Annotated in this window: 46 protein-coding genes; 17 read left to right on the forward strand and 29 right to left on the reverse strand. The window is 44.1% G+C overall.

Going from position 1 to position 57671, the window contains the following annotated elements; genetic code table 11:
• Nucleotides 1-290: 290 nt before the first annotated feature.
• The 8 genes from F6K46_RS15335 to F6K46_RS15370 all read right to left on the reverse strand — a co-directional run bounded on the left by F6K46_RS15335 (nucleotide 291) and on the right by F6K46_RS15370 (nucleotide 12200).
• On the reverse strand, nucleotides 291-1316 hold the full coding sequence (locus F6K46_RS15335) for a glycosyltransferase family 2 protein (protein WP_075905602.1): 1026 nt from the start codon (nucleotides 1314-1316) through the stop codon (nucleotides 291-293).
• Nucleotides 1317-1356: 40 nt separating this feature from the next.
• A complete protein-coding gene (locus F6K46_RS15340) occupies nucleotides 1357-2382 on the reverse strand; it encodes a glycosyltransferase family 2 protein (RefSeq protein WP_075895530.1) in 1026 nt (341 codons plus the stop codon).
• 151 nt (nucleotides 2383-2533) lie between these two features.
• Nucleotides 2534-4891, reverse strand: coding sequence for a lipopolysaccharide biosynthesis protein (locus F6K46_RS15345; protein ID WP_075895528.1), 2358 nt, complete (start codon nucleotides 4889-4891; stop codon nucleotides 2534-2536).
• Nucleotides 4892-4951: 60 nt separating this feature from the next.
• Nucleotides 4952-5935, reverse strand: coding sequence for a glycosyltransferase (locus tag F6K46_RS15350; RefSeq protein WP_075895526.1), 984 nt, complete (start codon nucleotides 5933-5935; stop codon nucleotides 4952-4954).
• A 78-nt stretch (nucleotides 5936-6013) separates the two neighbouring features.
• The gene (locus F6K46_RS15355) at nucleotides 6014-7252 is read right to left on the reverse strand and encodes a capsular biosynthesis protein (RefSeq protein WP_075895524.1); all 1239 of its coding nucleotides are present in this window, start codon (nucleotides 7250-7252) and stop codon (nucleotides 6014-6016) included.
• Between the two features lie 75 nt (nucleotides 7253-7327).
• Nucleotides 7328-8857, reverse strand: a complete 1530-nt coding sequence (locus F6K46_RS15360) for a hypothetical protein (RefSeq protein ID WP_293057878.1) — start codon at nucleotides 8855-8857, stop codon at nucleotides 7328-7330.
• A 266-nt stretch (nucleotides 8858-9123) separates the two neighbouring features.
• A complete protein-coding gene (locus F6K46_RS15365; RefSeq protein ID WP_075895520.1) occupies nucleotides 9124-10185 on the reverse strand; it encodes a polysaccharide biosynthesis/export family protein in 1062 nt (353 codons plus the stop codon).
• Between the two features lie 347 nt (nucleotides 10186-10532).
• The gene (locus F6K46_RS15370) at nucleotides 10533-12200 is read right to left on the reverse strand and encodes an alkaline phosphatase family protein (protein WP_293057874.1); all 1668 of its coding nucleotides are present in this window, start codon (nucleotides 12198-12200) and stop codon (nucleotides 10533-10535) included.
• Between the two features lie 1302 nt (nucleotides 12201-13502).
• On the opposite strand from F6K46_RS15370, the gene F6K46_RS15375 reads away from it, so the two are divergent.
• Nucleotides 13503-14270 (forward strand): WecB/TagA/CpsF family glycosyltransferase, encoded by a 768-nt coding sequence (locus tag F6K46_RS15375; RefSeq protein ID WP_293057871.1) that lies wholly within the window; start codon nucleotides 13503-13505, stop codon nucleotides 14268-14270.
• A 180-nt stretch (nucleotides 14271-14450) separates the two neighbouring features.
• Here the strand turns inward: F6K46_RS15375 and queF are convergent, their stop codons facing one another.
• From queF to F6K46_RS15390, 3 genes are all read right to left on the reverse strand, one after another.
• Nucleotides 14451-14870 carry a preQ(1) synthase gene (gene queF / locus F6K46_RS15380; protein WP_070390575.1) on the reverse strand — a complete coding sequence of 140 codons (420 nt, stop codon included), beginning with the start codon at nucleotides 14868-14870 and terminating at the stop codon, nucleotides 14451-14453.
• A gap of 14 nt (nucleotides 14871-14884) precedes the next feature.
• Nucleotides 14885-15307: a hypothetical protein gene (locus F6K46_RS15385; RefSeq protein ID WP_070390574.1), complete on the reverse strand. Its 423-nt coding sequence runs from the start codon at nucleotides 15305-15307 to the stop codon at nucleotides 14885-14887.
• A gap of 83 nt (nucleotides 15308-15390) precedes the next feature.
• Complete coding sequence (locus F6K46_RS15390; RefSeq protein WP_293057865.1) at nucleotides 15391-15756, reverse strand: hypothetical protein; 366 nt, start codon at nucleotides 15754-15756, stop codon at nucleotides 15391-15393.
• Between the two features lie 164 nt (nucleotides 15757-15920).
• Between F6K46_RS15390 and mnmA the strand changes: the two genes are divergently transcribed.
• Nucleotides 15921-17009 (forward strand): tRNA 2-thiouridine(34) synthase MnmA, encoded by a 1089-nt coding sequence (mnmA, locus tag F6K46_RS15395; RefSeq protein ID WP_293057862.1) that lies wholly within the window; start codon nucleotides 15921-15923, stop codon nucleotides 17007-17009.
• 297 nt (nucleotides 17010-17306) lie between these two features.
• On the opposite strand, the gene F6K46_RS15400 is transcribed toward mnmA, so the two are convergent.
• The 3 genes from F6K46_RS15400 to F6K46_RS15410 form a co-directional block, all read right to left on the reverse strand.
• Entirely contained in the window at nucleotides 17307-17546 is a 240-nt protein-coding gene (locus tag F6K46_RS15400) for a 2Fe-2S iron-sulfur cluster-binding protein (RefSeq protein WP_070390571.1), read from the reverse strand.
• 159 nt (nucleotides 17547-17705) lie between these two features.
• On the reverse strand, nucleotides 17706-19196 hold the full coding sequence (cobQ, locus tag F6K46_RS15405) for a cobyric acid synthase CobQ (protein WP_070390570.1): 1491 nt from the start codon (nucleotides 19194-19196) through the stop codon (nucleotides 17706-17708).
• 407 nt (nucleotides 19197-19603) lie between these two features.
• Nucleotides 19604-20092 (reverse strand): Npun_F0494 family protein, encoded by a 489-nt coding sequence (locus F6K46_RS15410; protein WP_366510709.1) that lies wholly within the window; start codon nucleotides 20090-20092, stop codon nucleotides 19604-19606.
• On the opposite strand from F6K46_RS15410, the gene F6K46_RS15415 reads away from it, so the two are divergent.
• The 8 genes from F6K46_RS15415 (at nucleotide 20086) to F6K46_RS15450 (ending at nucleotide 28422) form a co-directional block, all read left to right on the forward strand.
• Entirely contained in the window at nucleotides 20086-20517 is a 432-nt protein-coding gene (locus F6K46_RS15415; RefSeq protein ID WP_293057856.1) for a hypothetical protein, read from the forward strand. The two genes, F6K46_RS15410 and F6K46_RS15415, sit on opposite strands and share 7 nt — an antisense overlap.
• Before the next feature lie 173 nt (nucleotides 20518-20690).
• On the forward strand, nucleotides 20691-21125 hold the full coding sequence (locus tag F6K46_RS15420) for a peroxiredoxin (RefSeq protein WP_293057853.1): 435 nt from the start codon (nucleotides 20691-20693) through the stop codon (nucleotides 21123-21125).
• A gap of 131 nt (nucleotides 21126-21256) precedes the next feature.
• A complete protein-coding gene (locus F6K46_RS15425; RefSeq protein WP_293057850.1) occupies nucleotides 21257-23239 on the forward strand; it encodes a response regulator in 1983 nt (660 codons plus the stop codon).
• Between the two features lie 124 nt (nucleotides 23240-23363).
• Complete coding sequence (locus F6K46_RS15430; RefSeq protein WP_293057848.1) at nucleotides 23364-26219, forward strand: PAS domain S-box protein; 2856 nt, start codon at nucleotides 23364-23366, stop codon at nucleotides 26217-26219.
• Nucleotides 26209-26589, forward strand: a complete 381-nt coding sequence (locus tag F6K46_RS15435; RefSeq protein WP_008179073.1) for a response regulator — start codon at nucleotides 26209-26211, stop codon at nucleotides 26587-26589. Before F6K46_RS15430 ends, F6K46_RS15435 begins: the two co-directional genes overlap by 11 nt.
• A gap of 360 nt (nucleotides 26590-26949) precedes the next feature.
• Nucleotides 26950-27573 carry a hypothetical protein gene (locus F6K46_RS15440; protein ID WP_293117139.1) on the forward strand — a complete coding sequence of 208 codons (624 nt, stop codon included), beginning with the start codon at nucleotides 26950-26952 and terminating at the stop codon, nucleotides 27571-27573.
• Nucleotides 27574-27604: 31 nt separating this feature from the next.
• On the forward strand, nucleotides 27605-27985 hold the full coding sequence (locus F6K46_RS15445; protein ID WP_293057838.1) for a response regulator: 381 nt from the start codon (nucleotides 27605-27607) through the stop codon (nucleotides 27983-27985).
• Nucleotides 27986-28065: 80 nt separating this feature from the next.
• Nucleotides 28066-28422, forward strand: coding sequence for a hypothetical protein (locus F6K46_RS15450; RefSeq protein ID WP_293057835.1), 357 nt, complete (start codon nucleotides 28066-28068; stop codon nucleotides 28420-28422).
• 152 nt (nucleotides 28423-28574) lie between these two features.
• Here F6K46_RS15450 and F6K46_RS15455 read toward each other — a convergent pair whose 3' ends face one another.
• From F6K46_RS15455 to F6K46_RS15470, 4 genes are all read right to left on the reverse strand, one after another.
• On the reverse strand, nucleotides 28575-28961 hold the full coding sequence (locus F6K46_RS15455; RefSeq protein WP_075898038.1) for a hypothetical protein: 387 nt from the start codon (nucleotides 28959-28961) through the stop codon (nucleotides 28575-28577).
• Between the two features lie 215 nt (nucleotides 28962-29176).
• Nucleotides 29177-30067: an ABC transporter permease gene (locus F6K46_RS15460; RefSeq protein ID WP_293057830.1), complete on the reverse strand. Its 891-nt coding sequence runs from the start codon at nucleotides 30065-30067 to the stop codon at nucleotides 29177-29179.
• Between the two features lie 79 nt (nucleotides 30068-30146).
• Nucleotides 30147-31166 (reverse strand): ATP-binding cassette domain-containing protein, encoded by a 1020-nt coding sequence (locus tag F6K46_RS15465; protein ID WP_293057825.1) that lies wholly within the window; start codon nucleotides 31164-31166, stop codon nucleotides 30147-30149.
• 239 nt (nucleotides 31167-31405) lie between these two features.
• Nucleotides 31406-32224, reverse strand: a complete 819-nt coding sequence (locus F6K46_RS15470; RefSeq protein WP_293057822.1) for a class I SAM-dependent methyltransferase — start codon at nucleotides 32222-32224, stop codon at nucleotides 31406-31408.
• Nucleotides 32225-32541: 317 nt separating this feature from the next.
• Between F6K46_RS15470 and ectB (F6K46_RS15475) the strand changes: the two genes are divergently transcribed.
• The gene (gene ectB / locus F6K46_RS15475; RefSeq protein WP_293057819.1) at nucleotides 32542-33795 is read left to right on the forward strand and encodes a diaminobutyrate--2-oxoglutarate transaminase; all 1254 of its coding nucleotides are present in this window, start codon (nucleotides 32542-32544) and stop codon (nucleotides 33793-33795) included.
• Here ectB (F6K46_RS15475) and F6K46_RS15480 read toward each other — a convergent pair.
• The 4 genes from F6K46_RS15480 to mnmE form a co-directional block, all read right to left on the reverse strand.
• Nucleotides 33787-34746, reverse strand: a complete 960-nt coding sequence (locus tag F6K46_RS15480) for a glutamate cyclase domain-containing protein (protein ID WP_293057816.1) — start codon at nucleotides 34744-34746, stop codon at nucleotides 33787-33789. The genes ectB (F6K46_RS15475) and F6K46_RS15480 overlap by 9 nt on opposite strands.
• Nucleotides 34747-34752: 6 nt before the next feature.
• Complete coding sequence (ectB, locus tag F6K46_RS15485) at nucleotides 34753-36045, reverse strand: diaminobutyrate--2-oxoglutarate transaminase (RefSeq protein WP_293057813.1); 1293 nt, start codon at nucleotides 36043-36045, stop codon at nucleotides 34753-34755.
• A gap of 233 nt (nucleotides 36046-36278) precedes the next feature.
• The gene (locus F6K46_RS15490; protein WP_293057810.1) at nucleotides 36279-37025 is read right to left on the reverse strand and encodes a TauD/TfdA family dioxygenase; all 747 of its coding nucleotides are present in this window, start codon (nucleotides 37023-37025) and stop codon (nucleotides 36279-36281) included.
• A gap of 1023 nt (nucleotides 37026-38048) precedes the next feature.
• Nucleotides 38049-39428, reverse strand: a complete 1380-nt coding sequence (gene mnmE / locus F6K46_RS15495) for a tRNA uridine-5-carboxymethylaminomethyl(34) synthesis GTPase MnmE (RefSeq protein ID WP_293057807.1) — start codon at nucleotides 39426-39428, stop codon at nucleotides 38049-38051.
• A 16-nt stretch (nucleotides 39429-39444) separates the two neighbouring features.
• Between mnmE and F6K46_RS15500 the strand changes: the two genes are divergently transcribed.
• Both F6K46_RS15500 and F6K46_RS15505 read left to right on the forward strand, forming a co-directional pair.
• Entirely contained in the window at nucleotides 39445-39666 is a 222-nt protein-coding gene (locus F6K46_RS15500) for a hypothetical protein (protein ID WP_293057804.1), read from the forward strand.
• A 621-nt stretch (nucleotides 39667-40287) separates the two neighbouring features.
• A complete protein-coding gene (locus F6K46_RS15505) occupies nucleotides 40288-44832 on the forward strand; it encodes a CHAT domain-containing protein (protein ID WP_293117142.1) in 4545 nt (1514 codons plus the stop codon).
• Here the strand turns inward: F6K46_RS15505 and F6K46_RS15510 are convergent.
• The 4 genes from F6K46_RS15510 to F6K46_RS15525 form a co-directional block, all read right to left on the reverse strand.
• Nucleotides 44815-44973, reverse strand: coding sequence for a hypothetical protein (locus F6K46_RS15510; RefSeq protein ID WP_293057799.1), 159 nt, complete (start codon nucleotides 44971-44973; stop codon nucleotides 44815-44817). The genes F6K46_RS15505 and F6K46_RS15510 overlap by 18 nt on opposite strands.
• A gap of 80 nt (nucleotides 44974-45053) precedes the next feature.
• Nucleotides 45054-46595, reverse strand: coding sequence for an NAD(P)/FAD-dependent oxidoreductase (locus F6K46_RS15515; RefSeq protein ID WP_293057796.1), 1542 nt, complete (start codon nucleotides 46593-46595; stop codon nucleotides 45054-45056).
• Nucleotides 46596-46645: 50 nt separating this feature from the next.
• Nucleotides 46646-47002 (reverse strand): Spx/MgsR family RNA polymerase-binding regulatory protein, encoded by a 357-nt coding sequence (locus F6K46_RS15520; protein ID WP_293057793.1) that lies wholly within the window; start codon nucleotides 47000-47002, stop codon nucleotides 46646-46648.
• A 194-nt stretch (nucleotides 47003-47196) separates the two neighbouring features.
• Nucleotides 47197-48432 carry an LL-diaminopimelate aminotransferase gene (locus F6K46_RS15525; protein ID WP_293057790.1) on the reverse strand — a complete coding sequence of 412 codons (1236 nt, stop codon included), beginning with the start codon at nucleotides 48430-48432 and terminating at the stop codon, nucleotides 47197-47199.
• A gap of 498 nt (nucleotides 48433-48930) precedes the next feature.
• Here F6K46_RS15525 and F6K46_RS15530 point away from each other — a divergent pair, with 498 nt between their 5' ends.
• The gene (locus tag F6K46_RS15530; protein WP_293057787.1) at nucleotides 48931-49800 is read left to right on the forward strand and encodes a class I SAM-dependent methyltransferase; all 870 of its coding nucleotides are present in this window, start codon (nucleotides 48931-48933) and stop codon (nucleotides 49798-49800) included.
• Nucleotides 49801-49869: 69 nt separating this feature from the next.
• The gene (locus F6K46_RS15535; protein ID WP_293057784.1) at nucleotides 49870-50331 is read left to right on the forward strand and encodes a GNAT family N-acetyltransferase; all 462 of its coding nucleotides are present in this window, start codon (nucleotides 49870-49872) and stop codon (nucleotides 50329-50331) included.
• A 243-nt stretch (nucleotides 50332-50574) separates the two neighbouring features.
• On the opposite strand, the gene F6K46_RS15540 is transcribed toward F6K46_RS15535, so the two are convergent.
• Complete coding sequence (locus tag F6K46_RS15540) at nucleotides 50575-51150, reverse strand: Uma2 family endonuclease (RefSeq protein ID WP_293057781.1); 576 nt, start codon at nucleotides 51148-51150, stop codon at nucleotides 50575-50577.
• A 58-nt stretch (nucleotides 51151-51208) separates the two neighbouring features.
• Entirely contained in the window at nucleotides 51209-52477 is a 1269-nt protein-coding gene (locus tag F6K46_RS15545) for an RNA-guided endonuclease TnpB family protein (protein WP_293057778.1), read from the reverse strand.
• Nucleotides 52478-52910: 433 nt separating this feature from the next.
• Between F6K46_RS15545 and F6K46_RS15550 the strand changes: the two genes are divergently transcribed.
• Nucleotides 52911-53078 carry a hypothetical protein gene (locus F6K46_RS15550; protein ID WP_293057775.1) on the forward strand — a complete coding sequence of 56 codons (168 nt, stop codon included), beginning with the start codon at nucleotides 52911-52913 and terminating at the stop codon, nucleotides 53076-53078.
• Here the strand turns inward: F6K46_RS15550 and F6K46_RS15555 are convergent.
• The gene (locus F6K46_RS15555) at nucleotides 53046-53678 is read right to left on the reverse strand and encodes a transglutaminase family protein (protein WP_293057772.1); all 633 of its coding nucleotides are present in this window, start codon (nucleotides 53676-53678) and stop codon (nucleotides 53046-53048) included. The genes F6K46_RS15550 and F6K46_RS15555 overlap by 33 nt on opposite strands.
• A gap of 259 nt (nucleotides 53679-53937) precedes the next feature.
• On the opposite strand from F6K46_RS15555, the gene F6K46_RS15560 reads away from it, so the two are divergent.
• Nucleotides 53938-57642 (forward strand): caspase family protein, encoded by a 3705-nt coding sequence (locus tag F6K46_RS15560; RefSeq protein WP_293057769.1) that lies wholly within the window; start codon nucleotides 53938-53940, stop codon nucleotides 57640-57642.
• Nucleotides 57643-57671: the final 29 nt, after the last annotated feature.

The raw sequence follows: 57671 nt of genomic DNA on the forward strand, positions 1-57671 counted from the left end.
GCAACTCCTCAGTTTGACAACTAATACAATTGTTTCAACTTATAGTTCCACACCAACGACAAACAAAGGATATTTTCCACATCTGCTCACTATTTTGTAAACAAATATTAAGTTCGCCAGCGGTATCAGAATTGGGGGGATAGGGGGGCGAAATAAACTTCACCGCGTAAGTCCTGTAGATGCTACAGATAGTTAATGGGTAATGGATGATTGACAGAGGCATTATCCATTACCCATTAACCAGCATGCATTGGTAGCAGAGCTTTACCTATTTGCTAATAGATGAAATTTCATGTACCTCTGATTGCTTGAGAAATCCGGCGCTTTTGTGAAGACCCTGTGGTTTTTAAAGCTAAAGCTTCTATATGCTTGTAAAGATTCTCAGGTATAAGCCAGAGCAAATAGGCCGCAGCCCCAGTTAACACGGTACGACGTGGTTCTTCCCAGAGCATCTGCCAGTAGCTCCCCAGAGCTTCGTTGAAGAATTGGACAGCCATGGCACCATCTCTCAAGGTAACTGCCCGACGAGCTAGATACCTCGAATGGTAAGCACGGGCGCGGTTTTCCCACTCAACCACCACCTCAGGAGCATAGGAACGAGTCTTCTCAATTACCTGTTCCCAAGACCTTTGTTTTTTGAACAAGTTAGCTGATATACCACCAGAATTTACTCGGTATAGAGTCAAAGAGTCAGGAATGCCTTCCAGGTGCCAATTGGTTTGGATAGCAATGCGAAACCAACAATCCAAATCCTGTGACCCTTGCAATCCCTCATCCCAATAAAGGTCTTTGGTCTTTCCGTCAATAGTCTCTTGGTACTTAATAGCTTCAAATACCTCCTTGCGGAACACAGCACAGGAGCCATTACTAATAGGATTACGGCAAATGATGTCACCCATGGTGATGTCCTTTAGCTTGGGTAGTTGATAGATTCCTAGGGAATTTCCTGCTTCATCGATAAACCCAGAACAGCTAAAGCTAATCCCCAAATTGGGATTGTTTTCCAAATGTTCAATATGTTTTTCTAGCTTTTCAGGCAACCATAGGTCATCGCCATCTAAAAATGCTAAATACTCTCCCTGGGCTTGGCGGATACCTTCATTCCTTGCTGCATTAGCTCCCTGATTTTCCTGACGAATAATTTTGATTCTGGGGTCTAGGAACTGCTGGCAAATCTCTACACTTTGGTCAGGAGAACCATCATCAATCAGCAAATATTCAAAACTTTGGTAAGTTTGATCCAAAACTGACTGTACTGTAGCAGCAATATACTTCTCAACGTTGTAGACTGGAGTGATGACGGAAACTTTTTTCATTTTATAATCCATCTTATCTTATATTGAATGACTAAGACAATTATTGTCCAAGTTTGTCTTGTAAAATCTGACGTCTTTGGATCATTCCCACTACTTTGACAGCCAGAACTTCGAGGTAGTAATATAGGGGCTTAGGCAACAGCAAAAGTAAATAGGCAGCAGCCAAAGTCCGAAGGGTACGGCTTGGTTCTTCCAAGAGAAGACGCCAGTAAGTTGCCAAAGCACCATTAATTAGTTTGACAGACATTGGTCCATCTTTGAGACGTACTGCACTACGAGCAAAGTTTCGCAATCGATAGGCCAGGGCTAAATTTCCCCACTTCTCAATCAAGTCAGGAGCGTAGGAGCGAGTTTTTGCTAGTACTTGTTTCCAGGAATCTAACTGTTTGACTAAGTTCGCTGAAAGACTGGCTGAATTCACTCGATATAGGGTTAGTGCTTCAGGGATTCCCTCAATTTTCCAGTCTGTCTGAATCGCAATACGTAGCCAACATTCAATATCTTCAGCGCGGCGGAAGTTTTCATCAAAGTAAAAATCTTCTGTAGTGCCGTAAAGGTTATCTTGATACCTAATCGCTTCAAAGACTTCCCGTCGAATTACCGGAGCTGAACCATTACCAATAGGACTAGACCGGAATAAATCTGATCGGGTAATGTTCTTTAACTTAGGCATTAGATAAGTTTTCAATAAATTTCCCGATTCATCAATCAATGCAGAACGGCAAAAACTAACCCCTACCTCTGGAAATTTTTCTAAGTGTTCAATATGTCTTTCCAGTTTCTGAGGCAACCACAAGTCATCCCCATCTAAAAAGGCTAAATAATCTCCTTTGGCCTGGCGAATTCCTGTATTTCGCGCTCCAGCAAGTCCCCGATTAGTTTGATGAATAATCTTAATTCGATGATCCGAAAATTCTTGACAAATTTTTATACTACTGTCTGGGGATTCATCGTCAATAATGAGCACTTCAAAGTTGGTATAGGTCTGGTCGAGAACAGACTGCACCGCTGCTGCAATATAGTTTTCAACTCCGTAGACTGGAATAATGACAGAAACATGTTTCATTGTTTGGACACTGGTTTTCAAGAGAACTAGTTTTGATTTAAACGTTTTTTAAAAAATTAATCCTGAAATAGGTAAAATAGATAAATATATGAAACTGACAACTGACCACTAAAAATTACCTCGTGAGCACTATTATCCTCCCAGAAACTGATCACAATTTTCTGCCCAAGTTTACTAGACTGTCTGGCATTTGTGATCTGGTGGGTAAGGTAGGACCGGCTACCAATTGCAGTTGGGGATAATACATAATAGATGAGTCTGACTTAACTAGTTCCCATTGGCTTAAAACAGAGGAATAGACGGTTTGTGCAATGCGTAAATCTCGTTCTAGAATTTCCAGAGTCAAGGCATCTTGGGACATTTTGCTAAGTTTTACTTCAAGCTGAGAAATCTGAAACTCTAGATCCCTGGCCTTGTCCTCACTACCTTGTAGTTGTGGTTTAATATCATCCATTTCTAAGGGTGGATCATCTTGGAATAAGCTAGCTTGAGGCTGATGGTGAACAGGATTCATCACCTGAGTATTTGTACAATGACTATGATCAGACTGAGTCGGTACTAGCTCAGCTAGCAATTCAATCTTTTTGCGCCGTAATTCAATCTTTTTGCGCCGTAGTGCTTCTATTGTCTCTAAGAGCTGGTGTAAGGGCAATCCTATGTTCGCCGTTTTTTGAGCTAGGCGTTGCTGTGCTTTTTCTAGATCGTTTTCGGCTGACTTTATATAAACTGGGATAGTCTTTTGTTGTTGAGCAATTTCTTGCTTTCTGAGTTGTTCCAGTCTTTTGTTAAACGCCTGATTAATAGCGAAGGCTCTTCGTTGCGCTTCCTCAGGGGTGACTCCTGAAATTTCAAAAACCATCATTGTAGAGTTATCGATTAGTTGAATCGAAGGCTTATCTAAGCTATCTACAGATATATTTAGCTGCTTTGCCGCTTCTTCTAAAACCCCCACACTTTCAGCTATCAACTTCAGGTGTTTTCTGGGATCATCGAAGCGATCGCTTAACCCGGCACTGCTATTACTGTTATTACTGTTATTACTGTTATTACTGTTATTACTGTCAGGATCACGAAATTCAGAACCCTGAGTGTTAGGGAATGTCCCACTACTGGCTAATGATAATGTCCATTGGCTGACATAAAACTGATCAGTATCAGTCTCATCGTGAGATTGGAGTATAGTATGAGATTGGAGTACAGTATTCTCTAAGGCTACAGGAGAGGTTTCAGGTTTAGCAAAGACATACCTAGCAGACCAAACCACAAATAAGGGAATTAAAAGCGCATGAACCAGTAAAACCGATATAGCGACCGTGATGATTCCCCATTTCACTGCTATCAGTAGACTACAGGAAAATATCATGGTAAATAATACATTCCAGAGCAAGCCAATGTGCGGTTTTTCAATGGCTGCTAAAAGCTGAAATCCAGCAATATCAAAGGGTCTAGGAATTGCTGATAAGCAAACTAAAATGACGATGGGAACCACCATACTCCAGCCTTCCGTATGAATTTTTTCCCCAACCATAATCGGAATATAAAACGGAACTAGACTTGATTGTAAAGCAACAAAACCAACAATCACTCTTCCAATCGTCTTCAGACTGTTAAAGTATGTTTGCTTAAATTTCGATAAGTTTGTCCGTACTTCACATAGGGCAGGGTATAAAGCAGTAGTAATCGATTGGACGATAGTTAAGCTAATTCCCAAGCCAGCATTGTAAGCAAAGTAGTAAACACCTAATAGGTCAATTCCTATAAAGCGACCAATGATAAGATAGTCGAGAGTTTCCCTGAGAGTCTTTAAAAGTTCAATCCCCAGGAAATTGATTCCAAAGCGAAAAATCTTACCCCAGTATTTGGTTGTGAAAGAGCCAGTTCTCCGCCAGGGATGTTTGAACAGATAGGTAATGAATTCTATAGGGCTAGCTATTAGTATGGGAAGTACTATCGCCCACATTCCCATATGAAGAACAGCAAAGACAGCCGTTAAAATATTGGAGGTGGCATATCTGAGAGCTCGAGCGGTAGCCGTTATCTGAATTCGATTATCTCTTTGAATTAGTGCTGACTGTACTGCCCCTAAGGGAGCAATCAAAAAGTTAAATGCTAATAGACAAATGGGTAAAATAAGTTGGTTATCTTTATAAAACCACGCAACTGGAAAAGCAGCAAGGCACTGCATAACGAATAGACTTGCAAAAAGTACCCAATTTAACCAATAAGCACTATTACAAATGTCTTCCAGCTCATCGGCTTCCGCCTGTATAATTCTAGCATGAACACCGATCCGCGTTACTGTTTGTGAATATTCATAGGTCGTCAGAACCAGTGCAGCTAATCCAAAGTCATGGGGAGTTAAGAAGCGTGGCAAAATAAACGTTGCACCTAAACGGGAAACCCGAATAAATGCCTGGGCAACTCCCATCCAACCAAGATTGCGAGTAAAAGTGCTTCTATTACCTAGTTTGTGCTTGATGCGACTCCCGATTGTTTTGACAATGTTCACAGTGGATCTCCCATCCTGCCATCCTTTTGATGATTGATATCTATCAAATTATAGTGGTAGTTAGTGCTCTGAAATCATCCGATTATCCACAGATACCATCGGCATTTTCTGGCCGATTAGTTTGATTAAATGTCCAGCTAATTTTTTAGGCATAATTTTGATTATTAATAGTTTTAAAATTAGACGGATAGTTTCCTTACTTAGCAAAAATTTGGGGTAAAGTTTTATGGAATAGCTAAGTTTTTGACTAGCTAGCTTTACTCCTTCATCATCAAAAGCATTAGCTATACACTGCTTAGCCAGATAACGATAGGCATTCGCTAAACTTTTATTTTTAAGAGACTTAAGTTCTGGTGGAGCTGCCTTGAATGCTCTTTCAATTACAATTAGGTTCGCCTTCTCCATCACATCCACTTTAGAGGTCATTGACTGGGAAGAGCGACGGTAGAGAATTTGGTATTTAGGAACAAGTACAAAAGGACATAAAGCTGCTAGCCTGAGGTAATAATCCCAATCTTCAACTGATTTTAGGCATGGGTCAAATTCTCCAGCGGCTTCAATATACTTCCGCTTTACCATGATATTGGAACCACTGGATATGAAGTTACGAATTAGTAATTCGGGATAAACATTACCCTCCCAATAAAGTGGTTGCCAAGCAAACAAAAATTTGCTATTCTCATCTATAAAGGCAGTCCAACTGTAAGCCACTCCAGCTTCAGGATTTTTTTGCAGTGCTGCTAACTGTAGCTCCAATTTATCGGGTTTCCATAAATCATCGGCATCTATAAACGTAATAAATTCGCCCCTAGAGCGACGAATGCCACGATTACGAGCCACTGGCAATCCGCCATTTTCATAGGAGAACACTTTCAATCGATCATCGTTGACTGTACTGATTACATCTAATGTACCATCAGTTGAGCCGTCATTAATAATAATTAACTCAAAATCTGAAAAGGTTTGTGCTTGAATCGATTGGATCGTTTCTAATATAGTTTTTTCTCCGTTATAAACTGGAACTATTACAGATATGGTGGGCATGGCGATTATCCTTTTTTTGTATATAATTATTGCATGGTAATTTCCCACAAAAGGTCTCTAAAAACCCCTTGAGCATTTTTATTTTAGTCCCATCCCTACTACAACCAAACCAGGCCAGTAGAGGTAAGCTAATCCCTCTAGATTTTCCCCAAACGAGAACAGGATACAAACTAGTAGTATTGTTAGTGCTGTTGTGGCAACTTTACTCCTTTGAGCTTTAATTAAAAGCTCTATAAAAGTATAGACTATAGGGATAAATATTCCAATAAAACCGACGATTCCATGAGTATATAAAGCACCATACCAAGTGTGGTGACTCCCAATAGGCATACCAGCGACAACATCAGGGCCTTTACCCACTTTAATGGCATGACCCCAAATCGGTGCATCTTCTTCCCACTTACGGTGAGAAAGCCGAGCTAAGGCCGACCTAACCCGCGACGAAGCAGATCTTTGACCGGAAAAAGAGTCTTTCAAGTTTCTAGCTATCATTAGCAGTTGGGGACCAAATAGACCACCAATAAAACTCCCTATTCCTGCTGTAATTTGGATAGCGGGTTCGGTGAGATTTCCCAAAAATGTTACCAGTATTGGTATACCCACTAAGCAGATTATCCCCATCCGGGACACTGAACCCACAATTGCAGCAGCACAGCCAATCATACCAATAAAACGCCACTTTATGTCCGGGTCTCTACTACTCAGGAAAAAGTGTACGTTACAGGCAAATGCCAATGCTGGAGCCCAAGGCGCAAATAAGAAAAGGCGTGTTTCACCACTTTTTATCACGTAAGGACTTACGGCGTAGTAACGTTGACTGTTACCACCAATTTTTGCCATTAGGGTGCTAGTATACAAGGGCATCTCTAACCCAGTCAGACTTAACCCATAGGTAATTGGCACCAAGATCAGAGTTTGTAGGGAAAGGATAGAAATTGCTCTATAGATTATTTGTGGTCGGATGTTGAGGCAACCAATTAAAGGAAATAAGGCGAGAAGGGCCCAAGTTCTCAAAAAGGAGTTAATAAAAGATTTTATAGTTTTAACAGTTGAGAAACCCCAATCTAAATGACCCACAACTAAGGCTATGCCAATGACTGATATGCAAACAATCCAGACCCATACTCCAATGGGAATCCGAATCCTTTCTTCCGGTGGAGTATCTGATGTTTGCTGCCAAAGCTTTTTAATTAGATAAAAGGTTAGCAGCCAAGCTAGGGCTGGGGCAAAAACAAACTGTGCACCTAAAAAAAATAATAAGTAGGTGGATATTATATAATAGAAAACTACTTTTTCTTCAAAGTTTTGCGGTTTCATTAAAGCCTGCCTAATGGCTTAGGTTACTGGGGCCAGTCTATGATGTCTAGCTTGATAAAAAATGGATTAGTTGCATCAAAAATCTTTTCTTTGGTTCCCCATTGGCGATGTTAAGCTATTAGATGTTGTCAAGCTATTATTTGATGGTTGAGAACGTAAGGGTGGAACATCAGAGTTAAACGATTCTACTTTGTCGTAGATTGAGGGCTGTGATTTACCTTGCAAATGGGGACGTAACCAGAGTAAAAATAGTCCTGCACTAATTAACAATGAACCAGCTGTTGCACCAAGTAAAGCCGATGACTTTTTCGGTGCGATCGCGTCTGGGGGTAAGCTTGGTTCAGCTAGTAGCTGAACTTGAGGATAGGAAAGGGATTGGTTAAATCGACCAATCGCTGATTGAGTTAAGGTTGAAGCATAGATAGTTTCCGCAATGCGCATATTGCGTTCTAGGATCTCCATCCTCAAGGCATCCTGGCTCATTTGTCTGAGTTTGGCTTCCAGCTCAGCAATCTGGTTGCTTAATACCCACGCCCTAGCTTCCACACCCTCTTGCCGTGCTTGCACCTCAACAATTTGGCGCAGCAAATTTTCCCGGGAAGAACCAGTTTCAGGCCCAGAGTTAACACTGAGCTGGTCGATAATTGCCAAAGACATGGGGCGACCTAACAAAGATTGACTACGCTGTAGCAAAGCTGCTTTAGCACTTTCTTGCTTGCTCTTTTCGTCCACTACAGATGGATGTTTTGAACCGTATTTGGAACTCAAAACCGTCAGGGCTGCGGTAGCCTGACTGTATTCCCTTAGGGTTTGCTGAAATATCTGATCAGCCTTAAGTACAAAAGCATCAGCAGCTTGTCCAGACGACAACTTTAGATTAGCTGAGAGGTTGCTGAGATTGGCTTTTGCTTCTCGCCCTTGGGCCAACAAATCGATTTGTTGTTGTCGTAAACTTTCTATAGTGGATGATAGCTGGTTGACTTGTTCTTTAGAGTTCAATCCGGTTCTAGCTTTGTGTTCAGACAGGCTTCTCTGAATGTCTGCTAAATTTTTCTTAGCTGCCTGCAAATCAGCTTGAACTGGTAGCTGATTGTCTACTAATTCTTCTTGCCTAAGTTGTTCAAGTCTATCCTCGAAAGCCTGGTACATAGCAAAAGCTTTCTGTTGGGCTTCTTGAGCAGAGTCTCCTTTGATTTCAAAGGCCATCATAGTTGAATTGTCAACGATTTTGACCCTAGGCTTGCCCAACTCTTGAGGGGACATGTTCAGTACACTGGCAGCATTCTTCAGTACCGGCTTACTTTCCGCAATGAATTTCATCTTTTCCCTCGGGTCATGGGAGCGATCGCCAAATGGTGACCTAACATCTGAACTCGCTCCCCCTAATTGTGGGATATTAATTCTGGTGGATGAGCCATTGACAGGAAGTGATACTCTCCATGTACTGGTATAAGTTGGCTGAGCTGATTTCAAATAAAAAAATGTTAAGCCCCAAATTCCGGCATTAATAGATATCCCTAAACACAAGTAAAATAGCCAACGTAGAGGCATGAGATTTGATTTTTCATAGGGATATGGGGCTATAGTCTTATAATTAGTAGTCATTGGAGCATCTCACCTGGCAAATCCACATTTTTAGTTGTAAGTTGTAGTCTTAAGTTGTAGTCTTAAGTTGTAGTCTTAAGTTGTAGTCTTAAGTTATAATTTTTTATATTTTATATGATTAAAGACTTGGCAGATAGTTTTATAGCACTATCAAGCAATGGCTTAAACCCTTAGCCAATACACCCCTGATGAAGAGTCAGATCTCGTGAGCTTATAACTTGTGATAGATATATTAATTATAACATTTGAGCTATCCTAAATATGAATTAGGGTATAAATATGTCTTTAATAATCCGAATGGGATTGAAGATATCGCCAATAAAGTCAAAAACACTTTTGACATTAGTGACCGTTGAATCATAGCAAGCGACACTATCTCTTGGCATCAGCACTGGATTAACTTGCTCATCATTAGGCTTCTTCACCAAGTCCTCTACAGAACGTTCTATTGCCAAAGTTTCCCCAGTAGTACGGTCAGTTTGCAGTAACAGAGCACGGCGATCTGCATTTGTGCTTTCTGTACCTCCAACACAACTAGCAGCAATTACAGCTTGAGATAGACGGGAGCCATATTCAACTTCCTGGATTCTAAGCTCACGTCCATTATTGGGATTAGTCAAATTGGATAAAAACACAGGAATAGTTGAGGGAGTAAGCTGGGAAGGTCTGGCTAGATAATATTGAGGCAACTCCCGAGTAGGAACAATGATTTGGTCTCCAGCAATCAAGGGAATATCTTCTACTGGTGATCCGCTGAAGACACCAGATAAATCAATTACCTGTTCTTGTTCACCCCGAACCAAGCGCACCTGTTCAATGTTAGCATTTGGTTTGATGCCACCAGCCGTTAAAATAGCAAAGGTTAGGTAGCGTTCTGGAGGATAGTCTCCTGAGACAGTAGCAATCGATGCCGGTAAGTCTCGACCTTTAGAATCCGTATCATTAATCAAAACCCGACCAGGTTCAAAAACAGCTCCTCCGACAGTTACCTGAATTGGAGCCCACTCAAACAGTTGAATGCTGACTTTAAGGAAATCAGGCTGAAAAAAGCCCCCTTCTAGCAAAGCCTTGACTAGGTCTTCCTCGATTTCTGATACTTCTCGACCCGCTGCCGCTATAGGATCTAGGTAGGGAAACTTGATGTAACCATCCAAATTAACTTCATAGGTGGCACTGAAGCGTTCAGCTTCCGGGATTTCTTCTTCGCCAGCCACAAAGAGTCTAAGGCGATCGCCAGGAGACAGTGGTAGAGCCCAACTGGGAACTGATACACCTATTGCTGCTACGGTAGTAATTAACCCTGCTATCCAAAACTTGAGAATGGACATTGAAGAATCTGTGGGTTTACAACTATTACTTAGTGCTATTACTTAGTGATAACACTTAGTGATAACACTTAGTATAGGGGGGTTTCTGTGACTGTTTGAGTGTTGAGTGACGATCAACACTCAACAAAAAACATTCAACAAAAAACACTTAATCACATTGCGACTAACTAAACTATGTAAGTAACTATAGCGTTTGTATATAGGTTGTAAACAGCCGTATTGCCGAAAAATGCAAGAGGCAAGAGCCATCGATCAAAGAGGGGCAAGAGCTCCGGAGTTTTATTGCAAAATCACAAAAGACCTTCTAGGTTTACATCTCAAATACAAACGCTATGGTTAAGTTTAAGTTAACCAACCACAACAGTTTCTTTAATTGCCGAGAGGGGCTTACCCTGAAAATACTCAGGAATCGGCGCTCCCATCAAATTCAGAATAGTGGGGGCTAAATCTAGAGAATGACCAGCTGGTAAACTAGAACCTGGCTCAATATCTTGTCCTTGAATCACCAAAAAGCCATCAGAGCGGTGAGAACCAGTACGATTAAAGGGCACTGGACCAATCCGTCCAATATCGGGACTATCTACTACGTCAGTGGCATATTTTTCTTGCCAGATCACGACTAAGTCACCATCAGGTAATTTGGGACCAGTTTCAGTTGCCGATTGGCGGGTGCGGATAATTTCCTTCACCATTGGTTCCCCAGTGCGAGCATCTTTAAGCTGGTAGAGTTTTTGAGTCAATTCCTCACATACAGCATCGTACTGATCAGGGGCGACAATACCGTGAGGTTCCCTTCCCTGGAGATTAATCCTGATATATCCTTCTGAATAACTAGGCAGCGCGAATGCTTTCATCTGAGGCCAGCAGGGTTGGTACCACGATGGACTCTGGAAGAAGAATGGATCGGATTCTGCCTGCATCTTGAACGGAGAAATGAGATCTGGTCCAGGAGTGGAACCAAACAAGGGTGCGATAGGATTGAAAAGTTTGGTAGGGAGTTGACGTCTTAAAAAACCTTTGAGTGGATTCGATTCATGCTTGAGGCTCCACACTTTACCCATCCAACCCTTTTTCGCCCTGGCATCATTGACTAGGGGTTCTGGGGGTTGACCATAGTTGCCACGAGCAATGCCATATTTACCTGGGAAACTCCAGCGATAGAGAAATTCTGGCAGGAACAACATACTCGGTAGATCCATGACGTTAGACCCCATACCATGGGCAGCAAATACTACGACCTGGGCATTATCCGGGGCTTTGCTCACAATTCCACCAATGGCTTCGTCAATAGCTTCAAAAATTTCTAACACGGGATCTCCAGGGCATTTAGCACCTACAGATGGGTAGAGAGGATGATCCTGCTGACTCAGGTGCCAGAAGTAATGCCCTGCAGTATGGGTTTCACCAAAGATTGTTAAGAAGAAATCCCACGGCATCTGCTGCAACAAGTCTTGACAAATGGCACCCCGGCGTGCGATACCAATCTCCAGTTGTTCCTGAAGACCCTTGAGTGCTGCCACATCCATAATACTGGCATGGTCTTTGCGTAAGACAGGATGCTCACCATGCTTATCAATCACATCCTGTAGCAAGGATTTGGGTATGGAATGACTGGGAGTCTGAGGAGAGTGAGCTCCCCAAGCAAGGACTTGCAACCCATTGACCTGATTGGAAAGGGGAGCTTGAGGCATATCAAAGACTGCCACCCGATAGTCATCTCCCAAGGCATAGAAGGGTTGATACTCAGCAAAGTCGTAGGCTTGAATGTCTTCTACTTCGTAAGTGCCTTCCTTAATTTTCAGAGGTGCCCAGTATCCTGTTTGCTCAGGAGAACAACCAGTGAGGAATGTTGTCCACGGAGTCTCAGCCCGGTAGTATTCGTATGTCTTTAGACGTCCGTAAGATCCCTGTTCTCGTAAGCGACGCAGATTTTTCAGATGCCCTTGAGATATCCATTGCTCTATCAAGGCAGGGTCGGCAGCATCCAAGCCAATGGCAATTACTGGGTTTCTCATGGTTTTGGTTGGTAGATCTGTGGGTAATTTTCTGGTAGGTTAATTAGTGTGCCTAGTTTAGCTCAGCATCTAACCCTACAAATAACAATAGTCGGCTTCACACAGATGAAGGTTGAAGGATCGATGAATCTTAGAGTGGACTTTTATAAAGTTTCTGTAAAGACTACTGCTATCGATCACACTATGTAGTCTCATTGTATAAGTAGCAAAGAGTTGAGGCATTTGTTAGCTCGACTAATTCTCAGACTCGGCTGGTGAGCTACTACCTGCTAAAAAATCTTCTTAAAATAAGCCATAAACCTGATCAAGACTACCTGATCAAGACAACGACTCGTGATCAGTGAAAATTACCATCGTTAGCTCATTTATGTAGAGTCGATGAAGACTATTTAAAGATTTTATTAAGCTCAGAGAAAATACTAGCCGGGACTCGCCCATAGGCTATGATATTAATGGTAAAATCCACCATTAACTAACCATCAATCAACCATAAAGGAGGACTGGTGCAACCGTAAAAACCAGTAGTTTTAATTAAAGTAAATACCTAATACATAACAACTAAATTAAGCATAAATCAAGCCTAAACCAGGCTATCCTTACTAAGGATTATAGAAAGGAATTGAATTGAGGTTTTTAAGCTCTAAACATCTAAGCAGATCGGGATTTACTAGGAGGATGGAAAACGTAATTCATTCCTAGACAGACTGATTGATTAAATCAGAGTTGACTCTAATCTATAACGTTATGATTAGTCACCAATTATCCCATCGATACGATCTAGTTCACGGTGTGACAATTAGATGAAATATTTCGTTAAATAATTAACACTGTAATGATCGAAATTAATCGCTTATTAACACAATAAAGTAGAGCTTAATGCTAATGCAAAAATAGATTTATGTCAAATTTATGAGATAGTTGTTATAAAACCCTGGTGTAATCTACATCAAGGGATTACTGTTTTTTTGATTAGGGAATATCTATAGGTTCAGCTATCTATAAAACAGGTGCCCTTGACCCGTGGCGAATTTAATTACGGGTCAAGGGCACCTAAGGGTATTTACCAATTTTTCAGAGCTACTATAGTCAAATTTATAGTCAAATTACTAAAACTGTGATAATGTAATTTTATTCTTTCCCAAATAAAATCTTGTTCGAAACAGTATCAAGCTAACTTGGTTAGCTGATCGGTAAATGGTAAATTGACTGAGTTTGGTTCCAAGTCTGAAGATTGTTGGGAAAAAATTGACTGTTTTTATTGCTTATCCCTTAGTTAGGAGAGACATCGTCAAAAGGTTAAACATGAGAGAAATAGTCAAAATATTAAACTTAGAGATTGATAATATATCAAAGTCAGAGCTTTTAAAGCGGCTCGATAGCGGGGTTATTTTTACTCCCAATGTCGATCACTTAGTCAAGCTACAAAAAGACCCTGAATTCATGAAGGCATATAGAATTGCCGATTATAGATTATGTGATAGTAAAGTTGTGTATTATGCGTCGAGATTCTTGGGGTCACCCATACAGGAAAAAATTTCTGGATCTGACCTTTTTCCAGCTTTTTATGATTATCACAGAAACAATGAGACTATTAAAATATTTCTCTTAGGTGGACGAGAAGGAGTCGCTAAAAAAGCTCAAGAAAATGTCAATGCTAAAGTTGGCAGAGAAATTGTTATCGCTGCGCACTCCCCATCATTCGGATTTGAAAAGAATGAAGCTGAATGCCAAGAAATCATAGAAATGGTTAAGAACTCTGGAGCTACAGTACTAGCTGTGGGAGTTGGTGCGCCTAAACAAGAAAAGTGGATACACAAGTACAAAGATCAATTACCAAACATTAAAATCTTCATGGCAGTAGGTGCCACCCTTGATTTTGAAGCAGGCACTAAACCAAGGTCGCCTGAATGGATGAGTGATGTAGGATTGGAATGGTTACACAGGCTATTATCTGAACCGCGACGGTTGTGGCGGCGATACCTATTTGATGCTCCGGTCTTCCTTTGGTTAGTGTTGAAGCAAAAACTCAAGAGTTATCTGTTGCCACCAGCTAGGGTCAATCTGAATTGAGCCCAAGTTACATCGTTTCGGTTTATATCGAAATGGTTTGGAGGAAAACCTCGAAGATCCAAAGGACAGGAACGGAGGGAGGGACAAAATTGATCATTCCGCCATTCTCTTAGGTCACTGACCAAGCTAACTGGATCCTCAAGATTACCGATTACTGATTACCGATTACTTTTGTATTAATTACTTTTGGTGTCGCACTTCTACAACGGTGTGAACATTACCCCGTGGGTTATAATCCCCCTTGATGGTGACTTCTTCTGGGTTACAGGCGGCTACGAAGTCATCTAAAATTTGGTTTATACTCTCTTCGTGGGAGATGTAGCGATCGCGGTAGGTATTGATATACAACTTAAGCGCCTTTAGTTCTACCACCAGTTCATTGGGAACGTAGGTGATGTAAATTGTGGCAAAGTCCGGATAACCAGAAAAGGGGCACTTGCAAGTAAATTCCGGTAAGGTGATGTTTATGTGATAGGGACGACCGATACGGGGATTTGGAAAGGTAATAAGTTTGGCTTGGGCAATTTCCTGTTCACCGTATTTAATCTGGGGTGTATCTACTTCTGGTGATGCTTGTTCCTGGGTAAAGGAATTACTCATTGGTTTTGCTAGGATTAGAAACGATTTGAGGAATTTCTAGGATGGGATTCCCAGTCAGGACAATCTTCTGTGTCCCAACCATAGGGATGCATAGCGCAGACTAATAAATTTCCACCATAGGCTTGACCGTGATAATGACGGCAACCTATGCAGGCTGGATGTTTCTGTGAGGATGGTGTCACGGAATCAGGAAAATCCTCGTCTGTTTCACTGACCATAACCTCAAAGTCAAAATAAATCTCAACAAACGGTTCAACAATATCTTGCAAACACTGGTCAATGTCCGCACCAATGGCATTGTCTACCTGATTGGCAAACTCCTCAACTTCATTGGCAAACTCCTCAACCGCCTCACTGACACCCTCGAAGAACTCATCGACCATATTAGCCACTGATTCGAGGGTTTCAAAAATACTTTTAGACCAATCATCTTCCATAGTAAATAGTTACTCAACAACCATCATGTGCTCAAACCCTGTTGTTGACAAGTTGATTATAAGTGCTAGATAAGTGCTATAAGTTAGCGCTTGAGCCGACGTAATTCTTCTTGCATGGCTTGCACCTGCTGCCGTAGTTTGTCAACATCCTGCTCTTGGGGTGGTGCTGATTCTTCTTCATCAGCAATAATCTCAATCCGGCGCGGCTCAGGTTTAGGATCATTAGGGTTAGCTTGAGAGGATTGCTGTTGCCCCTGTTGCACTAAATCTTCAACCAGTTTACGGGCTTCTTCGGTAGTCATTTCCCCTTTTTCTACCAGTTCATCTACCAGTTTCTGAGCTTGACCTCGCACTTCTGACAAGGTTCCCCCAGCTTTCTCCCCTGCTGCAGCAGCTATACCAACGCCTAGATAAAACGCTTTTTGAACCAAATTTCCAAAACCAGCCATGAACACTGATACTCCGAGAGTTCTCCTATTACTCTATGATTCCAGGATAGGAGTGAAATCCCACTTTGCCCACTCGACTTCAGTTAGACGGACTTAAGGGTCAGCAGGATTACAATAATAATATACAATGCCATACCTCGCTAAGGTAGAAATCTGTTGAGTTCATGAATAAAGTTGTCGTTGGCTTGTCTGGCGGAGTAGACAGTTCCGTAGCTGCCGCCACCCTCTATCACAAAGGATACGAAGTTGTCGGATTGACCCTTTGGTTAATGAAAGGGAAGGGTCAATGCTGCTCTGAGGGAATGGTCGATGCAGCGTTTATCTGTGAACAATTAGGGATTCCCCACCATATTGTGGACAGTCGCGATGTTTTTCAGGAAAACATTGTGGATTACTTAGTCTCGGGTTACCAATCTGGGATTACTCCACTCCCCTGTTCTCAGTGCAACAAAGCAGTAAAGTTTGGTCCGATGCTGACCTATGCCCATGAGACATTGGGGATTGACAAAATAGCCACAGGTCACTATGCCCGGATTACTTATGATGCCGAATGCGATCGCTATCAATTGCGGCGAGCACTAGACTTGACAAAAGACCAGTCATACTTCCTGTATGACTTGACTCAAGACCTGCTGGCGGCTTCCCTATTTCCTTTGGGAGAACTGAAGAAAACAGAAACGCGACGCCTTGCTGCTGAGTATAATCTCAAGACTGCTGATAAACCAGAAAGTCAGGACTTGTGTTTAATCGAATCCCACGGTTCCATGCAGAAGTTCCTGGACAAGTATATTTCCCAAACCACAGGTGACATCGTGGACTTGGATGGGAATGTGGTCGGGCAACATCAGGGAATTCACCACTACACCATTGGACAACGGAAAGGGCTAGGTATAGCTGCTCCCAATCCCTTGTATGTGATTGCCCTAGATGCAGCCAGGAATCGGGTAATTGTAGGGGAACGCCACCAAGCCACCCAACCTGAATGTACGGTTCATCGGGTCAATTGGGTATCGATTCAGGAACCTACTGTTCCGATTCGAGCTTCTGTGCAAGTTCGCTATCGCTCACCTGCTGTACCTGTGAATGTGATTCCTCTAGAAGGAAATCGGCTCAAATTAGTGTTCGATGAACCACAATTCAGCATCACCCCAGGACAGGCTGCTGTTCTGTATGACGGGGAGCTGGTGCTTGGAGGTGGCATTATTGAGCAGTTACCAGAGAAAATAGCAAATGGCAAATTGGTTGAAGGTTGAAAGTTGAAAGTTGAAAGTTGAACGTGATTGGGTGGCCTTTTGGCCAAGGTTGAACGCGATTGCGTGGCCTTTTGGCCAAGGTTGTTCACCCAAGGCGATTCGGTGTAGGGTAGGTTGAACGCGATCGCGTGGCCTTTTGGCCAAGGTTGTCTGTCAGAATGCAGAATGGTGAATTGATCATGTAGAATTCCCAATTCACCATTCTAAATTCTAAATTCCCAATTCACCATTCTAAATTCTAAATTCTAAATTCTAATAGTGACCTTGACCAACGCCAATTGCCATGGTATTAATAGACTACCAATTGGTGTCAGAGTAGAGATTAATCGTCAGCTGTTCATAACCTGCAGGTACAGCAGTAATACAAGAACAAACAGTCGGTCCATTTTCTATCTCTACCTCACAGGCATGACAAGAGCCCATCAGGCAACCTGTGGCAATGAAAACACCAGCACGTTCAGCCACTAGAAGGATGGGTTCTCCGACTTCGGCCTCAACTGTCACATCATCTGGTAGAAAGCGAACGCTTACACTCATGTTTGATTAGTCATTTCATCTGTTAGTTTGTTATTGTTAATTGTTTAGTTAATTGTTTACGTTTTAATTTATAATTTCCCTTAACGATTTTCCAGTTTCCATTTTCCCTTCTCAAGTTGACTTTTTACTTTTGAAAAAACTCATCTGATAGTTAACGGTCTAAGACCTTAAAATCGGGGTTAAATCAAGATGAGATTCGATAGTATCAGCCAGTGAATTCAAAAGCGCTTCTCGTTGTTCCCGATAGTTGACAACCCCAGTAGGGAGAGAAGGTAGCCCTCGTCTGGAGCGCAGTTGATTCAACCAGGCACGTCGCCAAGGACTATTGTCAAACATGCCATGGAGATAGCTGCCCCAAATTGATTGATTCACGTCAACAATTCCCAAACCATGGTCATCGAATAAGGCTCGATAAGCAGATTTATTGTCTCCCATCTCTGCCTCCAACATTCGGGAACGCCCCTGATGAATTTCGTAACCAGTAATGGGTAAGCCAACTTGGGGATAATTAGAGGTCACCATCCGTTGACGGGCAACTTTGCCACTAGTAATCAAGGTTTTTAACGGCAACAAGCCTAATCCTGGATGACGACCCTGTTTACCCTCTAATCCATCGGGATCAACTAGGGTTTTGCCTAGCATTTGGAATCCCCCACAAATTCCCAAAATTGTCCCACCTGAGGCAGCATAGTTTTGAATCTGCTCAGCCATGCCACTTTTTTGGAGTACCATCATATCCGCAATGGTAGTTTTCGTCCCTGGGAGAATCACGGCATCTGGATATCCCAAGGTTTCATTTGGTGACAGATATTTCAAAAAGACGCTGGGTTCAGCTTCGAGGGGGTCAAAATCAGTAAAGTTAGAAATTCGAGGTAAACGAATTACTACGATAGTGACTTCCTGATTGGACTTGTTCCTGCTGTTGCGATCTAGTAAGTCAAGGGAATCTTCAGCGGGAAACAGTATATCAATCCAGGGAATAACTCCAACAACAGGAATACCAGTGCGTTCTTCTAACCATTTTATCCCGGGTTCGAGCAGCGATCGCTGACCCCTAAACTTATTGATCACGACACCTTTAATCAACGCTCTCTCCTCTGGTTCGAGCAGTTCGAGAGTACCGATTACGTGAGCAAAAGACCCTCCACGGTCAATATCTACCACCAGCAAGGTGGGAGCTTTGAGGTACCGCGCCACTCGCATATTGGTCAAGTCGCGGTGCTTTATATTAATTTCTACTGGGCTACCAGCTCCCTCGCACACGACTAAATCAAACTCATTGGTTAGGCGTCGCAGTGATTCTTCAATCACCTGCCAACCCTTATCAAAGTACTTCTCGTAGTAATCCCCAGCACTAACCTTCCCTACGGCTTTACCCATAAGAATGACCTGGGAGGTCATGTCACCTTGGGGTTTGAGTAAAATTGGGTTCATTTCCACACAGGGAATCACACCTGCAGCCCAAGCTTGTACTGCTTGGGCATGTCCAATTTCTCCACCATTGGGTGTAACATAGGCATTTAGAGCCATGTTCTGACCCTTAAAGGGACACACACGCCAGCCTTGTCGCGAAAGAAGGCGACATAGAGCTGTGGTTATCAAGGATTTTCCTGCGTGGGATGTAGTACCCACCACCATAATCGCTTTCATAATTCAGGGTTAGGGCGTCAGAACTAGCCTAGATGATCAACAGATTGAGATATCACCCTGTCACCAACTTGATTTAAACCGACAATCTTAGCTTCAACCGCGAGAAGCATCACATCTCAATGCTACGCCATGAGTGCTTGAAGTTACCGCAATCAGAGGGTCGCCTTACTACAAAGAGATTTAACCCTTAACTCACAGACTGCCAACTAGAAAGGCGACCCTCTGATAAGGTTTCATCTCCTAGATGAAACCTTATCAGAGTTTTTAACAAGTAGGGAACTCAAAATCGTTTATATCGTTTATAATGAAAGTAGTAGGGTCAATCAAATTAAGAGCTAACCGCCACCTACTTGCCTAAAAAATAGAACTTATTGTATTGTTCCGGTGCGGAGGGGCATCCCGTATCGTCAATAAAGCTTACCGAGTATCCTAAGCAATGGCTGGAGTTGGTAAGAAGCCCACACTGTAATCTTTGATTCAGTGTGGGAGTATGTCACCCAGCGATTCAAGGTATGATGGAGTCGATCTGATAGTGAGGGTGGAGGTAAGGTTTCTCCAAGCCGTTCCCACTTTTCTAACAACTGACGACCCAAAGGTGTCAATCGAAAACTATCCGTAATTCCCTGACCGTCTACTTCTCGACGTAATACACCCACTTGAATCAACCACATTAAATCATTTTCTACTGCCAATTCCGACCTAGGCCGCGTTGTGTAGTTTCTCTTGACTCCTTCAAGACCTACTATCGATAAGAGTGGAACACTGCTAGAACCCATCGCTGCCAATAGAGGCATTCGGAATGGCAAACAGCGCATTGCTTGCTCTGCACGTTTAGTAGTTCGGTCAGGATATTGAATAGGCTGGCTACCTTGAGACTGAATTGAAGTTCTTGCCACAGTTACTAAATATTAGAACTATACTGACCGCCGATTATTTCTATATTAAGGTTTTTTTGACATTAGAGGCCAACCTCTGGTGGTTTACTCTAGAAATTTTTGGGAAGCATATGCGCTACTTGAGGTGCGGTCAGCGGTCAGCCGTCAGCGGTCAGCCGTCAGCGGTCAGCCGTCAGCCGTGGGCTTTTGGCCCACGCTGCTTGAGGTGCTTTGTGGCACAGGCTTTGGCCTTGGCCTTTGGCCACGCTACGCGAATGGCCACGCTGTGCGAACGACCCTGGGACTTCACTCAGCATTATTCCAATGCTTACCTGTTGTCAGCCATGCAAAGCGCGAGTGGGGGTTTCCCCCTGTTCCCTTGCTGCATCGCTTATTCAAAAGCAACTCAAGTAGCACCATCTGTAGCGCTAATCGCTGATAACTGAATGCTGAATGCTGAATGCTGAATGCTGAATGCTTACAAATTTTTGAATTTATTCAAGACCCACGCCAAACTGGGCAACAAAGGCACTTCTGTATAATAGTGCTTTAAGACGTAAGTCCTATTAGTGTAAACTTTATACATAAGTTCAGTATATTTCTATAGGAAACAAAAGTTATGGCTCTTCAAGTTGGCATAGATGCACCAGCATTTACTGTCAAAGACGACGAAGGCAATACCGTTTCACTGTCCGACTTTGCGGGTAAAACTGTAGTGCTTTATTTTTACCCCAAAGACGATACTCCAGGGTGCACCAAGGAAGCCCAAAGCTTTCGGGATAACTACACTGAGTATCAAGGTAAAGACATGGTGGTACTCGGTGTCAGTATGGATGATGAGGCATCCCACAAACAATTTAAGGAAAAGTATGGTCTGCCTTTCACCCTGCTAGCAGATACGGATGGCTCAATTACCAAGGCTTATGATGTTGATGGTGGCGGTTACTCCAAGCGCGTAACCTACATTATCAACGGCGAGGGCAAAATTACTCACGTTGATGAGACCGTAAAAACGGCTACCCACGCTCAAGATATCTTGACAGCCATGGGCTAAGCTAAGTCAAAAGCCTCAAACTTCGTCTAAATTTTTGTGAATTTGGGCGAAGCAGTGATTATTTATATAATCTCTATTTATATAATCAAGAAACTAACCAATCCCCTTGGTGCTGGAGCTGTTAAGTCCTCGTGAGAATCCTGCTAGTAGAAGACGATGAAGGTATTGCCAAAGTAGTAACGGCAGCGCTAGCTAGTCAACATTATAAGGTTGATCTAGCTACAGATGGGGATGAGGGCATAGCACTAGCAGAGATATTTAAGTATGACTTGATTTTGCTAGATTGGATGCTGCCCAAGCTCAAGGGGATTGATTTGTGCAAGCAGCTGCGAAACGCACGCGATCGCACTCCGATTATACTCCTCACTGCCCAAGACACCAGCACTAACAAAGTCGAAGCTTTAGATGCAGGAGCAGATGATTATTTAGTCAAGCCCTTAGACATACCTGAATTATTAGCCCGAATTCGAGCAGTGCTGCGCCGCAGCAGCACCCCCCTACTCCCTGTGCTTGAGTGGGGATTGCTCCAACTTGACCCCAGTAACTGCCAGGTCAGCTACGATCAGGAACTATTACATCTGACACCTAAGGAGTATGGTCTATTAGAGCTGTTTTTACGGAATCCCCACCGCATCTTTAGCCAAAGTTTCCTGCTAGATAATCTCTGGTCTTTTGAAGAACCCCCTACAGAAAATGCCGTTAGAGCTCATATCAAAAGTTTACGGCGGAAACTCAAGGAAGCTGGAGTCAAAAATGATTTAATTGAAACCGTCTACGGCTTGGGGTATCGGCTCAGACAACTGCCTGAGGAAGGTTCAGGTCAAACAAAGACTGAGAAAAACAAAGGCAAAAAAGTAGCTAAAAAGACACCATCTAACCTGAAACAATCAAAGAGCAAGAGTGATAGTTCCGTTTCCCCAGTCCCTAAGGCTCAATCCGAAGAACCAAAGCAATCAGGACTAAGTGCCATTTGGGAGCAGCAGAAGTCAAAGTATATCAAGCGGCTCAATGTATTGGAGCGGGCGGTGACGGATTGGCGAGATGGTAATCTTACCGGAAAGTTGCGACAGGAGGCTTTAGGGGAGGCACACACCCTAGCCGGTTCCCTCGGTAGCTTTGGTTTTGATCAAGGCTCTCTCAAATCCCGTGAAATTGAGGAGATATTGCAATCTGGGAAAAAAGCTAGCAAAGAGACTATAGCACATCTGTCTCAACTAGTGGTAGAACTACGACAAGAACTAGAGACCGAGGATAACCTTCCAAAACCTACTCACACTCAACAACTCCCGATTCCCCAATCCCCATTCCCAATTCCCCACTCCCCACGACTACTGATTGTGGATGATGATGTAACACTAGCGCAAGGGTTGGGCTCAGAGCTAGCAGCCTGGAAAATTCAGGTTGAGGTGGCGGGTGATATATCTCAAGGGAGAAAAGCAATTGCTGGTAACCGCCCCGATGTGGTACTACTAGACTTGTGTTTTCCTGAATCAGCGGGAAATGGTTTCGAGCTGTTAGAAGAACTGAAAACAACTGAGCCCCCTGTACCTGTGGTAGTATTTACGGCTCAAGAGAGTTTTGCTGAACGAGTCAGAGTGGCTCGTTTGGGGGGACGGGGTTTTCTTCAGAAGCCTGTAGCACCTCAAAAGGTGATGGATGCGATCGCTAAAGTGTTGCAACAATCTGGTCCACCACAGGCAAAGCTATTGATTGTTGACGATGACCCTCAAATCTTGGATCATCTACGCACTGTGCTAGAACCTTGGGGATTCCAATTGACTTTACTAAACGATCCACAACAGTTCTGGGAGACCATAGAGCAGTGTACTCCCGATTTACTGATTTTGGATGTGCAAATGCCGGAATTTAGCGGTATTGACCTGTGTCAGGTGGTACGCAATGACCCTCGCTGGGGTGAGTTACCGGTGCTGTTTCTCTCAGCTGCTCAAGATGCTGAAACTGTGCAGCAAGTGTTTATGGCAGGGGCAGATGATTACGTACAAAAACCAATCAAGGAACCAGAACTTTTGGCTCGGGTGTTGAATCGCATTGAGCGCAGCCAACTAAGACTTAGTATGATAGCACAGAAGAATCAAATGTTGTCAGATAAATAAATAACTATGGTCAGTTAGTGGACATAGAATTTGGAGATCGGACATAGTAGAGTTGATCACATTTTATTCACAGTTGATGGTTAACGGTTGACTGTCAGCAATCATGTCAATTGTCAACCTAATTATGATCAATTTCTTTGACTATCTCCTATTTGCCGAAACGTTTATTCCCCAAGGTTGCTACCTTGGGCAGCCTAACGTGATCTGGCTGCACCTGATCAGTGATGCTCTCATTACCCTAGCCTACTATTTGATTGTCATACTGCTAGTCTACTTGATTAGGCAGCGGCAGAATCTGCCTTTCAAGGGACTATTGATGTTGTTTGGGGCGTTTATTATTTGCGGTGGCACCACTCACCTGATGGAACTATGGACCGTTTGGGATCCAGCTTACTGGCTATCAGGCTCTATTAAAGCAATTACAGCTATAGTTTCTGTCTACACTGCCATAAAATTATACTCTATTATACCTCGAATCCAAAATTCACCTAGTCTGGCTGGACTTGAGCAGCTCAACCAGGAGCTAAAATATCAAATTGAAGAGCGTATTTTAGCAGAGCAATCCTTACGGCAACGTGAGCAACGCTGGCAATTGGCACTACAGGCAGCTAATCAGGGAATTTGGGACTGGAACCCCAAAACCAATGAAACCTTTGTATCCAGCCGATGTAAGGAAATGCTGGGGTATGATGAAAGCTACGACATCGGAAACTATAACCATCAATGGCGGACACACATCCATCCCGATGATTTAGACCAGGTGATCAAAGCCATGGAGGATCACTTAGCCCAGAAAACCTCCTATTATGTTCAAGAGTATCGCTTACGGTGCAACAACGACAGTTACAAATGGATTCTTGACCAGGCACAAGCACTTTGGAATGAAGCAGGTGATCCAGTGCGAGTGGTTGGCTCAATTACGGATATTAGCGATCGCAAGCAGACAGAAGAAGCATTTCAAGAAAATGAAAAGGCGCTGAAGTCCAACGAAGAGCGGCTCCGAGCAATTATGAGTTCTCTTCAAGACGTGGTGTGGTCAGTATCACTGCCTTCTGGGATACTGCGCTATGTTAATATAGCCTTCGAGCAAGTTTACGGTCGCCCAACTTTCGAGCTATTTAGCGATCAAGACAACTTATGGCGACAGTTTGTTGTGCCAGAAGATTTTGATCCTGTTGATAAGGCATGGCGAGCTGTTCAAGAAAACCGTCGTCAATCGTGGGATTTAGAATATAGAATCCAGCTCAGTAATGGAGAAATTCGCTGGCTGAACGATCGCGCTCGTGTGGTTAGGCGTGATAATGGCACCTCTGTACATCTTCACGGCATCACTACGGATATCACGGAGCGTAAACAGCAAGAAGCTCAACTGCAACAACTCAATCGAGAATTACAACAACTCAATCGAGAATTAGAAATTAGGGTTCAACAGCGCACAGCTGCTTTACTCGAAAGCGAACAACGATTCCGCTCCTTGTTTGAATCTGCCCCAGATTTTATCCATATATTAGATACTCAGGGCATGATTGAGCAAGTGAACCCGGCTGTCATCCAGCAGTCAGGTTATGCTGAATCAGAATTGATCGGTAATCGCTTAGAAGAGTTCTTTACCCCCACATACCAAAACATTTGCCAGCAACAGTTTCCAGTTTTACTGGAGCAGGGAACCCATCGTCAAGAAATTGAGTTTGTCTGCAAAAATGGGACTGTTCTTACCACAGACTCCTCCTACTCAGTGGTTCATGATACCCAAGGAAACATTAGCTATATCTTAGTGTTGCAGCGAGATATTAGTTCACGCAAACGATTTGAAGAAGAACGTACCCAGTTAATTGCTAGTTTACAGGAATCAGAGCGACGGTGGCGCAGCCTTCTCGAAAATGTGCGACTGGTGGTGGTGGGACTAGACCGAGAGGGTAAAGTGGAGTATGTCAATCCGTTCTTCCTAGAATTGACTAGGTACACAGAAGCAGAAGTTTTAGGCAAGGACTGGTTTGAAAACTTCCTGCCCAATTACCAGCAACAGTCAGTACAGCAATACTTCCAGGACATCCTAGAGCCAGACTTTAAACCTCACTATCAGCACTCGATTCTCACCAAGTCAAAGCAAGAAAAAATCATTGCTTGGAATAATACCCTACTCCAAAATCTCCAGGGAGAGGCAATTGGCACCATGAGTATTGGGGAAGATATTACTGAGCGCTACGCTATTGAACGGATGAAAGATGAATTCACGTCCGTGGTCAGCCACGAACTCCGTACCCCCCTAACGTCAATTCATGGTGCCTTGAACCTGTTATCAACTGGTCTAATTCAACCTCAGTCTGAACGAGGACAGCGTGTGATTGGCATTGCCGCTGATAGTGCTGAGCGTTTAGTGCGACTAGTTAACGATATTTTGGAGCTGGAACGTCTGGAATCTGGTAAGATCCGTTTGTCGAAGCAGCCAGTGAATGCAGCTGAGTTGATGGTTAAAGCTGTTGATCAGGTGCAGGTGATGGCTAATCGAGCTGGGATTAAATTGGAAGTCTCGCCCCAAGCCATTGAATCTGAAATTGAATTCGAGGCTGATAGCGATCGCATTATTCAAGTCATAACCAATTTACTCAGCAATGGGATTAAATTTTCAGACAGAGGTTCTAGCCTATGGTTAACTGTAGAACTCCAACAGCCAGAGGAACCAGAAAAAACCTCACCCCCTGACCCAAACAGTGCCACGATCTTGTTTACCGTTAAAGACCAAGGTAGGGGAATTCCGGCTGACAAACTTGAAAGTATATTCGGGCGTTTTCAACAGGTTGATGCCTCCGATGCCCGTAAAAAGGGAGGGACGGGTTTAGGGTTAGCGATTTGCCGTAATATAGTGGAGCAGCACGGAGGCAAAATCTGGGTTGAGAGTACTGTTGGTGAAGGTAGCAGTTTTTATTTTACCTTACCAGAACAAACAGCAGCAGCAGAAGGTGGGAAAGATGACAACTAAGCGCATTTTAGTGATTGATGATGATGATGGGGTTCGAGAAATCATCCAATTTTCTCTAGAAGCAGCAGCAGGGTGGGAAGTGTTGACAGCTGCTTCTGGTAAAGAGGGATTAGCTAAGGCTGAGGCAGATCAGCCTGATGCGATTCTGCTAGATGTAATGATGCCCGAGCTAGATGGACCGGCTACATTTCGACAGTTACAAGCTAATGCAGTGACAGCGGATATCCCAACAATTTTGCTAACCGCTAAAGCTAGGAGCAGCGAGCAAAAGCAGTTTCTAGATTTGGGGGTAACTGGAGTTATTACCAAGCCGTTTAAACCTATGGAATTGGTCGAAGAAATCCAAGGGATTCTTAATTGGCTCGATTGAGCTATCGCAGTGCTAGGTTTTATTGAAACTCCCAAACCGGCAGCAAATCATCAGGAACTGGATTAGGATTAATTGCTGCTATAGCAGTTCTCAATTGGGTGAGGTAAAAAGATTCCATAGCACTCACCTTTGATATCTTACCGATTAGCCATAAGTTAGCACCCTACCCAATAGACCTCTTGCAAAAATAACTAAGCAATCATTTTGGATAGCTTCTAAGTCAATTTTGACACCTATTCCCTATTCCCTATTCCCTATTCCCTGACAACTGCCGCGAAGTCTAATCACAATCTCTTCACATTTGCGCCCTAATTTCTATTTTTAGGTAAGGTAAATAGATCTTGGGTTGAACTTCGGGGTATGGGTATGATTTTTTCAAACAAAGGTAGCAGTTCCAGTAATTGTTCCAACGCCACTCCTTTGGAGCAATTATCCCTGAGTCCCACGATCAGTCCTAGGATCGATTTAGCTTATCCTCACCACCCAGAGCACCAGAGGAGACAAACCTTCACACCAGTTGTCCTGGGTATCAAGAGTTTGCCCTTGACCAAGGAACGAGATCTGGGTACCAGCCAAGCCCAGGACTATGAGTCATACATCGGATTAGCTGTGGATGTATTTCAGAGTCAAGACTCAACATTTATCAAATCTCTTAAAGACTTTCTGACTGTTTTACCCAGTCCCACTTATATTGAGCAAGTCTTACTGGCAGCGGTTTATCGACTACCAGAGATTAACCTTGATGCTTGTCAGTGGCTATTGCGTCATCCCGATTATTTGATGCCCGAACTTGACTTAGTGGCAGTAGCGATGACTGTCGCCATCAAGACGCTTCAGGAGCAAGGGTTAGTGTGGGGTCAAGATTTTAGCATTGAACCTAATGGTCGGTTATATCTCAGTACTCTGGCGAAAGATAAGTTATGGTTCGGTAGCTCAACTAGCGATCGCCTCTTGCTAGAACAGATTCTGCAAGTTGGGGATTAATCTTGATCATGAATTTATAGAGGCTGGAGCGATGAACAAAACAATTTTATTAATTGAAAATGATAAACTGTTGCGCTCAAATTTTTCAGATTTACTAGAATTAGAGGGCTTTAATGTCCTTACTGCAGACGATGGTTGGCTCGGGTTAAATTTAGCTAAAATTGTCCGACCTGATTTAATTATTTGTGAAATTAATATACCATCAATTGATGGGTATGAGCTTCTCAAAATATTACGGGATAGGTTAAAGACAGCGAAAACACCGTTTATATTTCTAACCAGTGATTCCAAGGAGGATGGCTATGCTCGAGCTAAGGAACTGGGAGCCAATGATTATCTAACCAAACCTGTAGAGAGTCGGGAACTGTTAGCAGCAATTAATCAGCAGTTAAGAATACTTCCCTTGACTTAAAACAGGGCTTCAAACACGCTATATATTAATTACTCAACCGGTTGAGAATAATAAACTGATTGGCAAAAGGAGTGTAAACGATGGGTAAAACCCTTGTTCACGTAACTACACCGATAGTGATTCAAGAAATTGAAAACGTCTTAGCAACTTATCCGGAGTCTCCCTATCAAGACCTGTTTTCCCAGTCTAACATACGCCAGGATTTAATTACTTATGTCCTAAGCAGAATTCCGAATCATTACCAAGCCATAGACAATAGTGAACCATCATCAAAAAGCCAAGAATTACAGCAGTTATCCTCAGAGCAGAAGCTGTATTTAGAAAACTGGATTCACACAGGAATCTATCATATCTTTCATCTAATGGGAAACTACAGCTGGGATAATTACCCGATGCCCCAAACGTTTACCTCAAGGTCTATCTCCTCTAATTTCTGAGCTTGATATCCGACAGTTTATATCATAAAATAGCAGTTCTCAATTGGGTATTGAGAACTGCTATAACATCTATGGTATGACCTGTAAATCAAATGATTAACTGAACTTGATATCAATCGTGATCCAAACCTGATGCAAAATGTCTAAGATTATCAGTAACTTTCGCTAACTCCAGATGTAGTAGGCTGGTTTTCTGGATATTGGTTTTCTGGATATGCTAGTTGGGGATTGCGCAACCGTTCCAACTGTAAACGCCTAAACTCAGAAGCAGCATCATCTAGTCTCTGAGACTGTCCCTCATTGAACTGATCGATATCAACTGTACCCAATTGGGCATTATGGATTAAATCAAAAGCGTTGAAACCAGTGTCTCCAAACCCCCCAAACGTGTCTTGCTCGTTAGGATTATTAAAATTTTCATCCGCTCGAATAGTACCTATACTTTGGGCAGTAGCGGACCCGTGCAGTAACGCTGTAGTAATGCCAAGGGCTACACTCAATACAGCTACAGTAAAAACAGATTGGTTGCTGATCGTCATAGGAATCCCCCTTCAATGGATAAATCTCGCTGGTATTCTGCTATAGAGTTATATATAGTTAACCTGAGTTAACTTGCACATTAACCTGCACAATTGTTACAAATTCATTTTGGACGGTTGACGCGACTCTGTCAATAGTCAACCATCCAGAAAAAGCAATGAGTTAATATTAATTATTTCACGGGATCCTAAGGCTTTAGCCCTAGGAAGAATAATTACAAGCGGCGGCTCAGTAGTGGAGAAATTGCCAGTAATACCACTGTGCTAAAACCAAGCAATACCAAAAGGGATTGGCCAAAGGTAATAGATGCCCAAGGAGCCTGCATCACAAGGCTACCAACAGACCAGTCATTGTGAAGATAGAGATAGCGAATTGGTTCAATGGCATAGCTGAGGGGGTTAAGACTGGCTACTACCTGTAACCATTTTGGCATGAATGAGAGAGGAGCAAGGGCTGTGCTCGCAAACAGTAGGGGTAAGTTGGTAACAAAAATTACTGCAATTAGTTCAATGTGACCGGGTAGAGCAAATGCTAGTCCTAGACTGAGGGCTGTGACTCCCACTACCAGCAAGAATACTATCAAGCCAATCATCGCCAGACCGGCTAGGTTCGGTAAACCGGCTCCTAAAAAGGCACTGGCGGTGACAATTGCCACAGTTTGCAACAAACTCAGAGCGATTATATATATGGCTGAGGCTGCAACAATAGAGAAGCGAGAGACTAACGGAGCTACTAGTAAACGGTTGAGGAAACCAAATTCCCGGTCAAACATGACAGGTAAGCCAGCGTTGAGTGCTCCGGCAAAGGCGGTAAACACAATCACACCTGCACCTAGGAATTTGCCATAGCTCAAACTCTCACCAAAAATCCCTTGAGGAGCGTTTTGGAATAATGCCCCAAATAGGATTAGCCACATTAGCGGCTGGATAATACCAGCCATTAAGGTAGAAGGTCGCCGTTGCAGCTGAATAAACAGGCGTTTGGTTAGGGCAAGGGTTTCTTGGATAAATTCACTTACACCAGGAGTATCATTGACTGGGATTGGTGCAGTAAGGTCTGGTTGCCAGTTAAGGTCAGATTTAGGAGGGGTAAGGGTTTTACTCATATTCATTCGTGCAATAGATTCCTAAAATAGTTGGAGCAATCTTTATTTACTGTCCACTAACCACTGCCCTATGTCTCCTTTAGGCCATATTTTGTTTCCGCTCTGCCTTGAGATCCCGTTTCCCAGCCTGAGCCAGTTCAGCATCCATCAGGGTTTTACCTGTGGCAGCTAGGTAGACATCATCTAGGCTAGGTCGCGACTGAGCAATCCCAAAGGTCGGTAAACTAAGGTCTTTCAAGGCTTGCTGAATGATGATTAAGGCATCGCTTTGGGGTTTAACCACAAGGTTAAGGGAATTACCCTGATTGCTGTTAATAATTACCTCTCGCACAAAGGGCAGAGACTGCAGCATATCTTTGGCTTGCTTGGCTTCTTCCATGGGGGAGAATTCCCGGATGCGCAGGGTAATGCGATCGCCTCCAACACTATCCTTTAACTGGGATGGTGTCCCCTCAGCTATGATCAAGCCTTTGTCAATAATTGCCACTTGGTCAGCTAATGCGTCTATTTCTTCGAGGTAGTGGCTGGTGATTAGTAATGTGGTTCCTGAGTCTCGCAGCTTTTGCAACAGTTCCCAGACCACGAATCTGCTCTCAATGTCAAGACCTACGGTGGGTTCGTCTAGTACTAAAACATCGGGTTGGTGGAGTAAGCCAGCGGCTAAGTCCAGCCGCCGACGTAGACCACCGGAGTAAATGCCAGTTTTTTTATGGGCATACTCCTTGAGCTGCAAAATGTCAAGCAGTTTATTGATGCGTTGTTTGGCAACTGCTTTGGGGAGGTGATAGAGGTCGGCTTGCAATTGGAGTAGTTCTTGACCAGTGAGTACCTTATCTAAGGCAACTTCTTGGGCTACATAGCCTAGGCGGCGGCGTGCTGCCCTTGGGTTGTGTAGTACTGAAATGCCAGATACCTCAATTTTTCCAGCGTCCGGTGCCGTGAGCGTGCATAGACAACGAATGGTGGTGGTTTTACCGGCACCATTAGGACCGAGTAAGCCAAAAATTTGACCCGGTTCGACTTGTAAGGAGATGTCTTTGACGGCGTGGACATCTCCATAGCGTTTTTGGAGGTTCTGGATTAATACAGCGGCAGCCATAAACTTTCCCTATGCCGGTCAGGGATACACAAATCTCAACAATTTTTATTGTAGCCGGTTGCCCTGGTTAGGGGTACAATCTAATGTTTTTAGGCAAAACTGCTGAGGAGTGATTGGGTGTATTGCGCAGCCCCTGAATGCGATCGCGTTTGGCCTTTAGGCCAAGGTCAATCCCATACCCTCAAGCTACACTGAATCTACACTCAAGCTATGGCGTAGCTGTCTTAATTTGTCACGGATTAGTCATCACTAACCTTTTCACAGAGGAAAAAGCACCAGCCTAATTCACCAGCGGCAATTGCCTCCTGAGTTTTCTTAAAGGCAGCGCTCAAATCCGGATAGCCCTCCCGAGCCAGCTCGGACACCAATTCGTAACTCTTTTTCAGGTGTTGGCTCAAGTCCTTTATCTGCAAAACGTTAAATCCGATCTCAGTGAGTTTTTCTGCATAGACTTCGGGGCTAAATGTCGGCTCAAACAGCAGTCGGTTGTAAACGTACTTGCGGGCTGCCTCACTAACTTCCTCAATTGGTGTTACCAAGTCATCAAACAGAAAGATCCCTCCTACCCCTAGGACACGATGAACCTCTGCCAGAGCTTTATCAAGTTCGTGGATGTGGTACAAAGCGCCTTGACTCCAGGCATGGGTAAAGGAGCCATCTGGGAAAGGTAGGTTAAGGGCTGATTCCTTTTGGAAACTCACCCGCAGAGAGGGGAAATTACTAGCCTTTGCTCGAGCATTTTCGATATAACTGCTACTGAGATCAATTCCTACTACCTCAGATCCCCTCTCTTGAGCTATCCATATGGCAGCGTTGCCATTTCCACAGGCGACTTCTAGTAACCGGGAGTCGGCAGTAATACCGCTCTGTTCCAGCATATATTCATCCCAGCGCTTGCAGGCTGGCACAAAGTCCTCAGGCCGAGCCTTGGCTAAGTTTTCGAAATAACCCCAGTGGAGACTGCCTTCTGGATCCCAGAAACTGCGGAAACGTTGGTCTCGTTCGCGATCATCAAACAATGCCTCGGTCTGAGCTTCGGTAAATCTACTTTTTTGCATAGTTAATCCCAGTTAATTCCACGCTTTTGTTGGTTTATGATACTGATCAAAATTTAGACTATAGCAATCCTATTTGAATTATTAAATTTGCTCTTTAATCAGGATATACCAGTTCTGGCTTCAGCAAGTGTATGGAATAAAAATTTTGGTTTTTATTAATAACTTTACTATTGCTATAGTCACCCTAAATAGTATATATTTTTCTAGGTTACGGTGTTCGTAAAGTAAAGTTAAGCAAATGGAATTGCTTCGCGTTTTGTACACCACACAGAATTGTCTCACCTACTTGAAAATACAACAATAGGCAGGTTTAGCATATGAACATTTTTACCAAGCTTGAGTCAGAAGTCCGAAGCTACTGTCGATTGTTCCCAACAGTCTTTACCAAGGCAGTGGGAGATACCTTGATAGATGAAAGTGGGCGTACTTATATAGATTTATTGGCAGGTGCTGGTGCCCTCAACTACGGACATAATAACCCCAAGCTCAAAAAGCGTCTCCTGGAATACATTGAGTCAGATGCTATCACCCACAGCCTCGATATGTTCACCTCTGCTAAGCAGCAGTTTCTAGAACGTTTCGAGGAAGTAATCTTAATACCGCGAGGACTAAACTATAAAGTTATGTTTACCGGTCCTACGGGAACCAATTCTGCCGAGGCTGCTTTGAAGCTAGCCCGTAAAGTGACTGGCCGAAAAACAGTCATCTGTTTTACCAAAGGCTACCACGGTCATACTTTAGGGGCCCTAGCTGTTACACCTAATCCTACCTATCAAAAGGCTGCGGGCATTCCCCTCGGTAATGTCTTAACGGTCCCGTTCGAGGATAAAAATGGCACCAAAGACGACAGTCTTGATTACTTAGAAAAACTGGTTGATGACCTGAGCCTAAATCAGGAAAAACCCGCAGCTGTTATCCTAGAAACCGTTCAATCTGAAGGCGGGATTAATGTTGCTAGTGTTCCTTGGCTTCAACGCCTTGCCCAGATCACTCAAGAGCGAGAGATTTTGCTAATTGTTGATGACATCAAAGTCGGGTGTGGCAGAACTGGCCCTTTCTTTAGCTTTGAGCGGGCAGGGTTAAAACCTGATTTAGTTTGTCTGGCTAAATCTTTAAGCGCCTATGGAAACCCGATGGCTGTGGTGCTGATTCGACCTGATTTAGACTGTTTGAAACCAGGGGAACACACTGGTACTTTCCGAGGGAACAATCTAGGCTTTGTGACTGCCACAGCTGCTCTCGACGAGTACTGGGAGACGGATGCTTTTGAAAAGGAAATCGCGGACAAAGGTGAGGTAATGAAGAAGCGACTCAAAGACATGATCGCTCGTTATCCAGAAGTCGGCGGCGAACATCGAGGACTTGGTTTGATTCAAGGAATCGCCTGTGAACAAAAGGGGCTGGCTAAAAAAGTTAGTAATGAAGCTTTCAAGCGGGGTTTAATCTTTGAACCTATGGGAGTGAACAAAGAAGTGATTAATCTTCAGTCTACATTAACCATTGATTCCGACACTTTGACCCAAGGGCTAGATATTTTGGAGGAAAGCATTGGAGCTGCTCTCTCAAACTGAGTTAGTCAAACCGGCGACTTCCAAAATTTCTGCCAACACTTTGCCATGATATTCCCAGGGTAAAGTCTCAATTGTGAGAGCTTGCAATCCGGTATCTCCATCTATCGCTGCTCCCTCATTAACCAGAGTTGTCAAAATCTGTTTATCGGTCTCTAAGGTTAATCCCTCAGTTAACTTAGATTTTAAGTCCGGTCGGAGTAAAGCAAGAGCAGTGAGTAACCCCATTGCTCCCCAATTTGATACACCGCAAACGATCGGGTGATGGCAAGGAATATAACAGGCGATTCGTTCTCCATGCTTGATGTTTTTGGCAATTAGCTCTTGAGAGAGTGTTCCCATACCAAGTTCATTGCCCAAATCACCAATGCCGATGGAGATGATTTCACTGAGGGTAAATAGGAAATGTAAAGGAGCAGTATGAACAGTGATATCATCCCCATTTATATTTCGGACAGTACCATCGTAACTCGGGCCTGCTCTTTCAATGGAGATAACATGGGAAACTGGTGGTTCGGCACTTTGCCATAAATTCACAATAGAAGAAACGGAGGGATCTTCTGCACTCCCTGCATCGACAGGAACGACATCAAAAGGAATTTGAGCAGGTATTCCTGCTGCCCGAGCAGCAACCTTGACAGCATTAAGACATAAAGGATCGGTAACCAGACGGACAGGGATTCCAACTCTAAGTAATCCCGCTGCTAGGTGAGCGCAACCGATGGGGCCATCATTTTCCGCTGCCGGAGGAGTGCCGTGGGGAATAAAAAAGCCTGTAATAATAGCCACATGGGGGGATGGATGTTCGGCAATCGAACGAGCTGCACCAAGCAGCCCCCCCTTGGCAGCCTCCACAAGGGGCTCTATACCATTACCTATGTCCCTTCCACAGATGTTTTCAATTTTTTCTATCCGGGTTAAGACTTCTGGAGAATTTCCAAATGCAGCAGTCATAAGCAATTAAACAGATGCTCCTAAATCAACTAACTTTTTAGAGACTGTCTCCTGGATGACTTGGTTGACACTATTTTCGAGGATGTCTAGCCCTTTCTCTAAGACTTCTTCAGAAATTGTTAAAGGCGGCAGACATCGAATCACCTGCCCCTGTGCGCCAGCTGTTTCCATGATTAGCCCATTAGCAAAGGCTGTCCGGATGATTTTATTAGCTAGGTTCCCATCTTTGCAGTCTAAGCCCTGAATCATGCCCCTGCCCCTAACAGAAAAACCGGCCTCCCAGTTATTTTTTGCGATCTGCTCCAATCGGAGCTGCATTATAGTTCCTTTTTGTCTAACAGAGGCTGAAAGACTCTCATCTTGCCAATAGATTTCCAAGGCTGCTTTGGCGGTAACAAAGGCTAGGTTAGGTCCTCTGAAGGTGCCACTGTGTTGACCTGGTTTCCACTGGTCTAATTCTGGTTTGATCAGTACCAATGAGAAAGGAAGACCGAAACCACTCAAGGATTTGGAGATAGTAACAATGTCAGGGGAAATACCTACTTCTTCAAAGCTGAAAAAGGAACCAGTCCGTCCGCATCCCACTTGGATGTCGTCTACAACTAAAAGGACATCATGTTTACGACAGACTGTTTCAAGCGATCGCAACCACTCAAAGCTGGCTACATTGACCCCACCTGCTCCCTGAATGGTTTCTACAATCACTGCTGCTGGAAGCGCTACTCCACTACCTCTGTCGGAAAGGACTTTGTCTAGGTACTCTGTAGTATCAATATCCGAACCCAAGTACCCATCATAGGGTATAAAGGTTACGCCTGCGGTCGTGATTCCTGCAGCGTCTCGCTGGGAAATGTTGGCAGTTGTTGCTAAGGAACCTAAAGTTACTCCATGATAGCCATTGGAAAAGGCAATGACCGTTTCCCGTCCCGTTATGTTGCGGGTCAGTTTTAGAGCTGCCTCCACAGCATTGGTTCCTGTTGGTCCAGGAAACTGAACTTTGTAATTCAATTGCCTGGGTTTAAGGATAATGGCTTCAAAAGCTTCGAGAAACTCCTCTTTCGCTACGGTTGCTAAATCGAGACTATGGACAATACCGTCTGAATCGAGATAACTGAGCAGTCGTTCTTTGAGTTGTGGGTTGTTATGTCCGTAATTCAGCGTACCCACTCCACTGAGGAAGTCAATGTACTTTATACCTTCTTTATCTTCTAGAACAGCTCCTTGTGCTTTCTTAAACACCGTGGGAAATAAACGGCAGTAGCTTCGCACATTGGATTCCAATTGATTGAAGATTCTCATGAGATTATCCTCATTAGTGTTATACGTGATGCTTTCCGCAAGCTACCTCAAGATTCTGCTACTTACCTTTTAACTTGTGGCGATTCCTACTTACCCCCTCACCCATTTATCCTTTCATCAACTCACCAAATCAAGCGTGTAGGAATCGCCAGGATGTCATTAGTCCGCTACATTAGCCAGCTACATGAGTCAGCTACATGAGTCAGCTAACACTTAGGCAATAAGGCTGACAGTTACCGTAAGAAAATGCGTTGTAATTCTCGAGTGGGATCGCTATAGGTGGTTCTTGCATGTGCTATACATTTGTTGTCCCAAAGCAACAATGAGTATTGCTCCATCCGAATAGCCATGTGATTTTCCTCGTAATACGCTAGAAATCGGTCGGCAATGTCTGCCAAAAACGGCTCGGGAGTAAAGGGCTTTAGGTTTTCTGGATCGGGGCTGTAGTCACCGTATTTAATATAGTTACAAGAAAAGCGGAAAACAGGCTTCTTACCCTCAAATGACAGGATCGGATGAATTGCTCCCTTGGTGCGGTTGGCGTGGACTCCCCTCGTGGCACCAAAATGGTGTCGAGTCTCCATGAGTTTTTTCTTTTCTTCTTCCGTAAGAGTCTTCAGGAATCCTTCCACATAAGCCAACGTGGTCATCCCACCACCACAATCAGAAGGCTTTTTGCACCAAAGCACTAGATAGTTCGGTGGGGTTTGATAATCGCTGGCTTCCGTATGAGGAAGCAAACGCCTTTCACCTCTGGCATCGGAAAATTTGATCAATTCTGGTTCATATCTGACATAGAATATTGGTTTCCCATATTGCAGGATTAACTCACCACCTGTGACCAATTTTGAAAATTCGATCCAGTCAAAATTGGGATCTTCAGTTTCCACATAAATAAAGTTGTTTTGCTCCAGAAAGTTCTGATAATCAGTAATTGATTTATCAAATTTGGGCAAGTTACTTGCCTGATAAGTTAACATCCAAACTCCTTTTTTTTATAAGGCTGACAAAAATTCACTATAGGCGAAATAAATTCAATACTGGTTACTTGTTTACATTTTTTAAACAAAATAAAAATAAGAATATACTCAAATAGTAAAGAAACTATTAATTGAGCAGGAATTACAAGATAATTGTGATAGGTAATAATTTTAATTAAGCAGATTCTTTGCCATTTATGCGATAGAAGACTTTCATCTGTTCAAAGTTTCCCTCTTAAGCTGCTGTGGATTTTCTTGATGCCGTCGCTCATTAGGGAAACCGCCTGTTCCCTTGCTGCATCGCTTAAATTGCCTATTTTAAAATTATAAAAAAACCTTAAAACCCTCTCCCCATCTACTATCTACGCCAGCTAGCCAGTTAAGTGTCTAACAGTTTATTAAGGGGGACTCTAGTCACAGTCAAGCTTTCAGCATTTAACAAAAGTTTGTAAATTCAGTCTCTAAGAGACTTTTTGTTAAATAAAGGTTAAGGTTCATTAAAGTTAAATAAAGCTTAAATTATTGCGTAGGGTGAGATAGGCGGCAAGTACTTTAAAAGCTCACCTGTAGCGAGAGCTGTCCGCCTTAAACCACGCATATTCAGTACTCTATATTTCTTAAGATTTACTTTATAAACAGTCTCTAAGTTGTAGAGCAATTCTTATTTGGGTGAGGTTTTTAGGGAGCTTCCGAGCTGGGAGCTTCCGAGCTGGTCAGAGGGAAGAGGTAAAAAATAGTGAATCATGGATAATTGCCTTTTGCTGATTACCCATTATTCACTATCCATTACCAGCCCAGAAATAAGATAAGTAATCGAACAAACTTGATCTTACGTAAGCATTCAGCATTCAGCTATCAGCTATCAGCTAATGCGCTACGCGGAGGGTACGCCAACAGCTATCATCAGCTGATGGGTTATCGGCAAGCTAAGGGAAAAGCTGTTGAATAAAACAGCTAAGCATTCCTTGAATCTCTGTTACGGAAAGCTGACGGCTGACAGCTGACGGCTGAATGCTTACGATCTTACTTCCCAATACAGAAACGGCTGAAAATGCGGTCAAGCACTGATTCGGTTACTTCCTCTCCTGTAATTTCTCCCAAGGCTTGAATTGCTCCACGCAAATCTATGGTCCAAAAATCTAAGGGTAACTCTTGCGCAATAGTTTTTTGCACTTGCTCAAGAGACATTTTCGCCCGCGTCAAGGCAGCAGCTTGTCGTTGGTTAATCGCTAAATCTAAATCAGCGGCTTGCAGGTTGCCACGATTTACTGCGTCAAGAATTGCCTTCTCCAGAGCATCAATCCCTTGATTGTAGGCAGCGGCTGTCTTAACTACCTGCTCTATAGTATTAGGATAGCATAGGGTAGATTCACTCTTATCACTGGCCAGGTCAGTTTTGTTAATCACTAGAATTACCGGACGTTCTTGCACCTGTTGGTAAATTTCCTGGTCTCCTGCAGTCCAGCCAGTGGTTGCTTCAATCACCAGTAATACTAAGTCAGCCGCCATGGCTGCACTACGCGATCGCTCTACTCCAATCTTCTCCACTTGGTCAGCGGTTTCGCGAATTCCTGCTGTATCGAGTACCTGTACCGGAATTCCCCCAACTACTAACTGGGATTCCACCACATCCCTAGTGGTACCAGGAAGGTCAGTGACAATAGCGCGATCGCATCGACTCCAGGCATTCAATAAACTCGATTTTCCGACATTGGGTCGCCCAAGGATCACCACTTTTAAGCCCGTGCGCAATAGCTCACCCTGATCCGCTGTGGCTAATAGTCGGGATACTTCTGTTAAGATATTGTTAAGTTGAGCCACAATTGCGCCTTGATCAAGGGGCGGTAAATCCTCCTCAAAATCAATTCGAGCCTCAATTTCTGCCAAAACATCCAGGCAAGTAGCTCTGGCTTCCCGAATGGGTGTGGCGAGCTTGCCTTGCAACCCAGCTAGGGCGGCTTGAACCGCTGCTGGGGAGCGAGACCCCACTAAGTCAGCAACACTTTCTGCCTGAGTCAAATCCAAGCGCCCATTCAAAAATGCCCGTAGGGTAAATTCTCCTGGCTGTGCTAATCTCGCTCCTTGTTCGAGGCACAATTGCAACACTTTTTGGACGGGCATGATCCCACCGTGGCAATGGAATTCTACCACATCTTCACGAGTGTAGGAACGGGGAGCTTGCATAATCAGCAGCAATGCCTCATCCACTAGCTGTTGGGTTTTGGGATGACGCACATAGCCGTAGAGAATCCGGTGACTCTCCCAAGCCTGACGCCCCGGTGCCTGGAATAAAGTACGGGCAATTGCGATCGCATCCCTTCCTGACAGTCGCACAATACCGATACTCCCTTGTTGGGGGACAACTGCTGTTGCGATCGCAGCAATCGTTTCACTCTCGAACATCTCAGATCAAATTCGCTTGACTAATTATCATATCCCTTTTGGTGGTGGAGGAGTCGGGAGTCGGGAATCGGGAGTCGGGAATCGGGAATCGGGAATCGGGAATCGGGAATCGGGAATCGGGAGTCGGGAGTCGGGAAAAAATGCTCTGTACCTGATTAGGCTAGAAACCCCTGTTGACGATTACCCATCACCTATTAGCATAACCGAAAAATCCAGGCACTATTTGGCAAGTGATTAACCAGAGCGGTCAGCGGTCAGTGGTCAGTGATCAGCCGTCAGCCGTCAGCCGTCAGCTTTTAGCTCACGCTACTTGAGGTGCCGTCAGCTTAATTTTATTCAAAAGCTGTTGGGTGTAGCTTGGCCACAGGCCTTTGGCTAATTGCTGATTGCTGATTGCTGATTGCTGATTGCTGATTGCTGATTGCTGATTGCTAATTGCTGATTGCTGATTGCTGATTGCTGATTGCTGATTGCTGATTGCTGATTGCTTATAGCTAATTGCTGATTCCTGACATAGTTTTTGATATTGGCATTAATTATAACACTAATAGATGAGTTTTGAAAACGATAATATTTGGTAATTTGATAATAATCAATCCAGATTTGACATTATTTATTTCACAGTTAAACTAGAAGGATGATTTTACCACTAACTATATTTTTTTTTGTATTTTTTTTATAAAGATGCCAGGAAAAATGTGATTTTTTTAATGAATATTACTCCCAATTTATCAAGATAATATTTTTTTTATTTATATAAAAAAAGATTCGATTAAGTTTGTTAATTATCCAGCAATTTAAATTTAAAATTAAAACCGATCAATATAACCGAATCATAAAGATTTTACCAATAAGCCAGATGAAATTAGCTGTGAGTAGAATTAGTCAATCCCTGAGCGTTCTCTATGTGTTGGCAGGACCTCTTTGGGTTATACCGACAATAGCACAGCCGATTCAAGCCGATCACACCACTGACACGGAAGTTATCCAAGATGGTAATCGCTTTGATATTGACGGAGGTAATCGATCAGGTGATGGCTCTAATCTATTTCACAGCTTTCTGGAGTTTGGTTTAGACCAAGACCAAATTGTTAATTTTTTGTCTCAACCCGGTATAAAAAACATTCTCAATCGGGTTACAGGTGGCAACGCTTCAGTGATTAACGGTCTCATCCAAGTCACAGGGGGCAACCCCAACCTGTTTTTAATGAACCCAGCGGGGATAATTTTTGGTGCCGATGCCCAGCTGAACATTCCAGGAGCATTCACCGCTACCACCGCTACAGGTATTGGCTTTGGTGATAATAATTGGTTTAGTGCCTTTGGTGACAACGACTACTTTTCCTTAATTGGAACACCTAGTATGTTTAGGTTCGATACATTAGGTACACCAGGAGCCATTATCAATCAGGGCCAGCTAGAGGTGACACCGGGAAATAACCTAACCTTACTGGGTGGCACTGTGATCAGTACTGGAGAACTGGCAGCACAAGACGGAAAAATTACCGTAGCTGCTGTACCAGGGGAAAGTTTAGTGAAAATTAGCCAAGAGGGGCACTTGCTGAATTTGGAAATTCAGCCCCTACTAACTGACCAACAATCCTTGACGCCTGTGCAATTGCCTGAACTTTTAACTGGCGCTGATGTAGGTCATGCCACAGAATTCAAGGATAATGGCGATGGTACTGTGACCTTGAAAGATTCTGGCATCACTTTGGAGTCTGGAGATGTAGCGGCGAAGGAAGTAACCGCAGAGACTGCAACCCTATCCGCCAACAATAACCTGACTCTAGTAGAAAGCCAGCTGTCTACGACGAGAGACTTAAACCTACTGGCTCAGAATCAAGTGATGGTAAGGGATACTCCTGAGAATCCCTTCAATGCTATAGCGGGAGGAGACCTCTACATTCAGGGGGATTTAGGCATTGATATTCTGGCACTGAATCATCCCAAGACACCCTTTCAGAGTGGCGGTAATCTCAGTTTAGTTAGTGATGGGATTATTTCCGGAGATGCTCACTTTGCCAGTGGTGGTAGTTTCTCGATTCTGAATTTGTCTGGTAAACCAGGTAAATTTCTGAGCTTCTATGACCCGATTATTATCTCTAGAGGGGATGTCATCTTTGGGGATTATACAGGAGCTTCTCTGAAAGTAGAATCTACCGGAAGTATTGAGGGGGGAAATATAAAGATTACCCAGCCAGATACCACTGGCTCGATTCCCACTTCAGATCCAGATTTTGATAATTTGACCCAACGCCGCTCTCTGATTTTGCGAGCAGGTTTGAGTGAGGATCAATTGAGTAATACAGTTAATTTTGATCCTAATCAATCAGTCACGGTAGAGGGCACAGAATTCTCTAATCTCGAACAGAATTCATCGGAAGGGAGTATCACTATTGGTAATATCGACACGAGTTCTGATCAGGGTGATGCTGGACCTGTAATCTTATCAGCTCAAGATGACATTATATTCCGTGATAATGATGGTTTGATTGTTACTACGATCAGGACGACAGAAATAGGGGGTAGTAATTCTGGTGATGTAACCTTGGAAACTAGACAGGGAAGTATTCAGGTAAATGGTGAGACTCTTACAATTATTACTGAGGCATCAAACGGTGGAGATTCTGGTAACATAACCTTTAAGGTTCCAGATTCAAACAATGTTAACTTTGAGAATATTGAGATCAACACACAAGCTCAAAGGGGTGGAAATGGTGGTGATGTAATAGTCTTCGCTCCTGATATTACTAGCGAAGCTGATGCAGAACCAATACGAGAACAAATAGCATCTAGCTCACGGTTAGATGCTCTCAGAGGTACACCAGGAGAGATTAGTATTAATCCGGAAAATCTACCGGATGGTGGCACCGATACCGGTACCGGAACCGATGGTGGCAGCGGTACAGGTACAGGAACCGATGGTGGCAGCGGTACAGGTACCGGAACCGATGGTGGCACCGATACCGGTACCGGAACCGATGGTGACACCGATACTGGTACAGGAACCGATGGTGGCACCGATACCGGTACCGGAACCGATGGTGGCACCGATACCGGTACCGGAACCGATGGTGGCAGCGGTACAGGTACCGGAACCGATGGTGGCACCGATACCGGTACCGGAACCGATGGTGGCACTGGTAGCGGTACAGTAACCGATGGTGGCACTGGTAGCGGTACAGTAACCGATGGTGGCACTGGTAGCGGTACAGTAACCGATGGTGGCACTGGTAGCGGTACAGTAACCGATGGTGGCACTGGTAGCGGTACAGTAACCGATGGTGACACTGGTAGCGGTACAGTAACCGATGGTGGCACTGGTAGCGGTACAGTAACCGATGGTGGCACTGGTAGCGGTACAGTAACCGATGGTGGCACTGGTAGCGGTACAGTAACCGATGGTGGCACCGATACTGGTACAGTAACCGATGGTGGCACCGATACTGGTACAGTAACCGATGGTGGCACTGGTAGCGGTACAGTAACCGATGGTGGCACCGATACTGGTACAGTAACCGATGGTGGCACTGGTAGCGGTACAGTAACCGATGGTGGCACTGGTAGCGGTATAGTAACCGATGGTGGCACCGATACTGGTACAGTAACCGATAGTGACACTGGTAGCGGTACAGTAACCGATGGTGACACTGGTAGCGGTATAGTAACCGATGGTGGCACTGGTAGCGGTATAGTAACCGATGGTGACACTACCGGTACAGTAACCGATGGTGACACTACCGGTACAGTAACCGATGGTGACACTGGTAGCGGTACAGTAACCGATGGTGACACTGGTAGCGGTATAGTAACCGATGGTGGCACTGGTAGCGGTATAGTAACCGATGGTGACACCGGTAGCGGTACAGCACTGAATGATTTAACAGTCCTACCAACGGATGATGTCACAGTCCTAGCACCCGATGATGTAACGGTTTTACTACCGGATGATTTAACAGTTTCACAACAGGTAGACTCAACAATCCCCACACCGGATAACTCATCAATCACACCGCCAGAGGTTCCACCATTGGTAGAGCAACCAATCACACTGGAGGCGACTGTTAAAAGTGACCTAGTCTATGGCATAGAACAAGCCTTCACAGAAGAATATCAGGCATACTTTATGCGATCGCTCAAGAGCAAAATTTATAATCAGAATGATGTACGCGATCGCACTCGTGAGCTTGAGCGGGAGACTGGTCTCAAGACTGGGGTTATTTACGTCAGTTTTGTCCAAAACTCCCTGACATTGCCAGGAACGCGATGCCAAACTCCAGCAATCCCAGCAGCCGAAATTGACCGACGATTTGGTTACCGACCCTCTGATCTACCTTCAGAACCCGAAAAATGCTTACAAAAAAGCGATGACCAGCTAGAACTGTTGCTGATCACAGCAGATGGTAATCCAGTTCTGCGGCGAGTCTATAACGCAAATCGTGCTGAAGTCCTAGCTGTGACTAGAACCTTTCATCGAACACTGATCAATCCCCGAAGCAAGGATGATAAGGATCATCTCAAACCAGCTCAGCAACTTTACCAATGGCTGATAGGACCGTTGGAGGCTGAGTTAAAAGCTAATAAGATCGAAAGCCTGATATTTGCCATGGATCAGGGGTTGCGCTCCCTACCCCTGGCTGCTCTGCACGATCAAAAGAACTATCTAATAGAAAATTATAGTGTCAGCCTGGTGCCTAGTCTTAGTTTGACCTATTCTCGGTTTACCAATGTTCAATCCTTGCGACTGCTGGCGATGGGAGCCTCCCAATTTTCTGATAAAGAGGATTTGCCTTGGGTAAAAGTCGAGTTAGAAACAATTATCGACAAAAAACTGTGGAAAGGTGACTATTTTCTAAACGAAAGCTTCACTCTGAAAAATTTAAAGGCTCAACGAAAAAAACGGAAATTTGGGATCATTCACTTAGCTACCCATGCTCAGTTTAATCGAGGAGCTCCTGAAAATTCTTACATTCAAATGTGGGACAGAAAACTGGGGCTCGATGAATTGGAAAATCTATTTTATGAGCCATCGGTAGAGTTGTTAGTACTCAGCGCTTGCCAAACCGCTTTGGGAAATCGGGAAGCAGAGTTAGGTTTTGCTGGATCAGCGTTTCAGGCAGGGGTTGACTCCACTCTAGCAACCCTTTGGTCTGTCAGTGACCAAGGGGCTATGGGGCTGACTACTGAGTTTTACCGTCAGTTGAACAAGACACCGAGTAAAACTGAAGCCTTGCGACAGGCACAGTTGGCCATGATTCGAGGGAATGTCCGGATTGAGAATGATCACTTATTTATCTCTGGCAAGAAAATTGGTTTATCTTCAGAATTGTCAGGATTTGGAAAACAAAACTTTAGCCATCCCTACTTCTGGGCGGCTTTCTTACTAGTTGGTGATCCTTAAACAGGGAGTAGGGAGTAGGGAGTCGGGAGTCGGGAGTCGGGAGTCGGGAATCGGGAGTCGGGAGTCGGGAGTCGGGAGTCGGGAGTCGGGAGGTGTGGGGAGATGGGGAGATGGGGAGATGGGGAGATGGGGAGATCCCAAACTCTTCCCCCTGTTCCCTGTTCCCTGTTCCCTGTTCCCTGCTCCGAAGTCCCTGCTCCCTGCTCCCTTTACTTCCCTTGCTATAACCCAATCGTTTTTAGCATTTCCAAATGCTTTGAAACCGGTACAAGGGTATTGGCAGTAATCATCCCGCTGGCGGCAACTGCTGGTAAACCAATACCGGGAAAGGTTGAGTCTCCACAGCACATTAGTCCAGGTAGGGGTGTGCCAGGACCAGGAAAGATGCCAACTCCTGCTCGAATTGCTGGACCGTAGGAACCTCGGTGGCGGCGCAGAAAGCGTTCGTGGGTGAGCGGTGTACCGACTAGAGTGACTTCACAACGGGAACGAATGTCTGGAATGATCCGCTCCAATCCTTTCCACATGATTTCTGCACGCACCTGCTTTTGTTGTGCATAGGCTTCACTGTTACGACTCATGCCCTGCCAGAGTTCATAGGGTTCGTTACCTGGAGTGTAAACGTGAATCACGTGTTTTCCTGGTGGTGCTAGGGATGGGTCTAGAAGGGATGGAATCGATAGCACTACTATATTCTGGGGAGCGGTAACACCTTTTTCCCAGTCATTAACGACTATGTAGTGGCAGGCTAGGTCTTTTTCTAGTCCTTGTGCGTCAATGCCTAAGTGCAGATGCATGAAGCTGTCACACTCAGGGGTGGCGTTTCTCTTGGCTCGATAGGATTTTGGTATTGCTGAATCTGGCAGTAGTTTGAGGGTATCCCATACTGAGATATTAGACACTACTGCTTTACGGGCTCGGATTTCTTTGCTGCCCCGCAGACGCACACCTACGGCACGGTTGTGCTCGACTATCACTTCCTCAACATGAGCATTAACTATCAACTGACCGCCATGTTTTTCTAATCCCCGCACTAGGGCATCAACCAGGGCACCACTACCACCAATGGGATAGTCTAGCACTACCCCTGGTCGATACCATTCCGCAAACATAAAGGCCATCTCTGCCGCAATGGTTCCATCCGCTGGTAGTCCGGATAATAGAAAACAAAGCAAATCGAGCCAATTACGGCTAAAGTTGTCTTTGAGAACACCGTCCATAATCTGGCTAAAGGGTCCTCTGAGCTTGATAGAATCCCCAGCATATCGTAGGAAAGAGGGGGCAAATCGGCTGAGGGTGACTACTGCGCCGAGATCAAAACGGATGGCAGTGAGGGGAATTGCGATCGCAGCCTTAGCTAGGGGTTCCATCACCCGCTGGAGCTCACGCCATTCGGTGACAGCATCATTACCACGAAGCCTGGCTAGAACCTCACAAAACTGATCCGCACCAACGGAGGTGTCAAAGTCCCCTTCAGGCAAACGGCAACCCCATGTATTGTAGGTTTCCCATGATAAATCCTCACCAATGGCATCTAGCAGTTGTCGCAGAGGATTGGAAGAAGGGCTGTAAGACAAACCTGAGTAAAGAGAGGGACCGGAGTCAAACTTGAATCCATTGCGCTCAAAAGCGTGAGCAGCACCACCAGGGATTGAGTGGCTCTCGCAGACTGTAACGTTAAAACCGTAGCGAGCTAGAAGAGAGGCGCAGCATAAACCACCAATCCCACTGCCAATTACAACTATATCTGTTTCTTTACTCATCCTTGGGCTCGATAGTTTGGTTTATTCTATTGATAATTACGACAAAAATACTATATTACCAATTTTTCTCGTATCGTTTCTTCATTTGCTCTAAACCCTACCAATACCGCTGTGCCATCCTTCACAAATAGGGGTCGTTTCAGGAGCATCGCATCTTTTGCAAATGCTTCAACCCACTGTTCATCGGTCCAAGTCTTTTTTTCTTCACCTATTTCACGATAGGATTTACCAGAGGTATTACGCATGGGTTTAGAGCCTAATTCTTTCACCCAGCTGCTAATCATTTCGGCAGTTGGCGCATGCTCTTTTGTGTTGATAAAATCATACTCAACACTGTTATCTTGGAGCCATTTAAATGCTTTTTTACAAGTTCCGCAATTGGGGATACCGTAGACTTTAATTGACATGATTTTTATCCTTATTTTTAAAAAATGGAATCGGGAATCGGGAATCGGGAATCGGGAATCGGGAATTTAAATTTACCGACAACTGGGGCGAATTATAATTTAAAATAGGGTGTAGAGCGTAGGATATAGCAGATAAAATTTATTGAATTTATTACTAAATAATACACCTGGTAACCCTACACCCTACCCTAAAACTAAACTTTGAATTTCTCGGTAATCCGCTGCATCGCTTCGTCTACATTTTCCCGACTATTAAATGCGGAAATGCGGAAATAGCCTTCCCCGGCAGCACCAAATCCAGAACCAGGGGTTCCGACTACATTGGCAGTGTTGAGTAATTTATCAAAGAAATCCCAACTGGATAGACCATTAGGTGTTTTGACCCAAACGTAAGGGGCATTTACGCCACCATATACGGTTAATCCAGCCGCTGTTAGTTGATCGCAAATGATTTTGGCATTTTCCAGATAGAAGTTAACTAGTGCTTTAACTTGCTCTTGGCCTTCTTCAGAATAAACGGCTTCAGCGCCTCGTTGTACAATATAGGAAACCCCATTAAACTTAGTACAATGGCGGCGGTTCCAAAGTTTCCACAGTTCCACATCTGAACCATCGGATGCTTTGGCTGTTAGGGTCTTAGGTACTACTGTTAATGCACAGCGGGTGCCGGTAAAGCCTGCATTTTTGGAAAAAGAGCGGAATTCAATGGCACAATCCCTTGCTCCGTCAATTTCGTAGATGGAGTGGGGTAGGTCTGGGTCAGTGATAAAGGCTTCGTAGGCTGCATCAAAGAAAATGACCGAGCCATTAGCTTTGGCATAGTCTACCCAGGTTTTGAGGTAGTCTTTGCTAGCGGTTGCTCCGGTAGGGTTATTGGGGAAGCACAGGTAAATTAAATCAACCTTCTCGGAGGGAATCTCAGCGGTGAAGTTATTCTCGGCGGTAATCGGTAGATAAACCAAACCCTCATACTTACCAGCATCATTAGCATCCCCGGTATGACCAGCCATGACGTTGGTGTCTACATACACGGGATAAACTGGGTCAGTAACGGCAATTTTGTTATCTTTTCCAAAGATGTCGAGAATGTTACCGCTGTCGCACTTGGAGCCATCGGAGATGAAAATTTCCCCAGCTTCAATGTCACACCCCCGGCTTTGGAAATCGTGGGTAGCAATTTTTTCCCTTAACCAAGGGTAGCCTTGCTCTGGACCATAACCTTTGAAGGTGGCGCGATCGCCCATTTCTTCAACGGCTTTGATTATAGCGGTGCGGCAGGCGGCTGGTAGTGGTTCAGTAACATCACCAATCCCCAGCTTGATTAGCTTAGCATCGGGATTGGCTTCTGCGAAAGTATTGACCCGTCGCGCAATTTCGGGAAATAGGTAGCCAGCTTTGAGTTTGAGGTAGTTATCGTTAATGCTTGCCATAGTAGATTGGTATATACGCCTTCAAAACAGCTTATATCAAGTCTGGTTATAATTAAGAGGAGGGTGGGCAGGATGGGAAGTGTGGGCAGGGTAGGGATATGGGGAGATGGGGAGATGGGGAGATTTTTATTAGGGTAAATCTGCTGCGCGTGCAAGTGTTGCATAGGGTGCGTCCGATTGTGGCGTTGCTTCAGTCAAGTAATGAATCGGAGTAGAGTGGGAATCTTGCCCGCTCGGGAATAAGCATGAAACTGGCAAGATGCCAGTTCCACAGCAAGATGCCCATTCTACAGGTGCGACCGGTGGCGAATTTAATTATTAATAGGTGAAGCGCACCTAAAAACTTTTCCAATCATTCCATGATTCAGCAACATATATTGAAACTGGCAAGATGCCAGTTCCACGCAAGATGCTCGTTACACCCACCGGATCAATCCGAAGCTTGCAGTCTTATAATCACTGCTGGTTGTTAAAAATTAAAATTAGCTGATAACTTATATGGAAATTCCTAAATTACTCAACACTGAAATCAGTGATGTAGCAGCAACATCCCTAATTACGTTGTATTGCCATGCCCTAGAGAGCAAGTCAAAATATCCAATTTTAGATGATCCATTAGCTGTTGAAATTACTAATAAATTAAATCCTGAATTATCCCAGTCAGATAACAAGCTTTATCAAAGCTTAGCTAAGGGCAAGGTAGAGAAAAATTTGGTGGTTCATATTGCTATGCGCGCCAAACGCTATGATGATTATGCCAGAAATTTCCTGGAGCGATCGCATGACGGAATTGTGGTTAATATTGCTTGTGGCTTAGATACTCGTTTCCACCGGATCGATAACGGAAAAGTTATCTTCTATGACCTAGATTTACCAGAGGTGATAGCGGTTAAAAAGAAATTGTTGCCAGAAACTGAACGCTATCGGTTTATTCCGTCTTCGGTATTGAATTATGAATGGATGGAAGCAATTAAAGAGTTGAAGGCTGATTCAGTTTTATTTATGGCAGAAGGGCTGTTTATGTACCTTCAAGAAGAGGAGGTAAAATCATTAGTATTGAAACTGCAATCAACCTTTCCAGGTTGTGAAATTATTGCTGAATTTGTCAATGCGGCTTGGTTAAAGCCCCCTCTGCAAGGAATAATGAACAGAAAATTACAACGGGATTTGCAGTTTGGAAAAGATGCTACGTTCAAGTTTGGGATTCGAGACAGTAAAGACTTGGAGAGTTGGAATCCCGGTATTGAATTCCTTGATGATTGGTTTTATCTTGATGAACCAGAAAAGAAACTTGGTTTGTTGAAAATTTTCAGAGATATTCCATTTTTCAGGAAAATAGTGTGGACTGCTCGGTATAAATTAAATTGAAAGGGAGTAGGGAATCGGGAATCGGGAGTAGGGAATCGGGAATCGGGAATCGGGATATCCGAGAAAAAAATGTTAATCCGTAACTACCAAGTATCAGATGCCAAAGCTGTTTTCGATGTCTACAAAAATGCTATCATGGGGATAGCTTCACAAGCGTATGATCGTAAACAAGTAGAGATTTGGTCATCCTATCCTAAGGATAACGACCAGTTTACCAAACGGCTGAGTATGGGAATAACACTTGTTGCGGTTGATGGCAATAAGGTGGGGGCTTTTGGTCAATTACATCCCGCTAATCACATTGATTTACTGTTTACGGCAAAAGACTACTCTCGGCAGGGTTATGCTACAGCGATTTACCAACAATTAGAAGATGAAGCGTTAAGGCAAGGGGTTAATTGTATCTATACTGAAGCTAGCAGAATTTCTAAGTATTTCTTTCTCAAACAGGGATTTACTATTATTGAACCGGAGACTGTATTCCTCAATGGGGTAGGGTTTGAACGGTTTAGGATGCAAAAGGTCATGTAAGCGGTCAGCGGTCAGCGGTCAGCGGTCAGCGGTCAGTGGTCAGTGGTCAGTGGTCAGTGGTCAGCTTATTTTATTCAAAAGCTGTTCGGTGTAGCTTGGCCTACAGCCAATGGCTGTTCGCGTAGCGTGCGCGTAGCGCATAAGCTGATAGCTTATAACTGATAACTGATAGCTGACGGCTGATAGCTGACGGCTGATAGCTAATAACTGATAGCTGATAGCTGATAGCTGATAGCTGATAGCTTACCCATTGATTACCTGTAAAGCGGTCAAGTTCAAATCACCGAAAGTCTGAGAAACAATCTGCTGATTCCCACTAAATTCTTGTTTTTGATAACTACCGTCTTTCAAGACTAGGACAGTTACTAATTGGTCTTGGGAGTCAATAATCCAATATTCAGGAATAGCCCTTTGTTGGTATTGTTTTACTTTATCACTGTAATCACGTTGGTAGTTTTCATCATTTTGGTTTCTGTAGGGGCTAACTACCTCCGCAACAAACTGTGGGGGCTCCATATCAAGGGTGATAGTTAGGCGTTTTTCCGTTTGGATCAGATGTGCTTCCGTAAGCACTACCAAATCAGGATAGCGGTTTTGAGGATTTCCTGGAACTTGCAATTCACAATCGTGTATCCTGATTAAACGAGGGTTAATGTGTTGGGCTAATTGATACATTAGCCACATCGCCCTCCAACTATTTGATTCACTCTCCGGTGGCAATTGTACTAACTCCCCATCAACCAGCTCATAACGGTTATCTGTGCCGTCATCATATTCCAGGTATTGGTCAAACGTGAGTTTGGAGGTGGTTTTAACCATCGTGCCATTCGCAGTTACTGACTTTAATCCTACAGTTTCTAGCGTGAACTACCCCGACTTACTTCTTTGAAGTCGGGGCTTCCAGCTTCACGGAAGAATGCCTTAACTTGGACGGGCGTCCACGTCTTGGTCTTACTTCTTCTCCACTGGCGTTGACCTCCCCCGTCCCAGAGGAGGATAGCATTCTGATCCCTTCTGCTCTAATATTCTTTGCCGCATTACCATCTCTGTCGTGGTGAGTTCCACAACTTGGACAAGTCCAAGCCCTGACATCCAGTGGCAACTCCTTGATTCGGTAATGACAATTAGAGCAGGTTTTGGAACTAGGAAACCATCGGTTTATTTCAACTAATACCTTTCCTTCTTTTTCGCACTTATAAGACAGGAAGTTTACAAAGGTTCCCCAACCCATATCAGAAATTGCTTTAGCTAATTTATGGTTACGTTCGCGAAGCGTGCGCGTAGCGCACAGCATGCCCTTGACATTTAGGTTCTCGACTACCACCACTTGGTTGTTGTCAACTATCTTTCTAGATAGTTTATGCAGATAGTCTTGGCGGACATTTCTAATCCGTTCGTATACCTTGGCTACAATCTTTATGGCCTTTTTGCGTCCATTGCTGCCTTTTTTCTTTCGGGCAGCGATACGCTGTTTTTTAGTCAGTTTCTTTTCGGACTTGGCTAAGTGCTTTGGATTCCCAAACTTGGAAGTCTTTTCGCCATCGTAGGTAATAGCAAAATCCTTAATACCCAAATCAATTCCGATAACATTTCCTTTTTTGGAAGGCTGCAAATCATCCGGCTCATATTCCATTAACACCGAAGCATAATATTTTCCAGATGGAGTCTTGCTAACGGTTACAGTTTTAATTTCTCCATCTAGTGGTCGATGGATTATTGCTTTGATAATGCCTAATCTTCCAGGGAACTTCAAGTAGTTGCCAACTTGTTTTACGTTCTGGGGATACTGAATTGATTGACGATGATGATATGATTTGAACCTAGGATATTCAGCCCTACCCTGGCCGTAGGCCACGCTGACGCGAACAAAGAAATTTTGATATGCACGACTAAGATTGAGACTCACGGATTGCAAAACCTGAGAGTAACAATCTTTTAGCCATTCAGTCTCTTTTTGTTTTTTGAGCTTTGGCAACATAGAGTTGAGTGCAGATTGTTTTAGCCCCTTGCCAGTTTCTTTGTAGGTTTCTATGCACTGATTCAAAGCATAGTTCCACCACCAACGAGCGCATCCAAAATGCTGAGCTAACACTTGAATTTGCTCTTGTGTGGGATAAATTCTAACTTTGACGGCTTTATGTTTCATTGCACTCAAACTTGTTATCGACCATGCTTACTATTATATGTATTTCACAGTAATGTGTCAAGGGATAAAAGAAATTTTCTGTCTCGCTATCCATCCTAGAGACGCGCACCTTAGTAGAGTGGAGCCTTAATCAAACAGTTTTAACCCTTTTTCCCATAGCCGACCAACCTTAAAGGCGACCCTCTACTTACGGTAACTTCAACACCCTGGAAGAGGGTGGGGAATTTCGCGAGTTTTGTTAAAGTTTTTTAGGGCGTTCCAGTACCGGCTCTTCAATAGCATCCCGTAGCCTGTCCAGGTTTCGGGTAAGCATTCAGGCGTGCGCTTAGTGCATTAGCTGATAGCTAATAGTGGATAGCTTAAGCTTTCGGAGTGGTAAAATACTGGACAGATTGCTTGTTTTGGATGTAGCGATCGCTTAGTTTATAATTCTGTGATCGCTCATTTTTTTTTCTCTACCTACCCACCCTTACCACCCTTACCATCCTTACCATATTTACCACGCTTAAGGGAAGCCTATTGCTGGAACGCGCATCTTCCCTGTTCCCTGTTCCCTGTTCCCTGTTCCCTACTGATAGCTGTTCGCGTAGCTTGCGCGTAGCCCATAAGCTTCAAATTCCTCCAACAAAACATCTGGCAAACTACCAAGCATTTCATCCCAGGTACTGCCAGCCTGTAATGCTTCGATAACTATAGGAAGTGGTTCAGAAAAAATGTTAGGAAAGTCAGCTTCTCCAGGAAATCGAATGGTGAAAGCTAATTGCTCCTTTGGGGGATTAAATTGAGCATCAATTCCCTCACGGTTTCCTCTGGGATCAATTCGATACCAACCGAATTCAGGTAAGTAAACCGCATTCAAACCATGCAAACTGTAAGGCTCACCATCGTCATTAATACTTAAGCGCTGATAACAAAAGCCTGCTGGAATTCCATTGGCTCGTAATAGGGCAGCTAGCAAATGGCTTTTTGCGTAACAATAACCGGTTTGATACTTAAGTACATCCGAGGCACGACAAGTGACAGGATTCATTTGATAGTCAACGCTATGGCGAATGTGGTCTCGAACCCATTCAAAACAGGCTTTTGCGTAAGCATTCGATGTTTGATGCTCTAGGGCTATTGTCTTCGCCAGTTCCAGAATTGTAGGATGTTGCCAATCGATGATTGGACTGGTTTGTAGATAGTCTTGTGTATTCTCCATGTTAAAAAGGGTGTATGCTACACAACTACTCGCCTATAGTCATTGCCAGATCCCATAGGAGCTTCCCCAAAATTCACCTATGCCAGTTGAAAAAGTGTAAAGTGGGTTTACTTCCTCCTCAGGGTAGAGTTTTACTCTAAAAACAACAATAATAATCGCAAAGACTTTACCTATAGTTGATTACTTATGAATATGTCTTATGGGGTAAAGCTTGCCTTTTATTGACAAAACCCTTTGGCTATAAAGGAAAGATGCGATCATGACTCAGACTATCTATGCGCTGCTAGTTGGCATTGATAACTACCGTTATCCGCTCTCCCCGCTTAAAGGTTGTGTAAATGACATTACAGCCATATCAGAATATCTACAAGAGGGAGTAACAGAAGAAGGGTATCGACTCCATACTCAGATACTTAAAGATCAGCAAGCCACTCGTCAAGCAATTATCAATGGCTTCCAAGAGTTCCTATCTCAGGCTGGTAGCAAAGATGTTGCGCTATTCTACTACAGTGGTCATGGCTCCCAAGAAGAGTCACCCCCGGAATTTTGGCACCTGGAACCGGACCATCTCAACGAAACCCTAGTTTGCTGGGATAGTCGCACTGAGGGTGGTTGGGATTTAGCAGATAAGGAACTAGCGAAATTGATTGCCCTAGTGGCAAAGAAAAATCCACATATTGTAGTGATCTTGGACTGTTGCCACTCTGGTGCAGGAACCCGCAAAAATCTGCTCAATACAACCGTGCGTCGGGTTCCCACTGACAGACGCCAGCGCCCTTTCGAAAGTTTCATTTTTTCTGTAGAGGAAATCAACCATCTCTCTCGTTTCTATAACCATAACCAGAACCAGTCAAATTGGTTTGTCCTTCCCCAGGGAGAGCACATACTGCTTGCTGCTTGCCGAGAAAACGAAGATGCGAAGGAATGCTATGGCAACAATCGACACCAAGGGGTATTCTCCTACTTTTTGATTGACACACTGCGACGAGCCAATGGCAATCTGACCTATCGTGACCTGTTTAAACGAACCAATGCTCTAGTGCGCAGTAGAGTTACCGCTCAGTCGCCCCAACTTGAAGCCACAAATTCCATAAACCTAGACCAACCTTTCCTAGGGGGTGCCATTGCTGAACGCCAACCTTACTTGACAGTAATTTATAACGAAACTCATGGTTGGGTAATTGATGGTGGGGCTGTTCATGGCATTCCACCTGTATCTGGCGAGGAAACCACCAGAGTGGCCATCTTTCCTTTCAATAGTGCCTTGGAACAGCTCCGCCAAGTTTCGCAAGCTCTAGGGTTAGCCGAAGTTACTGAAGTATTGCCACAACTGAGCAAAATTAAGATATCCCAGGATAGCGAGAAATTAGACCCAGAGCTGACCTACAAAGCAGTTGTGATTAGTTTGCCCCTACCACCTCTGGGTGTTTACCTTCAGGGAGACGAAAAAGGGGTCACTCTAGCACGCCAAGCTATTCAGGAAGCCAGTTTTGGAGAGCAAGCGTCTCTTTATATCAGGGAAGTGGTAGATTCGGAAGATGCAGAGTTTTGCCTGATAGCTCGTGATCGTCAGTACCTAATTACCCGCCCTGTTGATGACCGTCCACTGATTGCTCCAATTCTCGGTTACACAGCCCTAAGCGCTTCACGGGCAATCCAACGCCTGGAACATATTGCCCGCTGGACAAACATCGTTACCCTCTCTAACACTGCCAGAAGTCAGATTCGCTCAGATTCCGTGACCATACAAGTTTACCAGGGTGACTCCGAGATTACAGAGCCCCAGATTCGCTTGCAGTACCAGTATGAAAACGGTGAATGGAAAAAGCCAGCCTTTCGGGTAAAGCTGACCAATTCTAGTAACGAGTCACTCTATATTGCTCTGCTTTACCTCACAGACCGCTATGCTGTTAGTGCTAGGTTGTTTCCTGCAGGTGGAGTGTGGCTAGAGCCAGGACAGGAGGCTTGGGCATTCGATGGTAAGCCTATATATGCCAATGTGCCCACAACACTATGGAAACAGGGGATTACAGAGTATAAGGATATCCTGAAGCTGATCGTCAGCACAACTGAATTTGACGCAACTTTGTTAGAGCAGGATAAGCTAGAATTGGCTGTTACTCGTTCAACGAGGGATACCAACAGCACAACAGGTTATCAAGTTAGAGGCACCCTCAACCGCTTGATGAACCGGATTCAAATCCGTGATTTTAGCGATCGCCCCGAAGAAGAAGAGCTCTCGGATGATTGGAACACCAACCAGCTTGTAATTACTACAGTTCGACCCCTACCTAAGATCCGAGTCCCCAATATAGGAAGAGAAGGCGTTTCTCTAGGAAGTGGGGTTGAACTTCAATCACATCCTTGTCTACGGGCTAATGTTCGCCTCACTACGGTGACTCAGTCGAGTCAGGATCTAGGAAATCTAATTCTGCCAGCGCTCTTACGGGATAATCCTGAAGTCACACAACCCTTTCAATTCACTGCCAGCAGAGGTACCGATCCAGGTTTGAGTGTTCTGGAACTAAGCAGTATAGATGCGCACAGCATAGCAGGAGTAACCCCTGAAGCACCGCTGACGTTACTAGTTGATACAGCTTTGGCAGAGGGAGAATATATTCTACCTATCGGCTATGACGGTGAATTCTTCTTGCCCTTGGGTTTGGGGAAAACCAAACCCAAGGGCAAGACTGAAATCAGCATTGAGGGATTGACAGATCCAATTAGCGAAGGAAAGCGCTCTGTTCATGGTTCGATTCGTATCTTCTTTCAAAAAGTAGTGAGCCCGAAACTGGGTTTGAAATTTCCCTACCCAATCCTGGCAGCAGCTGAGGTGGCAGAAGACGGAAGCGTCAGCTATGAAGCAGATGTGGAGAAAGTTAAAGCTAAGGTTGCCCAAGCCAAGCGGATTGTTCTTTACATTCACGGCATCATGGGTGATACTCACTCTTTAGTTCCTAGCATTCACAAAGCAACAGTGGAGGTAGATGGGCAACCGTACTCTTTGAGTGAATATTATGACTTGGTTCTTACCTTCGACTACGAGAACATCAATACTACTATTGAAAAAAATGCTCAACTGCTGAAGCAGCGACTGGAAGTAGTTGGTTTGAAACCGAGTCATGGTAAAGTCCTGCACATCATTGCCCACTCTATGGGGGGGTTAGTTTCCCGTTGGTTTATTGAACGGGAGAAAGGTAATCAAATCGTTCAACATCTGGTTATGCTGGGCACACCCAATGGTGGCTCACCCTGGTCTTCAGTACATGCTTGGGTCACTACAACTCTGGCTATTGGTTTGAACGGTTTTTCAACAGTTGCTTGGCCTACAGCGGTGCTAGGCAGCTTGCTTGCGACAACGGAAATCATTGACGTCAGTTTAGACCAGATGCAACCAGGTTCTAAATTCCTGAAATCCCTGGCAGCAAGCCCTGATCCTGGTGTTCCCTACACAATCATTGCTGGTAATACATCTATTATTCCAGCTGCTGTAGTCTCTGGTCAGCTAGAGCGACTGATGCAGAAGTTACGTAAAGTGGTAGAACTGCCGTTTTTTGGTCAACCCAACGATATTGCTGTTACAGTACAAAGCATTAAGAGTGTCAGTGGTGGACGCTTACCCCAACCCCAAACTCATGAAGTTGCCTGCGACCATCTCACCTACTTTAGCGATCAAGCCGGGCTAAGTGCCTTAGGAGTTGCTCTGACTCAGGCTCTAGAAAGCACAAGCCCATCTATTTCAGATCCGATTGTTAAAGACCCTCACAAAGAGGGCGATAATCCCATCAGTTTTTCATCGAAGCCAGGTGTTTTGATGGGTGTGGTTATTGGGCTGTTGTCTGTAGCAGTAATTATTATTTTTGGCTTAATGCTGGCAAAGCGATCGCCACAAAAGGAACCACCGAAGGAGGAGATTAGTAGATTGTTACCGGGGAAATTTGAGAGTTTCAGTTTTTCTAAATGAATTGTGAACAAGGACTAGAGTTGTTTTGA

This window comes from Moorena sp. SIO3E8 (genome assembly GCF_010692445.1).
GTDB classification, from domain to species: domain Bacteria; phylum Cyanobacteriota; class Cyanobacteriia; order Cyanobacteriales; family Coleofasciculaceae; genus Moorena; species Moorena bouillonii.

Bases quoted from the DNA above. Each gene is read 5' to 3' on its own strand.
- F6K46_RS15335 (WP_075905602.1), bottom strand. From the start codon at position 1,316: ATGAAAAAAGTTTCCGTCATCACTCCAGTCTACAACGTTGAGAAGTAT.
- F6K46_RS15340 (WP_075895530.1), bottom strand. From the start codon at position 2,382: ATGAAACATGTTTCTGTCATTATTCCAGTCTACGGAGTTGAAAACTAT.
- F6K46_RS15350 (WP_075895526.1), bottom strand. From the start codon at position 5,935: ATGCCCACCATATCTGTAATAGTTCCAGTTTATAACGGAGAAAAAACT.
- F6K46_RS15355 (WP_075895524.1), bottom strand. From the start codon at position 7,252: ATGAAACCGCAAAACTTTGAAGAAAAAGTAGTTTTCTATTATATAATA.
- F6K46_RS15360 (WP_293057878.1), bottom strand. From the start codon at position 8,857: ATGACTACTAATTATAAGACTATAGCCCCATATCCCTATGAAAAATCA.
- F6K46_RS15365 (WP_075895520.1), bottom strand. From the start codon at position 10,185: ATGTCCATTCTCAAGTTTTGGATAGCAGGGTTAATTACTACCGTAGCA.
- F6K46_RS15370 (WP_293057874.1), bottom strand. From the start codon at position 12,200: ATGAGAAACCCAGTAATTGCCATTGGCTTGGATGCTGCCGACCCTGCC.
- F6K46_RS15375 (WP_293057871.1), top strand. From the start codon at position 13,503: ATGAGAGAAATAGTCAAAATATTAAACTTAGAGATTGATAATATATCA.
- queF (WP_070390575.1), bottom strand. From the start codon at position 14,870: ATGAGTAATTCCTTTACCCAGGAACAAGCATCACCAGAAGTAGATACA.
- F6K46_RS15385 (WP_070390574.1), bottom strand. From the start codon at position 15,307: ATGGAAGATGATTGGTCTAAAAGTATTTTTGAAACCCTCGAATCAGTG.
- F6K46_RS15390 (WP_293057865.1), bottom strand. From the start codon at position 15,756: ATGGCTGGTTTTGGAAATTTGGTTCAAAAAGCGTTTTATCTAGGCGTT.
- mnmA (WP_293057862.1), top strand. From the start codon at position 15,921: ATGAATAAAGTTGTCGTTGGCTTGTCTGGCGGAGTAGACAGTTCCGTA.
- F6K46_RS15400 (WP_070390571.1), bottom strand. From the start codon at position 17,546: ATGAGTGTAAGCGTTCGCTTTCTACCAGATGATGTGACAGTTGAGGCC.
- cobQ (WP_070390570.1), bottom strand. From the start codon at position 19,196: ATGAAAGCGATTATGGTGGTGGGTACTACATCCCACGCAGGAAAATCC.
- F6K46_RS15420 (WP_293057853.1), top strand. From the start codon at position 20,691: ATGGCTCTTCAAGTTGGCATAGATGCACCAGCATTTACTGTCAAAGAC.
- F6K46_RS15430 (WP_293057848.1), top strand. From the start codon at position 23,364: ATGATCAATTTCTTTGACTATCTCCTATTTGCCGAAACGTTTATTCCC.
- F6K46_RS15435 (WP_008179073.1), top strand. From the start codon at position 26,209: ATGACAACTAAGCGCATTTTAGTGATTGATGATGATGATGGGGTTCGA.
- F6K46_RS15440 (WP_293117139.1), top strand. From the start codon at position 26,950: ATGGGTATGATTTTTTCAAACAAAGGTAGCAGTTCCAGTAATTGTTCC.
- F6K46_RS15445 (WP_293057838.1), top strand. From the start codon at position 27,605: ATGAACAAAACAATTTTATTAATTGAAAATGATAAACTGTTGCGCTCA.
- F6K46_RS15450 (WP_293057835.1), top strand. From the start codon at position 28,066: ATGGGTAAAACCCTTGTTCACGTAACTACACCGATAGTGATTCAAGAA.
- F6K46_RS15455 (WP_075898038.1), bottom strand. From the start codon at position 28,961: ATGACGATCAGCAACCAATCTGTTTTTACTGTAGCTGTATTGAGTGTA.
- F6K46_RS15460 (WP_293057830.1), bottom strand. From the start codon at position 30,067: ATGAGTAAAACCCTTACCCCTCCTAAATCTGACCTTAACTGGCAACCA.
- F6K46_RS15465 (WP_293057825.1), bottom strand. From the start codon at position 31,166: ATGGCTGCCGCTGTATTAATCCAGAACCTCCAAAAACGCTATGGAGAT.
- F6K46_RS15470 (WP_293057822.1), bottom strand. From the start codon at position 32,224: ATGCAAAAAAGTAGATTTACCGAAGCTCAGACCGAGGCATTGTTTGAT.
- ectB (WP_293057819.1), top strand. From the start codon at position 32,542: ATGAACATTTTTACCAAGCTTGAGTCAGAAGTCCGAAGCTACTGTCGA.
- F6K46_RS15480 (WP_293057816.1), bottom strand. From the start codon at position 34,746: ATGACTGCTGCATTTGGAAATTCTCCAGAAGTCTTAACCCGGATAGAA.
- ectB (WP_293057813.1), bottom strand. From the start codon at position 36,045: ATGAGAATCTTCAATCAATTGGAATCCAATGTGCGAAGCTACTGCCGT.
- F6K46_RS15490 (WP_293057810.1), bottom strand. From the start codon at position 37,025: ATGTTAACTTATCAGGCAAGTAACTTGCCCAAATTTGATAAATCAATT.
- mnmE (WP_293057807.1), bottom strand. From the start codon at position 39,428: ATGTTCGAGAGTGAAACGATTGCTGCGATCGCAACAGCAGTTGTCCCC.
- F6K46_RS15505 (WP_293117142.1), top strand. From the start codon at position 40,288: ATGAAATTAGCTGTGAGTAGAATTAGTCAATCCCTGAGCGTTCTCTAT.
- F6K46_RS15515 (WP_293057796.1), bottom strand. From the start codon at position 46,595: ATGAGTAAAGAAACAGATATAGTTGTAATTGGCAGTGGGATTGGTGGT.
- F6K46_RS15520 (WP_293057793.1), bottom strand. From the start codon at position 47,002: ATGTCAATTAAAGTCTACGGTATCCCCAATTGCGGAACTTGTAAAAAA.
- F6K46_RS15525 (WP_293057790.1), bottom strand. From the start codon at position 48,432: ATGGCAAGCATTAACGATAACTACCTCAAACTCAAAGCTGGCTACCTA.
- F6K46_RS15530 (WP_293057787.1), top strand. From the start codon at position 48,931: ATGGAAATTCCTAAATTACTCAACACTGAAATCAGTGATGTAGCAGCA.
- F6K46_RS15535 (WP_293057784.1), top strand. From the start codon at position 49,870: ATGTTAATCCGTAACTACCAAGTATCAGATGCCAAAGCTGTTTTCGAT.
- F6K46_RS15540 (WP_293057781.1), bottom strand. From the start codon at position 51,150: ATGGTTAAAACCACCTCCAAACTCACGTTTGACCAATACCTGGAATAT.
- F6K46_RS15545 (WP_293057778.1), bottom strand. From the start codon at position 52,477: ATGAAACATAAAGCCGTCAAAGTTAGAATTTATCCCACACAAGAGCAA.
- F6K46_RS15555 (WP_293057772.1), bottom strand. From the start codon at position 53,678: ATGGAGAATACACAAGACTATCTACAAACCAGTCCAATCATCGATTGG.
- F6K46_RS15560 (WP_293057769.1), top strand. From the start codon at position 53,938: ATGACTCAGACTATCTATGCGCTGCTAGTTGGCATTGATAACTACCGT.